This is a genomic window from Rhodospirillales bacterium (genome assembly GCA_028824295.1).
Classification (GTDB): domain Bacteria; phylum Pseudomonadota; class Alphaproteobacteria; order TMED109; family TMED109; genus VXPW01.
In genome coordinates, this window is the sequence record JAPPED010000022.1 from 57,672 (window position 1) to 111,404 (window position 53,733).

The window sequence follows — 53,733 nt, forward strand, 5'->3', positions numbered from 1 at the left end:
TTGGCGCCGGCCGCGGGCCGCCACTTGCGGCTGGTGGGTAACCGCGAACACCTGGTGGCGCCGGGCGAGGCGCGCCAGGCGCGCGCCCACTGCATCCGCCACCGCACCTCCAACGCCCGCATCGATTTCATCGAACACGAGCGTTGCCGGTTCGGTGACCCGTGCCAGGACGATATGGACCGCCAGCAGGAACCTGGACAGTTCGCCGCCCGAAGCGATTCGCTCAAGGGGTCCGATGGCGGCCCCCTTCATGGTCGCGACGCCGAAACGCACGCGCTCTCCGCCGTGCGGCCCCCACTTGTCACGCGGTAATTCTTCGAGCTCCGTCACGAACCGCGCGCGTCCCATGCGGAGCGCCTCGAGTTCGTCACCGATGCGCTCGTCAAGGAACGCTGCCGCTTTCCGGCGACCCGCGCCCAGCACCTCGACCGCGGCCTCATACGCTTGGCGAGCGGCACCGGCCGCTTCCTCGAGTTCCTTCACACGGTGCTCGTCAGCGTCGGTCTTCGCCGCCTGTTCACGCAGTTCCCCGAGCACCGTGCGCAGTTCATCCGGGGGCACGCCGTGGCGACGAGCCGCGGCCCGGAGTGCAAACAGCCGGGTTTCCACCTGTTCCAGTTCGTTCGGGTCCAACTCGAGGTCTGCGCGCACCGCGTCGAGCAGGTTTCGGGCCTCCCCCAGTTCGACCAACGCACGGTGCAGCGTCGACTTTAGCTCTGCGAACGGGCCCGAAACTTCCGGAAGCCCGTCGAGGGCAGCCGCCGCGTCGTGCAGGGACGGCGTCGCAGCAGCCGGGGTCGACCCCTCGCCCATGATGGCGGCCAATTGTTCGATCACCGCCAAGACCCGGCCGCTCTGCATCAGGAACGATCGGCGCTCCGCCAACTGTTCGGCTTCGCCGGGCTCAGGCGCCAAGGCCTCCAGCTCTGTCAGCCGGGCCCGGATTTCCTCCTCGGCGGCACGGGTGCTTGCCAGTCCTTCGGCGGCCTCGCGATGGGCCGCTTCGGCTTCACGCCAAGCCCGATACCGCTTGCCGAGGTTCCGCAACTCTCGGGACAGACTTCCGAACGCGTCCAGGAAGCCCTGATGCCTGGTGGCATCAAGCAACCCCCTCCGGTCGTGCTGGCCATGAATCTGCAGCAAGCGATGACCGAGTTGCTCGAGCAGGCGGACCGTCACCGGCACGTCATTGATGAAGGCCCCGCCCCGGCCGTTCCGCGCCAGCACCCGGCGACACAGCAACGCGCCATCGCTCTGGATCCCGTGCTCGGAGGCAAATGCCACTGCCGGATGGTCGGCACCCACCTTGAACGACGCGGTGACGACTCCGTCGTCCGCTCCGACCCTCACCAGGCTGGCATCGGCCCGTCGACCCGTCGCCAGCGCGAGCGCTTCCATCAGCACCGACTTGCCCGCGCCGGTTTCACCCGACAACACGCAAAAGCCCGGGCCGAACGAAAAATCGAGAGCCTCGATCAGAACAACATTCCGGACCGAGAGGCTGATCAGCACGAGATGCCCCGCCCGATCAGAACAGTCCGAAGAACCAGGAGGACCGCGGAATCTCCGGCCCATCTCCTTCAAGCAAGTCGTAGGCGTACGCGTACCAACGGTTATTCGGATAGTTGTGGCCGAGTACGGCCGCGTGCAGACGTGCTTCGCTCTCGAGGCCGAGGGCCAGGTTCAACTCGACCATCCGGGCGAGAGCCTCGGCGACATGCGTGGTCTCGGGGTACGATCGGACGACCGTCGCGAACCGACGCAGCGCGGCAGGATATTGACGCAGTTGAAGATAGGTCCGGCCCACCTCCATCTCCTTGCCCCCGAGATGGTCGTAGACGAGATCGAGTTTCACCGCGGCGTCGCGCGCGTAGACGCTGCCGGGATAGCGGGCAATCACACCCTCCAACGCCTCTCTGGCAAGCCGGGTTTGCGTCTGGTCACGCCGGACATCCGGAATTTGCTCGTAGTGACACAGGGCGATCAGGTACCGGACATAGGGCACGTCAGAACTGCCCGGGTGCAGATCGATGAAGCGCTCGGCCGCCGCGACCGCCAGAGTGTAGTCGTTCTTCAGGTAGTTGGCGTACGCGACCAGCAGCTGCGCCCGCGTGGCCCATTCCGAATACGGATACTGGGCTTCGACCTGCTCGAATTCCGTGACGGCGAGCACATAGTCGTCGTCAAGCAGCGCGTCGAGAGCGGAGTTGTAGATCTTCTCCATCGGGCGCTCGACGACCGGCTCCGGGTCCTGAAACACGGAGCATCCGACCAGCAGCACCGCCAATGCGAGCGATGCCGCGATTCGCGAGCAGGGCCAGCGGCGGTCGAGGGAGGAGACGGGCATTTGGGGTGTATACCACGCGAAACGGGTCGTGGGGCCCGGCGCTCCCGGCGCCGGCACCACCGGCGCCGGATGCCGGAAGACCGATCAAGAGCCTGAAGAAATTCGCAAGAATGTCACACCTACCCAGATTCGGTTGAGGACGATCGGGGAGCGCCAACGGCACGGCCAGGACGCCTTCCACGCTCACTTCCACCGACATTCGCGTGCCTTGAGACGCGCCGGCACAGCACCCCCCGGCGGGCAACCCGCATCGGCTGTTCGCGTTTCGTACGGCTGCACCCTGACTGCTCAGGGTCGGGTTCGTGCGACTGGCACACCGGCGATCGCGGCAATTCCTCGCGCCATCCGGCGCGGCCCGCGTGGTGGTCATCCGGGCACACGGGGCCGTGTATCGTGGCTCCCCACCGGCGCACGAGTTCCAGTCCGATGGCTTCCTACGACGAATTTCTGACCTTTGCGCACGAACTCGCCGATCTCGCCCGTACGGCGATCCAACCGCTATTTCGGTCCCGCGATGCGATCGAAGTCAAGAGCGGGAAAGGAAGCCGGCTGCAGCTGGTGACCAAGGCCGACCGGGCGGCCGAAGCCAGGATGCGCGACGCCATCGGCCGCCGCTTCCCCCATCACGGTGTCGTGGGCGAGGAATACGGGTCCGAAAATTCGGACGCCGAGCACACGTGGATTCTCGACCCGATCGACGGCACCAAGGCGTTTGTCGCCGGATTGCCGGTCTTCGGCACACTCGTCGGACTGCTGGAGCAAGGGCGCCCGACGATCGGCGTCATCGATCAGGCGATCACGGGAGAACGCATGTGGGGTGCGCCACAGGGAGCCTGGCTAAACGGCGAGCTGGTGACCACCTCCCGCCCGGCGGATCCGGAGCGCATGATCGTCGCGATGACGGAGCCGGGCATGATTCGCTCTGCCGCCGCTCGCGCGGCCTTCCAGCGGCTGGCCGATGAGGCCCTGTTTGTGCGGTACGGCACGGATTGCTGGGGGTATGCGATGCTGGCCGCCGGCTACATCGACGTGGTCGTGGAATCCGATATCAAGCCTTGGGATGTGCTGCCGGGAACGGCGATCATTTCCGCGGCTGGTGGCATCGCCAGCGCGTGGGACGGGTGCCGTCCAGGATCCAACGGAACCGTCCTCGCCGCCGGCGATCCGGACCTGCATACGGCGCTCGTCGATCGCTTTCCAGATACCGACGACTAGCGACCTTCCAACCTTGGTCACGGCGATCCGCCCCGGCCCGACAGCGCGGACGGGCCTAGCCGCCGAACGTGTCCACGTCGTGGTACGTGGCCCGGCAAATCCAGTTCCGGACCGACGAGGGCTTGCACGACGTCCGTCGCTCTTCTACGAAACTGCAGTCAGGGGAACGCTTGCCGGAAACGTCGGGCGCGGGCACCCGGGGCGAAGGGCCGGTGGCAGGCCATGCGCCGCTATCGGGCGGGGGTCGACCCCGTCAAGGAGGCCAAGCTGTCGACTGTAATCGGGGCTAACGGAATACCGCCGGAGAGTTCGAACCTCAGCCCGACCGACCTCGTCGATGATCTGGAGAACTTCGCCGAATTCGGAACACAGACCCAGGTCGAGACGATCGACGGTGTGCGGTATTTCGTTAACGAGTTCTGGACCTCACGGCAACGCCAAGCACATCGCATTCATGAAGTCTCGTACCGCGCCTGCTTCAAACCGCAGCTCCCGGGGTTCTACATCCGGCGCCTGACGGCCAGGAACGACGTTGTCTACGACCCTTTCATGGGCAGGGGTACGACTCCGATCGAGGCGGCACTGGCCGAACGGATTCCCTACGGGAACGACACCAACCCACTGAGCAAGGCCTTTGCCGAGCCCCGTATCAACCCGCCCACCCAATCCGAGGTCCTGACGCGGCTCCGGTCGATTCCGTGGGACAGTTTCACCCGCGTTGACCACGACGATCTGGAGGCCTTCTACCATCCGGAGACCCTCGCCCGGATCGAAGGGCTTCGACGATGGATTTTGGACCGTCAGGACGCCGGTTACCTAGATTTGGTGGACAAGTGGATCCGAATGATTGCGATCAACCGGCTGACCGGGCATTCGTCCGGGTTCTTCTCGGTGTACACCATGCCGCCCAACCAAGCGGTGTCGCTGGAACGGCAGCGGATCATCAACCGGCGTCGCAATCAGGTGCCGCCCCGCCGAGATGTTCCAGCGATCATTGAGCGAAAGTCGCGGTCCCTGCTGTCATCGCGCGTGCTGCCGGCGGCCAGGCGCCACCTGCTGTTGACCGAGCAATCGAACGAAACGTTCCAAATCCCGTCCGGGGCGGTCGCCTTGACCGTGACCTCTCCCCCATTCCTCGACGTGGTCGATTACGTGACCGACAACTGGCTTCGGTGCTGGTTCCTAGGAATCGACCCCCACGAAGTCAGGCTTTCCCAGCTCCGGAACGTCGACGACTGGCAGCAGTTCATTCGCTCCACGCTCGCGGAACTGGCCCGGGTCACGAGGTGGGGGGGGCATATCGCCTTCGAGGTGGGCGAGGTCCGTAACGGATCCGTCCGTCTGGAAACCCATGTCGTGGCCGCCGCCGAGGGATTGCCGCTGGAAGTCATCGGCGTGATGATCAACCAGCAGGAATTCACCAAGACCTCCAACTGTTGGGGTGTTGCGAACAACCGGCGTGGAACAAACAGCAACCGCATTGTCTTGATGCGCAAGGTCTGACGCGGGGCGCGATGTTGACCTGTCGGGGCGATCCATTACGCTCCGCTTGTCCTCCCGCGGGAGAGTTCGGTGCATGTCACCGACGCCGAAGGAGCAACGGGGCCTCGGAACCTCTCAGGCACCAGGGACCGCGGGAATGGAGCACCTCTGGAGAGTGGCGAAGGTGACTTCGCCCACCGAAGGGGTAAGTCCGATATCCATTCCGGGCGTCGGACGAATCTCTCAGGTCCCATGACAGAGGAGGCCTTGCCCGGCATCGGTTGATCCGTGCCGGAGGGAGGCGCTCCTGCCGGGATCCTCGCAAGGTACAGCGCGGCCCACACCGCTCCACGACCTGCACATGGCCCTCGGGGGCAAGCTGGTGCCGTTTGCCGGCTGGGAACTCCCCGTCCAGTACGAGGGCATCCTCGCGGAACATCGCTGGACCCGGGAATCGGCGTCGCTGTTTGACGTATCCCACATGGGCCAGGTCGAGGTCTCCGGCAACGACGCCGCCGGCCAGCTCGAGACCGTCGTTCCGGCCAGCCTCCAGAGCCTGCCCGAGGGCCGCACCCGGTACGCGGTCATCACCAACGACGACGGCGGAATCGTGGACGATCTCCTCGTGACCCGCCGGGCCGACGACATCTTCCTGGTCATCAATGCGGCCAGGATCGACGCTGACCTAACGTGGTTCCGGTCACGCTTGCCCGCGCTCATGTTCAACTACCGCCAAGAGCGGGCGCTGCTCGCCCTCCAGGGGCCGAAGGCGGCCGACGCCTTGTCCGACCTGATTCCGGCCGCACTCGAATTGGCGCCGTTCGCCTACGGGGAGTTTGAGCTCCTCGGCGTGCCCTGCACGTTCAGCCGCAGCGGATACACCGGCGAGGACGGTTTTGAGATCGGCTGCGACGGGCCGGCCGCCGTGTCGGTCGCCGAGGCACTGCTAGCCCGTTCGGAGGTGCGGCCAGCTGGCCTCGGGGCGCGCGACAGTCTTCGACTCGAGGCCGGTCTCTGCCTCTACGGGAGCGACATCGACGCCGACACCAGTCCTGTCGAAGCGGGATTGGCGTGGACATTCGGTGCGCGACGGCAGGGCGCCCTCGCGGTGCCCGGCGGTGCGCGCATCGAACGTGAACTGGCGAACGGTCCCACCCGACGACGCGTGGGACTCCTGCCTGAAGGGCGCGGCGTGGTCCGCGGCGGCGCCGTGGTCCTGGACGCATCCGGACACGAGATCGGCGAGGTCACCAGCGGGACCTTTTCGCCGTCGCTCGGTGTTCCCATCGGGATGGGATACGTCGCCACCGAGCATTCCGAACCCGGCGCCGCGCTCCAGGTCGAACTCCGAGGGCGGAAGGTGCCGGCCAGGGTGACCCCGCTTCCGTTCGTGCCCCCTCGCCGCCACCAGACGCGGCCCACCTGAGGAAAAGCGTATGCCAAACCTTCGCTACACCAAGGACCATGAATGGGTCTCCGTGCACGGCGATCTCGCCACCATCGGCATCACCGAGTACGCGCAGGACCAGCTGGGTGACATCGTGTTTGTCGAGCTGCCCGAGGTCGGCCGGACCGTTGCCGCCGGCGAGGAGGTTGCTGTCGTCGAATCGGTCAAGGCCGCATCCGAAGTTTATGCGCCGGTGGCGGGGCAGGTCGCGGAGACCAACCCGGTCCTGAGCGACGCACCGGAAACCGTCAATGCAGATGCCACCGGCGACGGCTGGTTCCTCCGGATCCGGATGGCTGACCCGGGAGAATTTGACCGGCTTCTGGATGAAGCAGCCTATGCAGCGCTGACCGGCGAGGCCTGATCCCATGCGCTGGCTTCCGAACACCGACGCGGATCGCCGCGCCATGCTGGACCGAATCGGGGTGCCGGCGATCAACAACCTGTTCTCGGACGTGCCGTCCGAAGTGCTCGACCCAGTGCTGGACCTACCTCCGGCGGCCAGCGAGATCGAGATCGGGCGGGTTTTCGAAGAACTGAGCGACCGGAATCGCGCTGCTGGGGACGGGCCGTTCTTCCTCGGCGCCGGCGCGTACCGCCACTACATCCCGGCCAGCGTCGACGCGCTGATCCAGCGCGGGGAATTCCTGACCTCATACACGCCCTACCAGCCGGAGATCAGCCAGGGCACCCTTCAGACCCTGTTCGAGTTCCAGACGCAAGTGGCCTTGCTGACCGGGTGCGAGGTCGCCAATGCCTCGATGTACGACGGCTCGACGGCGTGCGTGGAAGCCACCCTGATGGCCGCTCGCATCACCCGACGCAACCGGATTGCGGTGGTCGACCGCCTACACCCACACTGGCATGAGACCCTGGCGACGTACTTCCACTTCGCAGGCCTGGAGCTGGTCCCGCTGTCGGGCGCCGAGCCAGGGCAATGGCTGCCGGCAAGTCCCGACGCACTTCCCGACGACTGCGCGGCCGTGGTGGTGCAGTACCCGGACGTCTTCGGCGCCGTGGGCGATCTGCGGCCCTGGGCAGAGGCGGCGCATGCCGCCGGTGCCCTGCTGATCGTGGCAGTCCCCGAAACGGTCGCGCTGGGTGCGCTCCGTTCGCCCGGCGAAGACGGAGCGGACATCGTGGTTGCCGAAGGACAGTCGCTAGGCGTGGGCCTGGCGTTCGGCGGACCGTACGTCGGCTTGTTCGCAACCCGGGACAAGTACGTACGGAACATGCCGGGGCGGCTCGCCGGTGAAACGGTGGACACCGAGGGCGAACGCTCATTCGTATTGACTCTCGCCGCGCGCGAGCAGCACATCCGACGCGGCCGTGCTACAAGCAACATCTGTACCAACAGCGGGCTGTGTGCGCTCGCCTTTTCCGTCCATCTCTCGCTCCTCGGCGAAACCGGTCTGGCTCGCCTCGCCCGCCTGAACCACGAGGCTGCCGTCCGGACGGCAGAGCGCATTGACGCGATCGATGGCGTCAGCATTGCCAACCACACGTTCTTCAATGAATTCCTGGCTGCTCTCGATCGTCCTGCCAAGGACGTGGCCACGGCCATGCAGCGGGAGCACGGCGTGCTGGCCGGCGTACCCGTCTCTCGCCTTTACCCGGACCGCGACGACCTCGCGAACCATCTCCTGATTGCAGCCACAGAACTCACGACTGACGACGACATCGAGCGCCTGGGCACCGCCTTCGAGGAGACACTGCGATGAGCGGCACCCAGTCCGGCGCCCCGGACCGCGCCGAACCTCTCCTGTTTGACCTCGGGTCGCCGGGCCGGAGCGGCATCGATCTGCCGGCGCCCGCAGGCGGCGCGACACGGCTCGGCTCCGCCGAACGGACGACAGGAATCGGGCTGCCCGATCTCGACGAAGCGACCGTGGTGCGCCACTACACTCGCCTTAGCCGCCTCAACCACGGAATCGATACCGCCTTCTATCCGCTGGGATCGTGCACGATGAAGCACAATCCCCGGCTCCACGAAAAGCTCGCCCGGCTGCCTGGCTTCGCCGACGTGCACCCGCTGCAGCCGGTCTCCACCGTGCAGGGAGCCCTCACGGTGATCGACGAACTGGCACGCTGGCTGCGGATCCTCACCGGGTTGCCGGCGGTGGCGATGTGGCCTGCTGCCGGGGCCCACGGAGAGCTGTGCGGCCTGATGGCCATCAGGGCAGCGCATGAAGCCAAGGGCGAGGCACGCCACCGCATACTGGTGCCGGATTCCGCCCACGGAACGAACCCGGCGACCGCTGCGTTTTGCGGGTTTGAGGTGGAGAAGGTCCAGGAAGGTCCCGACGGGCGCGTCGATACCGCAAGCCTCGAAGCGGCCCTTGGCCCCGACGTCGCCGCCATCATGCTGACCAATCCGAACACCTGCGGCGTGTTCGAATCCGACATTCAGGCAATGGCGGACGCGACCCATGCCGCGGGGGCCTACTTCTACTGCGATGGCGCCAATTTCAATGCCCTGGTGGGAAAGGTGAAGCCGGGCGATCTGGGCGTGGACGCCATGCACATCAACCTGCACAAGACCTTTTCCACACCGCACGGCGGCGGCGGCCCGGGCGCCGGTCCCACAGTGCTGTCTGCGGCCCTCGCGCCGTTTGCGCCGCTGCCATGGGTCCTGCACGAGGACGGTGGACAGCTTCGCCTGCTGGAGCAGGCGACCGGCCCGGCCGGTGCCAGCTTCGGGCGGCTGCGGGCTTTCCACGGCCAGATGGGGACCTTCGTGCGGGCTCTGGCGTACTGTCTGAGCTACGGCCGGGAGGGGATCCGGCAGGTTGCCGAGGACGCCGTGCTCAATGCCAACTACCTGCGCTCGGCGCTGGCCGACACCCTGTCTCCGGCCTACCCGGGACCGTGCATGCACGAGTGCCTGTTCGACGACTCGTTTCTTGACGGTACCGGCGTAACCACGCTCGACTTTGCCAAGGCCCTGATTGAGCGTGGATTTCATCCTCCGACGGTCTATTTTCCGTTGGTGGTTTCAGGGGCGCTGCTGGTGGAGCCCACTGAAACGGAAAGCCGGACCACGCTGGATTCTTTCATCGAGGCTGCCCGCGACCTGGCGGCCCGTGCCCACGGCTCCGAGGCGGGCAACTTTGCCGATGCGCCCGGGAATGCTCCCCGCCGGCGCGCCGATGAGACGCGAGCCGCACGAAGTCCCGTGCTCAGATGGAAACCTCTGGCGGCGGAACGCGGATGAGTACGCTCACCTGACGCCTTGACATTGGCATGCCCTATGTCTCAAGTGGCCTGCCTCTAGGCGCTGCACTGCCAACCCTGTCGCTACCTTGATCGCCGCCTCCCATTGCACTCGCCGCGTCTGCGGCACGATTTGCCTGGTCCTGGCTTTCGGCCTGCCCGCGCCTGCTGCGGCCGGCGCAACGGCCGATGCTGCCTCCGAATGGAGTGAGGGCGAATCCTGGCGGACACGAATCGTTTCGGCCGTGACGGCGACCGGATCCCGCCCGACGCTCCCGCTCGGCCTGCAGGTGGAGCTTGACGACGGCTGGCATATCTACTGGCGAAGCCCGGGCGAAGCCGGACTGCCACCCACCCTCAGCGTCGGCCCTGATTCGGAGAATGTCGCGTCCGTCGAATTTGTGTGGCCCGCCCCGGAGCAGTCGGTCGAGCAGGGGCAACTGGTCACGCGCACCTACGCGGGAAACGTGCTCATCCCGATCCGCCTCCATGTCGAGGAGCCCGGGCGGCCGACCACGCTCAATGCCGGAATCGACTACCAGGTCTGCGCTCAGATCTGCATCCCCGTTCGGGCTGACGCGTTGCTGCACCTGCCGGCCGGAGCCGATCCCCCCAGTTCCCATGCCCGGACCATCGCCGAGGCGGAAGCGCGCGTCCCGGGCCCACCGCAGGCGGCCGGATTCGAGCGACTGACCGCCACCTTCAACGGGGTCCGCACGGTCCACGTCACGGCGGACAGCATGTTCGAACTGGATACGTCTCCGGAGCAGGTTGTCGCCTTCCTCGAGGGTCCAGAGGGAATCTTTTTCCGCAGTGACCGCGCGACCGTCTCGGCCGATAGGAAGACAGTCACGGTCGATGTCGATGTCCTGCCCCCGTTCGATCCCAAGCGACTCGAAGGATCCGACCTCGGTGTCACCCTGGTCACGGGTACGGCCAATGCACACCGCGAACTCGTCCTCGCCGGGGTGTCGGCCGCGACCGACGGAGACCTGACGCTCGGCGTCGCGTTCCTGCTGGCCCTGCTCGGAGGCCTGATCCTGAACCTGATGCCGTGCGTGCTGCCGGTACTCGGAATCAAGATTGCCCGGTTGATCGATGCGGCTGGGCGAGACCGGGCGGTCGTCTCCGCAAGCTTTCTCGCGACGGCAGCCGGCATCGTGGCGTCGTTCGGCCTGCTTGCCCTTCTGGTCGCCGCAATTCGGGCGGGCGGCCTGACGGCCGGTTGGGGGTTCCAGTTCCAGGTACCCGGGTTCATCGCGTTCCTTGCGGTGATCGTGCTGCTGTTCGCGGCAGTTCTTGCCGGCATCTGCGAGATTCGGCTGCCCGTCCGGGTGAACCGATGGTTCCTAGCTGCCGGCGGCGACGCCAAGGGGCGCGCCGGTGCGTTCGCGGAGGGTGCGTTTGCCACGGTTCTGGCCACGCCGTGCACCGCGCCCGTGGTCGGCACCGCGGTGGGCTTTGCGCTCACGCGCAGCTTCGGCGACATCCTGGTCGTGTTCCTGGGCCTCGGACTGGGCATGGCCGTCCCATGGCTGCTGGTCGCCATCCGGCCAGGTCTCCTTGGCATATTGCCCCGACCCGGCCCTTGGATGGGACGCCTCAAGCTGGTGCTGGCGCTCATGCTCCTCGGCACTGCCGTCTGGCTGCTGTACGTGTTGCACTCGGCGGCCGGAGCCATCCCGACGGTTGTCGCCGCAGGAATGAGCGGGCTCGCAGTGCTCGCCTTTGCGGCCAGAACAGCCGAACGGATCGTCCCGGTCGTACGGGGTGTGGGCCTGGCGGCGCTGGTGTTGGCGGTTCTGTTCCCGGCTCTGGCCGGCTACACGGGGCCTGGCGACCGGATGCCGACCAGCGACCCGCTTTGGCTGCCGCTGAGCCCAGCGGCCGTGTCCGACCTGGCCGCCGACCAAGTCCTCCTGGTGGACGTGACCGCCGATTGGTGCGTGACCTGTGTCGTGAACAAGCGCCTGGTGCTCGACCGACCGCCGGTGCGCGACCTCCTGGAGGTAGGCGACATCGTCGGGCTGCGAGGTGACTGGACCCTGCCAGATCCGGACATCGCCGCCTATCTGGCAAAACACCAGCGGCTTGGAGTCCCGTTCAATGCGGTGTACGGACCGGCCCTTCCGGAGGGCGAGGTCCTACCGGAGCTGTTGACCGCGGACGCTGTCATCGAAGCCGTCCAACGCGCCAAACGGGCAAAGGTCAGGTAACCTGCAGTCCGCTGTTCCGGAGCGGCCGCTTGGTCCCTCTCCGGCTCGTGCCACCAATCAAACCCGGGAGGCTCCGATACCGATCTCGACTGGTGATTCCATCCCCGCTGCCACGCTCCGCCGCCTCAGCGCGGACGGCATGGAAGAAGTGTCCACGACCGCGTTCTTCGGCAACCGCAAGGTGGTCCTGTTCTCGGTACCCGGCGCATTTACGCCCACCTGTTCCGTTCAGCATCTGCCCGGCTTCGTGCAGAACGCCGATGCAATCAAGGCGAAGGGGGTCGACGAGATCGTCTGCATTGCGGTCAACGACGCATTCGTGATGGACGCCTGGGGGAAGAGCCAGAACACCGGCGATTCGGTGACGCTGCTGGCCGACGGGAACGGCGAATTCACGCAAGCGCTCGATCTGGGACTGGACGGAACCGGATTCGGGCTCGGCCAACGCGGCCAGCGATTCGCGATGGTCGTGGAGAACGGTACGGTCGCCCACCTTGCCGTCGAGGAACCGGGCGCGTTCGAAGTGTCAAGCGCCGAACGAATTCTCGCCGTCCTTTGAGGCCCCTCGCCTCCCGATGACCCTCCCGGGGCAAGCCGCCGATGAGTGAGTCTTCCGGCCCGCCTCCCGAGCGGGAAGCCATGGAGTTCGACGTGGTGATCGTGGGCGCCGGGCCGGCCGGCCTCGCAGCCGCGATCCGACTGCGCCAGCTGGCCGACGAGGCAGGTCGGGATATTTCCGTGTGCGTCGTGGAGAAGGCTTCCGAAGTCGGTGCCCACACGCTGTCAGGTGCAATTCTTGACCCGCGCGGCCTCGACGAACTCATGCCTGACTGGCGCTCGCTCGACACACCGGTTCAGACCCAGGTCAGCGAGGAACGGCTCCTGTTCCTGAGCGCCAAGAGCAGCTTCACTTGGCCGCACGCCCTCCTGCCGCCGGCCATGCGGAACGACGGCAACTACATCATCAGTCTCGGCAACCTATGCCGCTGGCTGGCGAGTACGGCCGAGAGCATGGGGGCCGCGGTCTTCCCCGGCTTCGCAGCGACCGAACTGCTCACGGACGGGGACCGGATTTCGGGGGTTGCAACAGGTGACATGGGGCTTGCGGCGGACGGTTCGCGCGGCCCGGCGTGGCAGCCCGGTGTCGAGCTCCGGGGCACCTTTACGCTCCTTGCGGAAGGTTGCCGCGGCAGTCTCGGCAAGCAGGTCATTCGGCGGTTCGGGCTTGATCGGGAATGCGAACACCAGACATACGGCCTCGGACTGAAGGAGCTCTGGCAGGTCGCGCCTGAGCGTCACCAGCCCGGACTCGTCCTCCACAGTGCGGGATGGCCGTTGCCTGGCGACACGTACGGCGGGTCGTTCCTGTATCACCTGGAGGACCGTCAGGTGGCCGTCGGGTTCGTGGTCGGGCTCGATTATTCGAATCCGCACCTCAGCCCATATGGCGAGTTCCAGCGGTTCAAGACACACCCTGCGATCCGGCCGACGTTCGAAGGCGGCCAGCGCATCGCATACGGCGCACGTGCCCTCAACGAGGGCGGGCCACAGAGCCTCCCCCGCCTCGTCTTCCCGGGCGGCGCACTGCTCGGCTGCGACGCGGGCACCCTGAACGTTCCGCGCCTCAAGGGCACGCATACGGCCATCAAGTCCGGCATGTGCGCGGCTGAGGCGGTCGCCCGGGCCTTGGCCGATGGCACTGGGGACTGCGCGGCCTACGACACGGAATTCCGCGCTTCGTGGGCCTATCGTGAGCTCGTTCGGGGCCGGAACGTGCGCCCCGGATTTCGCTACGGTCGGTTCTGGGGGACGGTTCTCGCCGGAATCGACCAGATCCTGCTCCGTGGCCGGGCGCCATGGACGCTCCGCCACGGCAAGCCCGACCACGCCAGCCTGCAAGATGCCGCTTCGGCGCGTCCGATCACCTATCCGAAGCCGGACGGCGAGATCACGTTCGACCGTCTGACCAACGTCGCGTTCTCAGGAACGAACCACGAGGAGGGTCAACCTTGTCACCTGCAACTCGCGGATTCGGATGTTCCCCTGAGCGTGAACCTAGCCCGGTACGACGGGCCCGAGCAGCGGTACTGTCCCGCCGGCGTCTATGAATTCGTGGTCGAACAAGGCGAGCAACAACTGCGGATCAACGCGCCTAACTGCCTGCACTGCAAGGCGTGCGACATCAAGGATCCGACGCAGAACATCACGTGGGTGCCGCCGCAGGGCGGCGAGGGCCCGCGGTATCCCAACATGTGAGCTCAAACATGCGCACCCTTGTCCTCACTCTCCTGCTGGCCGGGCTCGCAATGTTCGGTACCGCCGACTCGGTTGCAGATGAACGTCTTGCCACCATCCGCCTGCCCGACGGATTCGTCATTGAGCCGTTTGCAGAAGTCCCCAATGCGCGGCAGATGGCCTGGGGGGCGCAGGGCACGCTCTTCGTCGGCACCCGCCGGGACGGGCGCGTGTTTGCGGTGACCGATGACGATGGCGACGGCCGGGGGGAACGCGTTCGCGAGATCGCGTCAGGTCTGCAAATGCCGAGCGGCGTTGCGTTCCACGACGGCGCTCTCTACGTGGGTGCCGTGAGCACCATCCTGCGCTTCGATGACATCGAGACCAGGTTGGACGATCCGCCGGACCCCATCGTCGTAACAGATCGGCTCCCGTCGGACCAACACCACGGCTGGAAGGTTCTGGGCTTCGGGCCGGACGGTTATCTCTACGCCCCGGTCGGCGCGCCCTGCAATGTCTGCCGGGTGGACGGCTACTACGGCAGCGTGCTCCGGATGCGCCCCGACGGTTCGGAGATCGAGGTCTATGCGCGGGGCGTGCGCAACTCGGTCGGGCTCGCGTGGCATCCGGTCACCGATGAACTGTGGTTCACCGACAACGGCCGGGACCATCTAGGCGACGATCTTCCGCCATGTGAACTCAATCGGGCTCGGGAACCCGGGCTCCATTACGGGTTCCCCTTCTGCCACGCCGGCACGCTCAGGGACCCGAACCTGGGAGGCGACGGGGAATGCGCCGATGCAGAACCCCCCGCGCAGGCCTTGGGTCCGCACGTGGCGCCGCTCGGACTCGCCATCCACTCCGGAACCAATGTGCCGGACAGCTATCGTGGCGCGGTATTCATCGCGGAACACGGATCCTGGAACCGGACCCGGAAGATCGGCTACCGGATTACCGTCGTGCGGCTCGCTGATGATCACCGAACCGCGCTGGGCTACGAGACATTTGCCGATGGGTGGCTCAAGAACGAGCGGGCGTGGGGCAGGCCGGCCGATGTCCTCGAAGCGCCTGACGGTTCCCTCATGGTGTCAGACGACCGGGCGGGGAAGGTCTACCGAATCCGCTACGTGGGCGACATGACGACGGCGGCCGACCGAAGCTGACCGCCCCTACTCGCTTTCGACCCGCGTCCCGTCAGGATAGGTGGTGACGGTCCGACCCGTCGCCGCGCCGCTTTCAAAGGTCGCCTCGAGTTTCACCCCGTTGGCGTACGTCAGGATCCCGGGGCCGTGGAAGTTGCCGTTCTGGAAGCCACCCTCGTACTTGGTCCCGTCGGCGTAGACGAGCACGCCCTCTCCTGTTTGCTGACCGCCTGAGATCGCGCCTTCGTACCGCGTCCCGTCCGAATAGACGAGCGTGGCCTGCCCTTCCAGCTGCTTTCCGTTCTCGTACGTCCCTGCGAACGTATTTCCGTCCGGATGCGCATATCTGCCCTCGCCGTGAAACTGGTTGTTCAGGAAGGAACCGTCGTAGGTCGCTCCGCTGGCGAACCGGAATGTGCCTTGGCCTTCGCGCTGGCCGTCGACGAACCCGCCTTCGTAGGTCGATCCGTCGGCAAACTGAAACACGCCGTGCCCTTCGCGCTGGCCGTCAACGAACTCGCCCTCGTACGTGGCGCCGTCGGCGAGTGTCAGTTTGCCGCTACCGGACATGGTTCCAGCAGCAAAGCTCCCCACGTAGGTGCCGCCATTGGCGAACGTCAGCGTGCCGGTGCCAGCCATGACGTCGCCCGCAAATGTCCCGACGTAGACGTTACCGTTGGCAAAGGTCAACGTGCCGGTGCCGTGCCGGCGGCCGTTCTCGTACGTCCCAGAGTACGTCGCCTCTCCGGGGTGCGTGTACGTGCCCTCACCGTGAAACTGGTTGTCGCGGAACGAGCCTTCATAGCTCCTGCCGTCGGCGAACCGGTACTCGCCTTCGCCGGTACGGCGTCCGGCCACGAAGTCGCCTTCGTACACGTCGCCACCCTGAAGCGTGAGCTTGCCGAATCCGTCCGGCTGGCCTTCCGTGAACCCCCCCTCATACCTGCTCCCGTCCGCGTACACCCGTATCCCGCTCCGGCGTTCGCCGCGCTCGTAGGTGCCTGCGAACGTGCTGCCGTCCGGATGCCGATACGTGCCTTCGCCGTGAAACTGGTCGTTCTCGAATGCGCCCTCGTACTGGGCTCCGTCCGCGAACTCCTGCAGGCCCTGACCCGACCGGACGCCATCCCGGAAGTCCCCCTCGTACCGGGAACCGTCCGCGTACCGGAAGATCCCTCGCCCGTCTTGCCTGCCCTCTACGAAATCGCCCTCGTAGGTGTCCCCGTTCGCGTACGTGAGCGTTCCGGGACCGTGCATGACGCCACCGCGTATCTGGCCAACGTAGTGGCTCCCGTCAGCAAAGCGGATTTCCCCCTGGCGCTCGGCCGTGGCGGGGACCGGAGGGGGGGGCGGAGGGGCCGGCGCCTCGACTCCTTCGGTTGCCTCCTGAGCTTGCGCAGGCGGTGCGCTCCAAGCACCAAGGACAACGCATAGCGCGCCAAGGATCTGTGCAGCTAGCAGGGGCATGCGGCGGAGTGTAACCGATGCGAAGCCTTGGCGAGAACTTGATTCAGGCCACGGCAACGCGGGCAGCAGTTCCGGCCCACGTCCCCGACGCGGGCGGGCAAGTACTCCGCTCCCAGTTCGCCGGCTCGGAAAAGATCGCCGACAGCAGGCGGCGGTTCAACTCGTGACCACCTCGCACGAACGTCACCCGACCGAGCAGCGGCGCGCCCGCGAGGTAGAGGTCACCAACGCAATCCAACACCTTGTGGCGAATGAACTCGTCGGGAAAGCGAAGCCCGCCCTTGGCCTGGACGCGCATGCCATCCACCTGGATGACGTTTCCCGGATTGCCGCCCAGGCCCAGCCCCTGGCTGCGCAGCTTCTCTGCATCGGCGGGAGTACAGAAGGTGCGGGCCGATGCAATCTCATCCCTGAACCGGGAACCCTCGAGCGCAAATTCGTAGCTCTGCCGGCCAATCGCGGTATCGGGGTAGTCGATGGTGCCGTGGACCACGAACCCCTCAGCCGGCTCCATCACCACCGTACCGATGCCGTTTTCGACACGCACAGGGCGGCGAACCCGAATCCAGGACCTGAGACGATCCTGCGCGACCACCCCGGCTTCCTCGAGGGGAGCCACGAGGCTGGCGGCCGAGCCGTCCAGGATCGGAACTTCGCGGCCGTTCAGTTCCACCCGGGCATTGTCGATGCCCAAACCGGCAAACGTGGCAAGCAGATGCTCCACCGTCCAGATCGTCGCACCATTGCCGGCACCGAGCATCATGGTCCGGCGCTCGGCATCGGCGACGCGACCCCATTGCGCGGGGACTTCCGGCGACCCGGGTAAGTCCGTGCGCACCAGAACGATGCCGGATCCGGCAGCCGCAGGATGGACCGTCATCGCGACCGGTTCGCCCGTAAACAGCCCTAGGTCACGGTATGCAACCGGTCGGGCAACGGTGTGCTCTACTGCGCGCATTGGCGATCCCGGCACGTCCACAATACGGGCGCCACCCCGAGGGCAGCGGAGCCGTGCCGACCAGGGAGCGCCGCGTCCCGCTGGCAAAGCGGTTCCACGGACCCTAGACGCGACGCGGCCGGAGCCAATGTATCGCCGGGACGCCAGGACGGCCAATCAACAATCATTTCAATTGTTGCAGCGGTGTGAAGCCTCCGGTCGGATCGGACTGGCCAGCAAGTTCTCTCCAGCCCCCACCGATTAAACGCCCGGACATGGATGACGGGCTGCCCGGGTTCGGCCGTGACCAGGTGTGAGCTGAACCATCGGCCCAATTGCCGAGGCGGCGCCGCGCCGTCCCGGACGCAATCACGCCTACATGGGGTGCCATCGCGCCGGGGAATCGCTAGAACACGTGTCTGCTGTGCCAGCAGCGGACCGCCGCCGGCAGCTGCGACGCGCGCCGGCGAATCTCGGAACCTGTAGACCAGGAACTGCGCCACGGATTGGCGCCAGGGGATCTCATGAGCGACATCGACACCATTGATCCTGCTCTCGTCGCCGCCAGCCGCCGCGCTGCGGAAGACGAGCCACCCGTCGATTTCCGGGAGCTCGTCGATGCGCCTGTTACCGAGATTCGGGCGGCCTACGAAGCCACGTCCGCATATTGGAATGCAAGACCACCGGCACTTGCATCGGTCACCGACACCACGCTGGACGGCCCGCACGGTGGGCTGCGGGCGCGCGTCTATCGGCCGTCCGACGCCGTCCTTCCCGGGCTGCTCTATTTTCACGGCGGCGGCTTCATGCTCGGGAGCATCGACACGCACGACACCATGTGTCGCCTCTTGGCCCGCGAGGCCGGCGCTGCGGTGATCTCCGTGGACTACCGTCTGGCTCCGGAGTACCGATTTCCGGTGGCGATCGAAGAATGCCTGTTTGCATGCGACTGGCTGATCGAACAGGCGGCAAAAGTCGATGTCGACGCCACCCGGTTGGCGGTTGGCGGTGACAGCGCCGGGGCCAACCTTGCCCTCTCCGTTCTTAACGAGAAACGGGAGCCCCTCCGCGCAGGTGTCCTGTTCTATGGCTGCTACGGCCATCTGCCGGAGTTCGGCTACCCGCTTGGCGCGGCGGCCAAGGCGTACGGGGATGGCCGTTATGGGCTCGGACTCGACATGATGCGGCGGTTCTACGTCGACTACCTGAGTGATGACGCCGACGGGCTCGATCCGCGATTCTGTTCGCTCCGCGGCGACTATCACGGCCTGCCTCCGGTCCTGCTGACGGCAGCAGCGCTGGATCCGCTGCGCGACGACGCCGAGGCGTTCCGGTCGCACCTGGAGGCGGCCAAGGTGCCGCACCGCTACGTCCTGTATCCCGGCATGCCGCACGGCTTCCTCAAGTTCGCGCCCGAAGTTGACGCCGCCCTGCAGGGACTACGCGATGCAGCAAACTTCCTTCATGGGCACTGGCGGCACTGAAGCGACGCCCTGGGAGTGACATCCTGGCTCCCTCCAAGGCGCTCCGTGGTGGTAATGTGAGGCCTCCGCGCCCAATCAGGCAGGTCCCGCCGTGGGAAGATGCCCGCCAGTGCTGCTGCCGACCCGACCAAGGAGAAATCGTTGAGCGATCTGCTACGCGAAATCGACGAGGATATTCGCATCGAACGGTGGCGCCGACTGGGGCGGCGCTACGGCCCGGCTGCGGCAGGCGTCGCGGTGCTGCTCGCCCTCGCGATCGGCGGCTGGTACCTGTGGCAGAGCCATCTCGAGGAACGGCGGGCAGAAGACGCGGATCGCTACGCCGCGGCGATGGCTGCCCTTGAGAGCGGCAACACCGGTCTGGGCATTTCCGACCTCGCCGACCTGACGCGTGAGGCCGAACCGGGGTACGCTCTCCTCGCCAGGCTCTCGGAAGCCGCAGCCCTGACCGCCTCGGGCGACCCCGCGGCAGCCATCACCCTCTACGACGCGATCGCCAGCGATGACGCCGTGCCGCCGCACTTCCGGGCAGTGGCCGATCTCCACGCCTCGTACCTCCTGCTTGATCAGGGCGCGGCCGCCGTCATCCGCGACCGTACAGCCTGGCTACTCGAGGATCCCGGCGGCCCATGGTATGCGCTCGCTCGCGAACTCAACGCGCACCTGGCGTACCGGGAGGCGGAAACGGAGACGGCGAGATCCGAATTTCAGGCTCTTGCCGACGATGCCAGCGTCCCGCGGGGAGTACGAACACGCGCCCACCGCATGCTGCTGCTGTGGCCAAACCCGGAGGACTAGATGAACATCGTCGCCCTCCCAGTCGTCGCATTCCTCCTCGCGGGGTGTACATCCTGGTTCGGTGTCGACGACGAGGTGCCGCTGCCTGGCGAACGGGTGTCGATCCTTACCCTCGAAGAGCGTCTCGCGCCGACTGACGACACGAGCGACCCCGTCGTTCTGTCGGAACCGGTAGCGGCCACCTGGTCTCAACAAGACGCGAACGCCGACAACCGACCGCCCCATGCAGTCTATTCCGGCGGGCTCATCGTCGACTGGAGCCTGGACGTCGGGAGCGCCGAGACCCGAACCTCACGCATCCTGGGCCAGCCGGTGGTCGGAAACGGACATCTCTATTTCCTGGATGCCGACGGCCGCGTGATCGCGTTGTCGCTGCAAGACCGGCGATCAGCCTGGACCCGATCCGTCCGCCCTGACGGAGAGGATGGGGGCCGTGGTGTCGGAGGCGGCGTCGCTCTGGATGGCGATACCCTGTTCGTGAGCACTGGGTACGGCGAAGTACTGGCGCTCGGTGCCCTGAACGGGGACGTGCAGTGGCGTCGTTGGTACGGGATTCCGTTCCGTGCGGCGCCAACCGTGCATGGAGCCCGCGTGTACGCCGGACTGATCACCGACCAGACCGTCGCGCTTCAGCGCAGCGACGGCAGCGAGATCTGGTTGCATGAGGGCGCACTCAAACACGGTCCATCGCTGCTGAACGCCCTGCCTGCCGCTGCCAACGACGACGTCGTGATCGCACCCTATTCCACGGGTGAGATCGTCGCCGTGCGGGCTGATAACGGACGAGAGGCCTGGCGGATTCCGCTGGCGGAGGTCCTTCAGGGTGCGATCCAGATCGAAATCGAGGATATCGCCGGCGGCCCTGTCATCGACGCCGACTCTGTCATCGCCGGCGGCGCCACCGGGCAGCTCGGAAGCTTCGACCTCCAGACCGGGGCACTGCAGTGGCGGGTGCCGCTGACCATCGCGCACACGCCGCGCGTGACCGGGGAGTGGATGTACGCCTTGACCGCCGAGGGGGAAATTGTGTGCCTCCGGCAGAGCACGGGCAACGTGCGCTGGCGTACCAATCTGGCGGACGCCCTTGCCATCGACGACGAGGAGGACCTGGCCTGGGCCGGGCTGATCATCGCCGGCGGGCAGGTACTGGTGGCCGGATCCCGGCGAATGGTCGCCCTCGACCCCTCCGATGGCTCGGTGCTGAACACAGCCACCATTCAGGGGGACCCGGCAAGCGCACCGATCGTGGCCGACGGCACGCTGTACGTGCTGACCCGCGAGGGCGCGGTCGTCGCGCTGAACTGAGGGCAGAGTTCATGCAGTTGCGGGTGGCAATCGTCGGCCGCCCCAACGTCGGCAAGTCCACGCTGTTCAACCGATTGGCGGGCCGGCGGGCGGCGCTCGTCGACCCCAATCCCGGCATGACGCGGGACCTGAACGTCTCGTCCGGGCAAATCGGGGCTGAGGATTTCGAGATCGTCGACACGCCCGGTCTCGAAGAGGCCGACACCGGCACGCTGGCTGCCCGAATGAGCGAAGCGAGTGAACGGGCTCTCGCCGAAGCGGATCTGGTCCTGTTCGTGATCGATGGCCGGCAGGGCGTGACCCCAGTCGATCGGGAGTACGCACGTCTAGCGCGAACGCACGCCCGCGAAGTCACCCTGCTGGTCAACAAGTGCGACAGCCCCGCCTTGGCGGCGCAGGCGGTCGAAGGGTTCGAACTCGGGCTCGGTGAGCCGATCCCGATCTCCGCCGAGCATGGCCTCGGAATCGGCGATGTCGAAGCGGTAATCGCTGCGCGGAACGCCTCCGCAACGCCGGCGGATGCGGACGCCCCGGACCAGGCACGGCCCATCCCCATCGCCATCGTCGGCCGTCCCAACAGCGGCAAGTCCACTCTTACCAATCGCCTGCTGGGCGAAGACCGGATGCTGACCGGGCCGGAACCAGGGATTACACGCGATTCGGTCGGCCACGCCTGGACCTGGCGGGGTCGCCGGATCGAACTCGTCGACACCGCCGGACTGAGACGGACCAGCCGCGTTGATTCCCGGCCGGAAGCGGTTTCCGCCGAGTCCACGAGACGGGCGCTTCGCTTCGCGGAAGCGGCAGTACTCATGCTCGACTGCAGCGAAGCCCTGGTGGACCAGGACCTCGCCATCGCGGCGGAAGTGATACAGGAAGGTCGCGCGCTGGTGGTTGCCGCCAACAAATGGGATCTGGTCCGACAACCCGCCGCCATGCGGCGGGCCCTGGTCGAGCGGCTCGACGATACGTTGCCGCAGGCGCGCGGCGTCCCCTGTGTTGCGCTCTCCGCCTTGACCGGCCACGGGACCAGCCGCCTCATGCAAGCAGTCTTCACCGTCCATCAGCGATGGAACCGGCGCGTGCCGACACCTGCACTGAACCGCTGGCTACGCGCTCAGACCGACGCACATCAACCACCCCGGGCCGGCGGGCGGGCCCAGCGCCTGCGTTTCATGACACAGGTCAACGTCCGCCCGCCCACATTCGCCCTGTTCGCCAATCACCCGGGGGGGCTTCCGCGGAGCTATGTCCGCTACCTGGCCAACGGCCTCCGCGAGACCTTCGACCTTGACGGCGTGCCCCTCCGGATCATGGTCCGCAAAGGCGACAACCCCTACGCGAACAAGGCCGACAACTGATCCGGGCGAAGTTGCTTCCGCCGTCAGCGCTCTGGCGACTCAGCCTGCGGTCCCCGCCTTGCGTCGGCTGTGCTGGCGACCCATTGCGGCGACCTCACGGGTGGTGGCACCAATTTTCACTCCTGCATCGATGAGCGCGGCCACGTTGTCGCGCTGCATGATGTCGAGGAAAGCGATTCCCGACCGGTCGCAGGCAGTCTTGACCCGTTCCCTTGCCGCCAGCATGTCAGGCGGATAGGGTGGATCGTGCGCCTCCCGATACCCGTAGGACATGCCCATGTCACCGGGTCCCCATTCAGCGAAGGCGATTCCTGGTACGGCGATGCTGGCCTCCGCCTGGACCAGTGCCCGCCGGTTTTCGATCTTCAGGCCCAACATCAGCTCACCGCTTGGGTTGAGCGGCCAAACGTCGGCGCACTCCAGATAGTCCGCCACCGACAGACCCCAGATTTCGGCAGCGGTGTGCTGGCCACCTGATCCACGGCGGCCCGCTTCCAAAAGACTGCCGACACCAAGATCCTGAAAGGAATACCTTGCCCCCTCGACAAACGCCTTCACGGCCGCAGGGGCTTCCGCGTGACACAGGATCAGACCATGCACCCCCGCGGCCAGGGCTTGCTGGATCATCCAGCGATTGGTGCGCACGGTTCGGGCGTCACTGCCGTCGGTCGGCAGCGTGACGATCACGGCCGGAGTACGGTGACCGGTGTCGGCGGGACCGCCGGCCACCAACCCGCGCATGAAGTCGCCCAATCGAGTCGTGTCGAAGGGTTGGTGCTCCAGATCCACAATCAGGCAGTCGGCCCAGGTACCGGCCTGCCGGACGCCGCTCCCGTGGGTCAGCTCGACGACCGTATCGCTGTACACCGGCTGACCCGCCGCCAGCAGTTCAATCGCGCGGTTGATCCTGGGCACTGATGTATCCTACTGAACGGATGGGCAGTTCAAGGGTATCCGGACCGGCAGGAACGAGCCCTGGGCACAACGCTGATGTCAGGCTGCCGGTCTCTGCAGCGGCCCCCGCGGCCATTCGCACCTCCCGCGGACAGGCACGGCCAAAGGGGCTGGGCGCTCGTTCTGTCCGTGTCTCTAAGAATTCCAGGTGCCAGCCTTGACCAGTTCGTCGGCGACACGGTTCAGTGCACGCTCGAATAGCTCGAGCGCCTCGTCCACCTCGGACCTGCTGATGACCAGCGGCGGCGAAAACGACACCGCATCGCAAAGCGGCAGCGAGCGGGTGATGAGTCCCTCTTCCATCGAGTACTTGCTGAGCATGGGCCCAACGAGCAGGTCGGGGTCGAACGCCTCCTTGGTCTCCCTGTCCTTGACCAATTCGACGGCCGCCAGCAGGGCATCGCCACGCACCTCGCCGACCAGCGGATGGTCGGCGGCGACCTCGCGCAGCCGTCGCTGGAAATAGGCGCCGACCTCGGCGCATTTCTGCGGCAGGTCCAGCCGCTCCATGATGTCAAGGTTGGCCATGGCCGCTGCGGCCGCGACGGGATGCGCGCTGTAGGTGTAGCCATGAGCGAACGCGGCGACGCCAGGGGGGCCTTCCTTGATGACTTCCCAGATCTCCTCGGAGATGATGCTGCCCGACATCGGCACGTAACCGCTCGTCAGCCCCTTGGCGATGGTCATCATGTCGGGTTCGATGGCGTAGGTCTCGGACCCGAACCAGTTGCCGGTCCTGCCGAAACCGGTGATCACTTCATCGGCGATCATCAACACGTCGTACTTGCGCAATACGCGCTGAATTTCCGGAAAGTAGCCCTCCGGCGGGATGATCACGCCGCCGGCGCCCATCACGGGTTCCGCAATGAATGCCGCCACCGTCTCGGGGCCCTCCGCGAGAATCATTTCCTCAAGCTTCTGCGCGCACGCACGTGAGAAGTCGCGCTCGCTCATGCCCGGCTCGGCGTGCCGCCAGTAGTGCGGAGTCTCGGTATGAAGGACCATCGGCAACGGCAGGTTGAACGCCGTATGCACGTTCGACAGCCCGGTGAGGCTCGCCGTCGCTACGGTAACGCCGTGATAGGCGCGCTTGCGGGAGATGATCTTCCGCTTTTCGGGCTTGCCGCGCAGATTGTTGTAGTACCAGACTAGCTTGACGTTGGTGTCGTTGGCGTCCGAGCCCGAGTTGCCGAAACTTACCTTGCTCATGTTGTCGGGCACGAGACGCAGGAGCCGGTCCGCGAGCCGAATGGGCGCCTCCGTCCCCATCGAGAAGAAGCTGTGGTAGTAGGCCAGTTCATCCGCCTGCGCCGCGATCGCGTCGACCACCTCCTTGTGTCCCCACCCGATGTTGACGCACCAAAGGCCGGCTACGGCATCGATGTATTGCTTGCCCGCCGAATTGGTAAGCCGCACGCCGCTTCCCGACACAATGATCTCGGGACCGGTCTCAAGATGTGATTTGAGCGCCGTGTAGCCGTGCAGAAAGCTCTGCTTGTCCATTTCCTCGAGAGAGAGATTGTGGTCCTGTCTGATTTCCATCTCCGGTCCCCCGCCGCCGTCGCCGGTCGATTGGCCGCCGCCTGACCCCTGTTTCCGCCTGCCTTGACCGGCAGTGGCCCGGCGCGAAGCCCGATCATAGACACCGGACCCGCGTTGCAGGCCAGCGGCCGCAGGACGATCCTCGCGCTGCCGCTTGCGTCAAGCGACCAAATTCGCGAGAACCAACCGTTTGGCAGGAACGCACGGACCGCAGGGACACATGAAAAGCCGCCTCTTCGCCCCCATCACGCTCCGCGAACTGGAGCTTGCGAACCGGATCGTGGTCTCGCCCATGTGCCAATACCAGGCCGTGAACGGAGCAGCCCAAGACTGGCACCTGATGAATCTGGGCCAGTACGCCATGGGGGCCGCTGGACTGGTGTTCGCCGAGGCCACCCACGTTGCGCCGGAGGCGCGGATTACCCATCGCTGCCTCGGTCTCTGGTCGGACGAAACGGAAGCGGCGCTCGCCCGGGTCGTGAACTTCTGCCGCGAGCACGGGGTCACCGCGCTCGCCGTCCAGCTGGCCCATGCCGGACGCAAGGCGTCCTGTGATCCACCCTTGTCCGGCGGGAAGCCATTGGGGCAAGAACGGGGAGCTTGGACCACGTTGGCGCCCTCACCGATTCCCTACGACGAGGGTTGGCACGTGCCGACGGCCCTGGACCGCTCCGGGATGGCTCGGGTCAAGCAGCAGTTCGTCCAGGCGGCGAAACGGGCGGCCCGTCTGGGCTTTGATGTCGCCGAGGTGCACGCCGCCCATGGGTACCTGCTATCGGAATTCCTTTCGCCGCTGTCCAATCAGCGCGAGGACGCCTACGGCGGCAGCCGGGAGAACCGGATGCGCCTGCTGCTGGAGATCTTCGAAGCCGTCCGCGCTGTCTGGCCCAAGGCCCGCCCCCTCGGGGTCAGGATCTCGGCCAGCGAATGGGTGGAAGCCGGTTGGGATATCGCGGACAGCGTCGCGCTCGCACACGAACTGAAGGCAGCGGGCTGCGACTTCCTGGATGTTTCCTCGGGCGGGAACCATCCGAAGCAGGCAATATCGCTGGGCCCCGGTTATCAGGTTCCGTTCGCGGAACGCATCAAGACGGAAACCGGTATCACCACCATGGCCGTCGGCATGATCACCGAGCCACGGCAGGCCGAGGACATCATCGCCTCGGGCAAGGCGGACATGGTGGCATTGGCCCGGGGGATGATGTTCGACCCCCGCTGGGCCTGGCACGCCGCGGAGGAACTCGGCGCCGACACGGCGTACGCCCGGCAGTACGCGCGCTGCCATCCCTCCGGCCGCCCCCAGGTGTTCCCGGTCCGGCAGGTCGCCAGCTAGCAGTCTGGCATCACGGGACCCGCGTGCATCCGGCGCCTGAGGGGCCGTCGGCAATAGTCAGTTTTTGCCTGTCGCCGCCTCGCTCAAGGACCGCAACCGCGATTCGGAAGACGCGTCCCTGCGGTCGTACTCAAGCCCGACCCGCGTTGGTGAGCCGAACGAGCATGACCTGTGGACGACCCCCGCGGTCGGGGTAAGTGACGGAGTCGCCCCGCTCATCGAACTTTGTGGGAGTACCAGCGGACCCGTCGCATCGCCGCGATCCCCGATCCTGCGCCGGCGACCGGGTACTGCCCGCTGTAGCTGCCGGACCGCCCGAAAAGGTATTTTCGAGAGGTCGACCATGGGCCTAGCTGATATGATTCAGCTGGGTAACGGAAAGGCCACCGCCGAAAAGAGGAAGTGATGCCTGAGACACCTCTGCTGGACACCGTCGGGGATCCGAGCGAACTCAGAGCCCTGCGGCCGGACCAGCTGCGACAGGTCGCCGACGAACTGCGAGCAGAGACGATCGATACGGTTTCCGTGACGGGCGGCCACCTCGGCGCCGGCCTGGGCGTGGTCGAACTCACCGTTGCGCTCCACTACCTGTTTGACACGCCTTCCGATCGCATCATCTGGGATGTCGGACATCAGGTTTACCCTCACAAGATCCTGACCGGTCGACGCGACCGTATCCGTACCCTTCGCCAGGGCGGTGGATTGTCAGGCTTCACCAAGCGATCCGAAAGCGAGTACGACCCGTTCGGCGCAGCACACGCGTCGACCTCCATCTCGTCCGCCCTCGGGTTTTCTGTCGCCCGCGATCTCCAGGGAAGAGACAACAAGGTCGTCGCCGTCATCGGCGACGGCGCGATGACCGGCGGCATGGCCTTCGAGGGACTCAACAACGCCGGTGCAATGGCCAACAAGCTGATCCTAGTCCTCAATGACAATGAGATGTCGATCGCACCCCCGGTGGGGGCACTGTCGGCGTACTTGTCGCGTCTGATTTCGTCCAAGTCGTATCGGTCTCTGCGTGATATCGGATTGCAGATGTCAAGGCGGTTTCCAGACTCGTTGCAACGGTCGGCGCGTCGAGCCGAGAGCTATGCACGGAGCTTGCTGACCGGCGGTACGCTGTTCGAACAGTTGGGCATGTTCTACGTGGGTCCGATCGACGGCCATAACATCGACCATCTGGTTCCGGTGCTGCGCAACGTACGCGATGACCAGGCCGAAGGACCCATTCTGGTTCACGTGGTGACGGAGAAGGGAAAGGGATATGCCCCGGCGGAAGGTTCAGAGGACAAGGGGCACGGCGTCGGCAAGTTCGACGTGGCCAGTGGCGCACCGAAGGGCGGCGGCGGCGCCAACACTCCCCCGAGCTACACGCGCGTCTTCGCGGACGCCCTGATCGAGGAAGCACGCCGCGACGAGAAGATCGTGGCCATCACGGCTGCGATGCCCTCGGGGACCGGCGTCGACCGCTTCGGAAAGATCTTCCCGGACCGAACCTTCGATGTCGGGCTGGCCGAGCAGCACGCAGTGACGTTCGCGGCCGGTCTGGCTGCCGAAGGGATGCGACCCTTTGCGGCCATCTATTCGACCTTCCTGCAGCGGGCATTCGACCAGATTGTCCACGACGTCGCCATCCAAAGCCTGCCCGTTCGATTCGCCATCGATCGGGCCGGCTTCGTCGGGGCAGACGGGCAAACGCACTGTGGCGCGTTCGATATCACCTACCTTGGCTGCCTTCCCGGCACAGTGCTCATGGCGGCCGCAGACGAAGCTGAATTGGTCCATATGGTGACCACTGCAGTTAGCATCGATGATCGCCCGTGCGCGTTCCGCTATCCCCGTGGAAGCGGCGTTGGGGTCACTCTTCCGGACGTTCCGGAAGTGCTGCCGATCGGTCGAGGTCGCATCATCCAGGAGGGTACGGCGGTCGCCCTGCTCTCGTACGGCTCACGGCTGCAGGACTGCCTCAAGGCTGCTGAAGAACTCGGTGCCAACGGCCTCTCGACGACCGTGGCAGATGCCCGCTTCGCGAAGCCGCTCGACGAGGACCTGGTCAAGCGCCTCGCGGCCAACCACCAGGTGTTGGTCACGGTCGAAGAGGGTTCGATCGGTGGATTTGCCTCCCAAGTGATGCACCTGCTTGCACGGGAGGGTGTGTTCGACTCCGGGCTGGCGTACCGCCCGATGGTCATGCCTGACATGTTCCTTGACCACGATACGCCTGCCGCGCAAGTTGAACGCGCCGGATTGGACGGCGCCCGCATCGTTACAACCGTGCACAGGGCGCTTGGAAAAACGGCATAGCCAGGCCGCGTGGCGGCCACGGTTTCCTCGACCCCGCCCCCGACCGCCTTGCCGCACGCTTGGGCGGACAACCGTGCGCGGCGCGGGGCATCGGACATGACCAGCATCGAGCAACGCTGGTATTCGGGCCCACCGCCGTCCCGCAGCGGGTTGAGGCGCTACGCTTCCGAACGCGGTTGAACGGTAGCCGGTGAGAGCCGCCCAGAACGGTTACCGGAACGGTCACACCGACGACTGACGCCCCCCTTGGCGCGATCTCCTCCGGCATCATGGCGAACAGCCCTGCATTCTCCGAGCCGATCGCAGTTGCGCACGTCCCCATTCTCGGGTTGAACTCCCGTTCGAATCTGCGCGTTTTTTGACACCATCGAGGAGACAACCCCTCGCCTATGGTTTGGTGGCCGGCCTGTACGGGGCGCACACGAGCCGTGTCGTCGCCGCGATGCTGGTCAGCACGGCCTGCCGGCCCTTGCCCAACGTCGTGCGGCTAACAGTGAACGTCTTCATACCCAGGTGAGCCGAAATACGAAATACGACAACTTCCAACGTGAGCAGCAATGTGCGAATAAGTTGCATTCGCATATGTTCTCTGGTAAGGTGTCCCGCGTTGCGACCGAGAAGTCGGCAGCGATGGAGGGATGCACACCGCCAGCTGCCTCGGTAACAGCAGTGCGGCCAGGGAGCCTGTCCGTCCGTCCGCCAATCCCGCGGCCGGCACCTCCTCACGAACAGGCTCCCTGGCGCCAATCTTAGGGGGTCACGGCGTCGAAACAGCTGGCATCCAGCAACCCGTTCAGGGATACCCTTTCGCACAACCGGCACTGCGCGGCACGACTGGACCCCTGCCGGTGTGAAACGCATCTGCGTCGCCACCTTCGTCCAGGTCTGGCCGCACCCATGCCAGCGGCAACGTGAAGGCCGCGAAGGTCCCGCCCCACTGCTCTAGGCTAATCGCTCACGAGATCGGCTAAGCCGATCGGAGTGACGACGCCGCGCCCACTGCGCCACCGAGCGGCACCAGTAATCCTTGGGAATTAACCGCTCGCTTCTGAAATGAGCCCTTCGGTGACCGGGGCGCCCGGCTCTGCCGGAAACCCGTACAGCCGAGCCGCGTTTTCCCACAGGACCTTGCGCTGGATCCGGGGCTCCACCCCCGCCATCTCGCGGGCGATGAATTCCTGGCTGTCCGGCCACACGCCGTCCGGATGCGGGAAGTCCGAGCCCCACATCACGTTGTCTTCACCGAGTACGTCGATCAGACGAATGCCGATGGGATCGCTCTGGTAGGTGGCGTAGCACTGGCGGCGCCAGTACTCGGACGGCTTCATCTTGAGCTCAAGGTCCCGGAACTGATCCTCCCACTCAAGATCCATATGCTCGAGCACGTACGGAATCCATCCGATCCCAGCTTCACCGATAACGAGCCTCACTCTCGGATACCGCTCGAGCACGCCGCCGTAGATCGCCTCCATCAACTTGTCGGCCATCTTGAGCTGGAAGCCGGTGATGAACGTGGCGAAGGCTGCCCGCCACTCGAGCCGAGTAAGGCCTTCCGGCTCCGGTTGCCTGCCGCCAATGGTGTGGATGTGAACGGGCAGCCCGCTGGCGTCCACCGCCTCCCAAAGCGGGTTCCAGTGGTGGTGATAAAGCGGCTTCATGTCGAGGGTATTGGCGATCTCGAGACCGCGAACGATGCCCCGCTTCGTAACCCGCTCGATCTCAACGACGGCAGCCCCAACATCGTGATTCGGAACGCAGGCAATGCCGGCAAAACGGTCGCGGTTGGAAGCGCAGAAATCGGCGAGCCACGAGTTGTAGATGCGCATCACCTCGGCGGCGGCTTCTGGATCGTTCAACCGGTTCGCTGCCCCTAGGATTCCGTAGAGGACCTCGCCACGCACGCCGTCGAGTTCCTGGTCCCGGACCCGCAATTCCGGATCCGTGAGACGGCGGACTCCCCGCTGCCCGTCTTCGTAAAGCCCTTGGGCAGCCATTCGGTCCGACCGGTGAATCTCGCCGGGCACGTATTCCCTCCCTGCCGACCCCATGCCGTTCACCAGCCCGAAATAGGCGCCACCCTTGGACACCCAGACGCCGCGCCCGCGCTCGTCCCGGTCCACGTAGGGCATGCGGTCCCTGAGGCGCTCCGGCGCCATTGCCGTGAAGAGGTCGGGCGGCAGCCAGATGAGATCGATATGGCAGTCGGCCGAGACTACCTTCCCTCGAAGATCCATTTGGTTCCTATTTCCTTGTCCCGTGTTGGGCCGTCAATTTCACTCACCGGTTGTCGGGAACCAGCCGTAGCTGATCGGTTTCAATGGTTTGGTCGGTTCCAGCGTAGCGTATTCGACGAACAGTCACCGCTCCCTTTGCAGGCTCTGCAAGGACTTCTGGTCAACTCCGCCGCAACCAACATTTCATCGGCCTGTCGCGACACCGTCGGCCTGCAGGGGCAAGGAGGGAATGACAGTTAGTTCAGCGAGTTAGCTTCGGGTGGTGCGTCGGTACGTGTAGATGCCCGCGAGCACGATGAGGCCTGCTCCAGCCAACGTGTTGATACCCGGTACCGTGTCGAAAAGGAGAATCCCGTAGCTGACCGCAAACAGGAGTTGGATGTACGTCAAGGGGCCCAGTTTGCTCGCCTGGACCCGGGCAAAGGCGAAGCCCGCCAGATACTGGCCAAGTGCACCGAAACCACCGATCACTGCCAGCATGCCCCAGCCCGCGGCATCCGGCATCTGCCAATCGAACGGTACGGTTGCGCTGGTTGCCACGACCCCCGCCAGCGAGGAATAGAGAAGGCCGGTTTCCGGCGGGTCGACCACGGACACGAACCGGCTGGACAGCATGTAGAACGCGAAGAGAAACGCGCCCGTGATGCCGGCCGCCACACCCGTCAGCGTACCGGGCGGCAGCGCGTCCGGATTCCCCGTCATCGCGGCGATCAGCGCAAACGGCTGCACCACGATCAAGACACCGACAAAGCCAATCAGAGCGGCGCACCATTCCTGCCAGCCGACGCGTTCGCCCAGCGTCACCCCGGACAGCACCGACATGATGAGCGGGGCGGTAAAGATGATCGCCGTCGCCTCGGCGATGGGCAGCCGCGCAAGCGCGTGGAAGTAGAAGAACGTCATGCCGAAGAGGAACACGGACCGGACGATCTGTGCGCGTGGGCGATGACTCCGGTGGAAGCGTGGTCCTCGTCCGAGCACCCTGAGTACGGCCATCACCGCGACGATGAGAATGAAGTGGAAGGTGTATCGGGCCCACACCACCTGCAGCACGGGAAACGTCTGCGACAACCACTTCCCGTACGCCTCCATCGTCGAGAACGACAGGAGCATGCAGAAGAAGAAGAAAACTCCGACCTGCTGCGCGCTTGCCGTCTTATCCGTCGCCATCAACAAGAGCCCCAGGTGTCGTGCCGGTTGCAGGCGCCGCCTGCTTTCGTGCACGCACCGTTCCCCTCAGCCAGGCCGTACGTCGATGTGGCCGAGCAGAGCGGGACTTCTTTCGAAACTTCTGCACTGCGCCTGCTCCCCACCCTGTCCTGCGCCGGCACGGTCGGCTTCCTGCCTGTTCGCATGGGCTCGCGCACCCGGCCGTCGCGACCCGACCGCGGCGCCAAGAGGCGGCGCCCAATCGCTTCAGCGAGAAGGATCGATGGCAGACGCGCGGCGGCAGTGGTTCACGACGACCGCGCTCCGTTCAGACCGGGTCCCCCCGATAGAGCGCCGCGATTGCAGTACTGTCGGCGCCGGCGTGTCCGCGCTGGACCATCAGCCGATGCAATTCGGCTGCTGTCACGGCCATGGGCATCGAGGATGCGGTAGCGCGCGCAAGATCGGACACGGTGTCGAGGTCCTTGAGCATCGTTCTAATGTGCGATTCCACCGTCATGTCGCCGGCCACCATCTTCGGTAAGAACTGTTGCAGCAGCAGGGAGTCCGCGCGGCCTCCGGCGAGAGCTTCGGGGAGCCGGTCCGCGTCGATCCCTGCGCGTGCAGCGAGAGCTGCCGCTTCAGCGAGAACGGCGAACCCGCAACCGACAATCGTCTGGTTGATCAGCTTCGTGGTCTGGCCCGCGCCGATCGGCCCCATCAGCGTGAAGCGGCGCGCCAGCACAGCGACGACCTCGCGGGCACGCTCGAAATCCGCTTCGTTGCCCCCGGCCATGACGGTCAGATTCCCGGTTTCGGCGCCGATCACCCCACCCGAAACGGGCGCGTCCATCCAGCGCATCCCCGTTTCCCGCTGCAGGCGCGCCGCCATGTCCCGGCAGGCGCCCGGGCGGATCGAGGACATGTCGACCAGCAACTTTCCGTCCGCGCCGCCGGCGGCAATACCCTCTTCGCCGAACACGACGGCCTCCACCGCTTCGGTATCGGAGAGGCAAGTGAACACCAGATCGGAAGCGCGAGCTACGTCGGCCGCCGTCTGCCGTCGCTCCGCACCGAGTTCGACGAACCGGTCGAGTTTGGCGGGGGTGCGTCCCCAGACCGCCACCCCGTAGTCCGCCTCGAGCAGCCGTACGGTCATCGGCGCTCCCATGAGGCCGAGGCCGATGTATCCGAGGCTCGGTTTGTGCTGACCCATGGCATTCCCTCCTGGCTTCGTCTGTCCGAGCCGGGTTGTCGACGGCGCTTCGCTTCAGCCGCTCCCGCGCAGCTCCCGAGGAGCATAGAGACCGGCTGCAAGGAATCTGCGCAGCTGTCCCCGGCTCTCCGAGAACGCTGCCACCAAGGCCACGGCTCGCGCGGAGCGACAGGCGCTATACACTCCGCGCCGGTTAGTCCGGCTGGCCCCTTTTCCACCGCATATGGAGAGCTCGTGCACAGCACCCTCGAAGGCGTTCGCGTCCTGGACTTCACGCAGGTCCTGGCCGGCCCGTACTGCACGCAACAGCTGGCGCTGCTTGGCGCCGACGTCATCAAGGTGGAGAACCGTGTGGTCGGCGACCAGGCGCGCCAGACACTCCCTGCGACCGATCCGGACCTGGAGGATCTGGGTGCTTCGCCGTTGTTCCTGGCCGTGAACACGGGGAAGCGTTCGCTAACCCTCGACTTGAAGCACGAGCGTGCGGGGGAAGTCGTTCGCCGTCTGGCTGCCAGCTCGGACGTGCTCGTCGAAAACTTCAAGGCCGGCACCATGGACCGCTTGGGCTTTGGCTATGGCGCCATGAGCGCGATAAACCCGCGGCTGATCTACTGCGCGATTTCCGGCTACGGTCAAACCGGTCCACGCGCGTCCGCTGCCGCGTACGATGCCGCGATCCAGGCGGCGTCCGGAATGATGTCCGTGACCGGCACGCCGGAGACGGGACCGGTCAAGACGGGTCATTGGACGATCGACATGACGACTGCGACGCAGGCCTGTTTCGCGATTTCCGCCTCGCTGTTTTGTCGAGAACGGACGGGTCACGGCGACTTTCTCGACCTCTCCATGCTGGACACTGCAGCCGGCGTCATGGCGCCAAATCTCACGATGTATTCGGTGAACGGAACCGTCCCGAACCTGTCAGGCAACCGGTCGCAGACCGGCAACCCGGTCGCAGACGTGTACCCGGCCAGCGACGGACTCGTCATGATCGCCGCGGCCACCCAGAACCAGTTTCTGTCACTGGCGTCGCTGCTCGGCCGCGAGGAACTGACGACCGACCCTCGCTTCGTGACGCTGTCAGACCGAATCGCGAATGCTGACGAACTCCGGGTCATTCTGAGCGATGCGTTCTCCCGAGAAAGCGCCGCAATCTGGGAAGACCGTCTGGCGGAAGCCGGCATTCCGGCCGCACGCGTGTCGACGATCCCGCAGGTTTGGCAAGAGAATCCCCAACTGACCCATCGGGGCGTCTTCCAGACCGTTCCACGCCAAGACGGCGCCGGGGAAGGTCACTGGCCATACGTTGACCTGGCCTTTCACAGCATGCGGAAAGTCGGGCGGACACCTCATCCGGCCCCTCTGCTAGGCGAACACACCGAAGAGATTCTCGGCGAAGCCGGGTTCTCGCCGACCGAAATTGGCGAGTTTCAATCACAGAACGTCGTGTAACCCACCCGAACCGCCCACCGTGGAGAACGTGTCAGGTGGAACGTTCGCTCCAGCCACACATCCTGGGTGCCGTCCGCATCCGCCCTGATCGCGTGCCGCCGACCTGCAGTTCGGGCAGCACGTTCACCCTGGCCCAGTGACATTTGGGAATGCGCCCCATCCGCTCTAGACTGGGTGCCGCCACTGGGCATGGGAGAATTTGATGCGTTCAACGATGCTGATTGCCGTCGCGGCGTTGCTGATCACGGCCGCCAACGCGCGCGGCGTGGATCCTGCCGGGTCCGAGCTCTGGGAAGACCTCAGCGGCGCCTACCTCGGCGAGGACGCCAACGTGACGTTCAACGATTCCATTCGCCTCATGATGGCCGACCGGGTCGAGAGTGCGCATGAAGTGCCGATCATGGTCAAGGTACCGCACGATTTGCGTGACATGCAGGAACTCGTGCTGCTGGTGGATCGCAACCCCATTCAGCAGGTTGCGCGGATCACGCCGCACCGTCGAATCGAGTCCGTCGGGATGAACATCCGGTTGGAAGAATCGACGCCCGTCCGAGCCGCCATCCTGGACCCATCGGGAATCTGGCACGTCGCCACCAAATCGGTGCTGGTCATGAGCGCGGGCGGATGCTCTTCTCCGCCACCGGACGGCGCGGTGGTCGCGGCAGTCGGTGACGTCAATATCAAGCAGTTCGAACGGCACGGTGGAGCCAGCAGGCTCAAGGTTCGGATCCATCACCCGATGGACACCGGCTTCGTCGTTCTGGAGGATGGCGATGTCGTCCCGCCCTACTACGTCGAGAAGGTCCGAATTGAGGATGAGCGGGGCATGATCGCGGACATGCTGACCTGGGCGGCAATGTCGCGGGACCCTGTCATAACCATTGATCTTCCGACCGAGGGTCAGTCCGTGCGGGTCTCGGGCAGTGACTCTGAAGGCTTGTCGTTTGAAGGACTCGAGAACGCCCCTCTCATGTAGTCGTCGTGCAGCCGGGCTCGCCCGGGCTGCCGCCTGCCTGATCCTTTTCACCACGGCCGCGTGGGACGCCGTCGGCGCGTCCTACGGCCTGCGGCCGCAACCGGTCGCGCCGGGCGTCTACGTGTTCCCCGGGTCGCAGGACGCCCTTACGCCCGACAATGGCGCCAACATTGCGAACACCGGTTTCATCGTGGGATCGCGAGAGGTCCTGGCGATTGAAGCTGGCCCCACCCGCCGATATGGCAGGGAGATGTTGGCCGCCATCCGGTCTGTCACGGACCTGCCGATCCGCTACGCGGTGATTACCCACCGGCATCCCGATCACTCCTTCGGCCTCGGCGCATTCCGCGAGGCCGGCATCGACGTCCTTATGCATCCCGCTGAAGCCGAAGGCCTCGCCAACGAGGGACCGGCGCTTCTGGAACTCATGACCGCACTTGTGGGCGATGCCTGGACCCAGGGAACCACCATCGAGGCGCCGTCGGAAATGCTGACGGAGGATCGCCATGTGGACCTGGGTGACCGGCCGGTGGATATCCTTGTGCTGGAGGGTGGGCACAGTTCGGGTGACCTCGTTGTCCACGACCGGATATCCGGGGTTGCGTTCTTCGGCGATCTGCTGTTCGTCGGGAGGGCCGCCACCGTGCCGCACGCCGACATTGGCGCTTGGCTCATGCACCTTGACCGGCTTGAATCGCTGCCCTGGACGAAAGGTGTGCCGGGGCACGGCCCCATCCTTGAGGACCCGGCCGGATTCGCTGACACGCGCGACTGGATCCGCTTTCTGCGCAGCCGGATCCTCGAGGCCGTACTGACTGGCGAGAGTCCGGCTGAAGTCCTTGATCCTGGTGTCCCGGAACCGTTCGCCGGAATGGTGGAAGCCGGGCCGACGTTCGGGCGGGCTGTGCTTCAGCTGTACAGGCGGTACGAGGCCATGGACCCGGCAGAACTCGACGCCCTGGCCCAATAGCGATCCCGGCCGGTCCGAACCGGCGCCCCGCATGCGCCGCGGTCGGGCTGGCCTGCCCTCGACTGGGGACTGACCTCCACAGCAAGATACCCTGGACTTCAGGACCAGATTTCGCGATGCGCTTTCGATGGCAGCGGACATTGGCGTCCGCATGCAGGGACGCCGCGGCGAACCTCACCACTCACCGATACCGCGGGCATTGCCGTACGGGTCCTCGTGTTACCGACTTGGATGCAACTGCCAACGTGCCCCTGCGGACTTTCCGTGGTGCCGGAAGGTTCTGGCTACCGGCGCATCTGCTCGGCCGGCGCGGCGTCCCTGGGGCGCGTTGGGATGTTCTCACTCTCGGTGATCCAGCGCCTGGGAAATTTGGGCCGCCGGAGCACATCGATCGACATTCGGCCTGACATTCTGGGACGGCGCCTGACCGTGCGCTTCGCGGTCTCGATCTGATTGGCCAAGTCGGGGGCTGCCGGTCGGATCAGCGTGGCCAGCGTCCAGACCGCTCCGATGCCCATGAGTACTGCAGGGTCGCTTGCGCAACGGAATACGAGTCTCCGCGCGCCGCCATTCCTAGAGCCGGTCCTTGTCGCCCTGCGGCCTCGGTCAGGTAGACCCGAATGCTTGGAGATGTCTGAGTGAGTAAGCATGTTCGGGTTCCTGTTTCTATCGCCGAACTAGGGACAGAAAGGGGGCTTGGCAAACCACGAGGGCGAACCTCGGCCATGGACTGAGAATGCGAAGAACTTAGAAGGCTGCTGCAAGCTGCACGCGAATTCTGACCGGACGATGCCCGGAAATGCGTACGCTAGTCGGATCGAGAGAATCGACCTGTCCCCGAGGTCGGAAGCAGCCAGCCAGGTGGTTCCTCTGCAAATGGAAACCTCGTGAATCCCTGAGATCACGAGACGACGAGAAGAAGCTGACGAAATCGCCGAAACTAGAGGCATTCGGTGTGGGACCGGCCGAGCACCTCGATTTGGCAACACCGACCTTCGCCCCGGACGAACGCGAGCCACAGCAATCGGGATGATGCCTCGTTGCGTCTGCGGTAACGTCGCTTGGCTTGACGCCGAGCCCCCGTCAACACACGCAGACGGGAGCCCAGAGTGGGGCAAACCGCAAAAACTTATGTGGTATCGAACACGACCTGCACAGGAACACAGATGGCTGTGAGTGCAACCAATGTTTGAGAATATTCTCAAACATTGGTTGCACTCACAATGGCCTTGGTGGAGCCGAGGGGATTCGAACCCCTGACCTTCGCATTGCGAACGCGACGCTCTCCCAACTGAGCTACGGCCCCTCCGACGGCACTGTCTGGCACGTGACCGGAAAGGTGTCAAATGCCGGCTTGCCGCCGCCCTGCATCCTTCCCGGGCCCGAAGATGTAAATCACGTATGAAAGCGTTTCTACGTGGTATATCCACGACCTTGGGCTGCACCGATTTCGCGTGGCCCGCAATCGCTGCCCTGGCCATGCTTCGGAGTCCTGGATGTCGGACGTGAACAAGATCGTGCTCGCCTACTCGGGCGGCCTCGACACCTCGGTGATCCTGCGCTGGCTGCAGCAGACCTACCAGTGCGAGGTGGTCGCCTTCTCAGCCGACCTCGGCTACGAGAGCGTGGAGCGGGCCCGCGCCAAGGCTGAGCAGATGGGAGTTCGCGACATCCGCATCGAGGACCTCCGGGAAACCTTCGTCCGCGACTACGTCTTCCCAATGTTCCGAGCCAATGCGCTCTACGAGGGCACCTACCTTCTCGGAACGTCGATCGCTCGCCCGCTGATCGCACGCAGGCAGGTCGAGATCGCCGCCGAAACCGGCGCAGATGCGGTGGCGCATGGCGCGACAGGAAAGGGTAACGACCAGGTCCGCTTTGAATTGAGCTATTACGCGCTCAACCCCGACATACAGGTGATCGCCCCCTGGCGCTCCTGGGAACTGCAGTCCCGGACCGACCTGCTCACCTATGCCGAAGCGCACCAAATCCCGATCGAGAACGTGAGCGCGGGCGAACCGCCTTATTCAACCGATTCCAACCTTCTCCACACCTCCTACGAAGGAAAGGCGCTGGAGGATCCCTGGCGCGAACCCGACGAGGCAATGTTCCAGCGAACGGCTGCGCCGGAAGCCGGACCTGACACGCCTCAGTACGTGGAAATCGATTTCGTGGAGGGAGATCCCGTCGCGATCGACGGGACACGCCTGTCCCCTGCCCGACTGCTTGAACGGCTCAACGAACTCGGGGGTGCCCACGGGATCGGCCGGCTCGACCTCGTGGAGAATCGTTTTGTCGGCATGAAGTCCCGGGGCGTCTACGAAACGCCCGGCGGCACCTTGCTCCAGACCGCTCACCGGGCCGTCGAATCACTCACGCTGGACGGGCCCGCCATGCGTACGCGCGACGAAATCATGCCGCGCTACGCTTCGCTTGTGTACAACGGTTTCTGGTTCGCGCCCGAGCGCGAGATGCTCCAGGCCCTGATCGACGAATCGCAACGCAACGTTACCGGGACGACCCGCCTCAAGCTCTACCGGGGATCTGCACGGGTCGTCGGACGTCGTTCGCCGAGAAGCCTCTACAGCGAGAGCATTGCCACCTTCGAGGCGGATTCGGTGTACGATCAGAAAGATGCCGAAGGCTTCATCCGCCTCAATGCGCTCCGCCTGCGGCAGCGCCGTCGGGTGGAGGGCGACCGCTAACCCATCGTGAGTTCGACGAGCAGGCTCCGAACGAACCAAACCGCCAGGATGAGAACGACCGGCGAGATATCGATGGTGCCGGTGTCCGGCAGAATTCGGCGAATGGGGCGCAGCATCGGTTCGGTAAGCCGGCCGAGTGCCTGGTGCACGCCGAAGACGAACCGGTTCCGGAAGTTGATCACGTCAAACGCGATCAGCCAGCTCAACACCGCCTGAATCACCACGATCCAGATGACCAGATTCAGAATCTTGTCGATCAGCAAGATAAGGCTGTTCATGAGAGCCCGTGCGCAACCCTTGGTACATTCGGGCCGTCAGTATATCGGCGGGACTCGGGTCGAGGACCCGAGCATGACTCACCGGTGCTGACTCGGCGATGACGCGCGAATTCGCGGAGACCCTTCACGCGGGGTATGCGCAGATATTTGCGGTTTCACGCGTGCTGGCCGATGAACAGAGCGCCTTCCAACGTATTCAACTGTTTGAGAACCCGGCATTCGGCCGGGTACTCGCGCTCGACGGAATCGTCCAGATCACCGAGCGCGACGAGCACACGTACTCAGAGATGATGGTGCATCCGCCCGTATACGAACATGGCGGAGTCGAGCGCGTGATGATCGCCGGCGGTGGCGACGGCGCAGTCGCAGAAGAGGTGCTCAAACACCCGTCGGTCCGAACCGTGGATCTGGTGGACATTGACCGGCGGGTGGTTGAACTCGCCCGCGAATTCCTGGGTGCCGTGCACGGAAAGGCGTTCGAGGATTCTCGCCTCCGGGTGCACTTCGACGACGCCGGCCATTTCCTGGAGCGGCACCAGGGTACCTACGACCTGATCATTGCCGACCGCCCCGATCCGGTGGGAGCAGCGGAAAGCCTGTTTGCAGAATCGTTCTATCAGCGCGTGGCGGTGGCGCTCCGGGGCGCCGGCATCGCCGTCTTTCAGAGCGGCGTCCCGTTCTTTCAGGAAGACGAGCTCCGAGACGTCTGCCGCAAGATGCGTTCCGTTTGGGGCGAGGTGTCCACGTATCTCGCCGTTACCCCGACGTATACCGGCGGCCTGATGGCCATCACCCGGGGCTCCCCGAGACCGGTCACCCAACCCATTCTCGATGCCGCGCTCGAGCGAGCTCGACGGGATCTTCTCGAGACCCAAACCTATACGCCCGACGTGCACCGAGCCGCGTACGCGCTCCCCGCCTGGATCCGCGCGATCACTGACGCCCCCTAGCCCGCGTGCCGCCCCGGGCCGATGAACAGGCTGTGCGGAGCCGGACACCCATTGAACCGCGATGCGTAGACAGTGGTGTAGGCGCCCGCGCACCGGATCCTTATCCGATCTCCGGCCGCGAGCCCGAGCGGCAACTGATAGTCGGCGGCTTCGTAGAGGATGTCGGCGCTGTCGCAGGTCGGCCCGGCAATAACAACCGGTCCGCACGGTTCGTCCGGGCCGCAGGCTTCGATGGGGTATCTGATCGCATCGCCCTCGGTCTCCGCCAGCCCACCGAAGCGCCCGATGTCGAGAAAGACCCAGCGGTGCCTGTCAGCAGGCGACTTCCGGGTCACGAGAACGACTTCGGACTCGATGACGCCAGCGGCCGCAACCAGATAACGCCCGGGCTCAATGGCAAGGGCAGGCACGGCGTCTCCGAAGTGCCGGGCCAACGCGTTCCGGATTGTCCCGGCGCACGCTTCCAGACTCGGGATTCCGTCGTGGTACTGAACCGGCAGGCCACCACCGAAGTTCAGCGATTCGACGGGTAGGCCGGCAGCGGCCATTCCCTCCGCCGTCCGTGCAGCGACTGCAGCGGCTCGGTTCCAACTCTCGAGATCCGTCTGCTGAGAGCCAACATGAAAAGAGAGTCCGGTCGGTCGAAGACCCAGCGCGACCGCTCGACGCATTAGGTCGACGGCGCTCTCTGAAGAGCATCCGAACTTTCGGTCCAGCGGCCATGCGGCCCCCGAGTTGTCCACCGCCAGCCTGACCACGAGGGAAGATCCCGGCGCGTGCTTCGCGATCTTCTGCAGTTCCGGCAGCGAATCGCATGCAAAGCTGCGGATGCCATGACGCCATGACCAGGCAATGTCTGCGGCCTTCTTGACCGTATTGCCGTAGGCCAGTCGCTCCGGCAGCACGCCGAGACGCAGACACAGTCGAATTTCCGACCGGCTCGTGACGTCGAAGGAAGCGCCCAGCGACCGAAGGCAACTGACAATTTCCGGTGCCGGATTGGCCTTTACCGAGTAGTGAACGCGCACTCCGGGGAACCTGTTCGTAACGCGGCGGTACGCAGCCGCCACTTCGCCCAGGTCAATGACGAGGCAAGGGGTCCGACGGCGGCGGGCATCAAGGAACCGCTCCGCTGCCGCGCTCACGCCGATTTGCCGGCGGCCGGGTAGGTTCCGCGGCGGAGCACCTGAACCTGCTTGCTGGTCGGACGAAAATGTCGCTCCAGCTCGTGCAACGCAGCGCTCGCGTTAGTGCCTCCGCAAAGAAACGCGTCGAACGCCACGTATCCGCGTTCCGGCCAAGTGTGAACGCTCATATGCGATTCAGCCAACACGGCAACACCCGACACACCCTGCTCATCGCCGAAAGGATGAAGGTAAAGGTGGAGGATCGTGGCGCCAGCCGCGTGAGCGGCCTTTCGCATCGCGGTACCGATCGCCTCGACGTCGTCCAGCGCCGAAGCACCCCAAAAGTCGGCAATCAGGTGGAGCCCCGCGTACGTGGCGCCGGCCTCGGTAACGAACTTGTCTGCCCCAACCGTGCGGTCGGCCATGGCAACAGGAGTACCGCAACCGGTCGGACTGCGAAGCATTGCTGGTTTCTCGCGCTGGGGCCGGAAGGCCGGGCCAGGCCCCCAACCGTCAAGGCACGTCGGCAGTGATTGCGGAACCTAGACGTTCGCAGTAGTGCGACGCAACTCCGGGAATGGCTGGGCCACTGCATTGGCAACCGGCCTGCCCTTCCGTCTGAACCAGCGGGCTGCCGGCACGACGGCCTCGTGTATCAGCGCGCTGGATGCCAGCGCTCCTCCTGGTCAGGAAGCGCCCCTGCCATCGTCAGAAGTTGACGTGCGTCGACGCGCGTCCGCCCAGGCTTGAAGGTCCTCTCGTAGGTAGCGAATCCGCCCGCCGAAGCGGTGAAACGCCGGGCCTTCGCCCGACGCCCGATATCGGTCCAGCGTTCGCACAGACAACCCGAGCCAATCTGCCGCCTGGCGCGGCGTGAGGTACCTGGGCATATCGTTCATCGTACTCTCCTCCTACCGACTGCACGCCATCGAACTCCCGTGTCACGTCCCTGGTCACCTGCGTTCATGGCGACCCCGCATTTCTCCGGCCAGAAAGCCCTCGCCTATCCCGACTCGCCCCGACCCGAATGTCGAATTGCGCACACCGACGTGAGACACCGAACAAAACGGCCCCACAACGTTTTCATCTAACGCCATGGACGCGCTATGTGAAATTCATTTTTACAATAGTTTTATGAGCTTATTGCATGTATCTGTAGGATGTGTGGCGTCCATTGGCGTTGTTGGTCGTCTTATTACCGCCTTTGACAAAAGACCGGACCGGGAATTTGCGAGCGCCGGGCAGCCGAGCCAGTGCAATCGATTGCCGCGCACGAACAGCCGGTGCCGGTGGCATCGCCGGGAACGGTGCGAATGGGCCCCGCGCAACCCGACCGGCAACATCGGTCCCGCCCGGGACACCGCATCGACGGACCCGTTCTCAGGACGGCCGTGGTTTCCCGCGATTGACCGTTGCAACGCAGGAAAGGTTCCGATCCGCAGGGAGGCAACCTGCCCGAACGCTTCACGCCTCCATGCCGGCTCTCGTGACCAGCGGCTCGTTCGTTATCCTCCCGGTGTTGGCACGTGGAGCGGTCAAGATGTAAGGCCATTCTGACAAGGCCTTGACGGGAATCGTCGCGCCGACGGAGTTCGTCCTTGGTTCAGGTCTTGGAGGTGGTCGGTTGCGAGCGGTGTATCCGTCCTGGCGACCCCGGCATGTGACCTCGGCCTCTCGCGCAGCCACGACCATTGGAATGCCGGCGACGGCGGCCATCCCGCAACCGCCGGCGACACCAAGAACGGAGAGCAGAATGTCGATATCGAACCAGACGACCGGGAGTGGCGCCCCTCTGATCGCCATGACGGTTGCCTTCGTCGTGTGCGTCACCGCACTCGGAACAGTCTCACGCGCCGAAGCGGCGGAATACACCATGGTAGTTCCGCACCTGCTCCCTGAGGATCTCACCAACAACGAAGTTCAGCCGGCGCTCATGCACTTCGCGTCGCAGGTGGAAGCGCGTACCGACGGCGACATTGACGTCCAGATCTTCGGAGCCGGCCAATTGGGGTCGGAAGTCGAGAACGGAAAGGAAGCACAGATCGGGAAGACCGTTCAGTCGGCCGTCATGTCATCCGGGGCCATGTCCTCGTTCTTCAAGGACTATCAAATCATCACGACCCCGTTCCTGTTCCCGAACTACCACGTGGCAAGGGCCTACTTCGATGGAGCGTGGCACGCGAATTTCATGCGCGGTGCCATCGAGTCCTCCGGACTTCGCTACCTAGGCACATTCGATGACGGTGGCGGCTTCGTAGCCTTCACCAACAACAAGCGCCTCATCCGTACGGTGGACGACATCCAGGGGCTGCGCATCCGGGTCGAGGAAAACCCCGCCCACGTCGCCACCATGAAGGCACTCGGCGCGTCGGCCACCCCGCTGCCATGGGGCGAAGTCATCACCGCGCTCAGCACCGGCCTTGCAGACGGCCAGTTCAACGCCCCGGGGGCCAGCCTTGCATTCAAGCTATGGGAAGTGAACGACTACACCACCTGGAGCGGCCACGTCTACAACTCCATTTCCTGGATGGTGAGCGAACGGTGGTACCAGTCGCTGCCCGGGGACTACCAGCGCATCGTCGTGCAGTCGGCACGGGAAGCAATCCAGATGGCCCACGGCTTCGCGACCCTTGCCGCTGTGCGGGGGTGGGTTGCCTCGTGCGATGAGTTCGTGGAATGCCACATCCTGACGGCCGACGAGAAGAAAAGGATGGCGGCGATCGCCCGGCCCGCGTGGCGGCAGTGGATCACGGAGGACTTTGGCGTCGATGCGGGGCTGGTCGACGCGCTGTGGGTTGAAGTGGACCGGATCGAACAGGCCCTCGCCGCCAGCGACATGGAGCACTACGGGAACTAGGCCACCGGCAAGACGGTCGCCCGGTCCGGCGCTGCGGTCGCCGTCGCTCTCCCCCCCGGCCAGCGACCGAAACCGGTTTCCCATGCAACGCCTTCGTAGCTTCAGCGACCAGCTCAACGTCGTGGTCATCTACGTCTGCGTCGCGTTCGTCGGCGTGATGCTTGCGATCTCGTTTGCGGGTTCGTTCTACATGGTGATCACCGGAGACTCGCTGAGTTGGACCTACTCGCTTGCCCGCCTCTTCGTGCCATGGATCGGGCTCCTTAGCTCCACCGTTGCGCTCCGCTACGGAGAGCACGTCGCCATGACGCTGGTATCGAGGAATCTTCCTCGACCGTGGGCACGGACGATGCAATGGCTGGTGCTCGCGTCGCTCGCGTTGCTGGGATTGCTGCTGATCGAGACCGGTTGGGACTTCTTCCTGAATTCCACCCAGTACTACATGGTCTCCGACCAGTTTCAGGTGCACCACCGCTGGGTAGCGGCGGCCGTCCCGATCACGGGGGTGATCATCCTTGTGCACCTGGTGCACGGGCACGTCCTCCTCCGACCATCGCCGGACAGCCCCGACGGGGAACACGACGCGTGACCGCCGCCGCGGTTTTCCTGTTCCTTCTCGTGGTGGGAGCACCGGTCGCGCTCGTGATGGCGTTCTCGGGCCTCGCGGGAGCGATCTCCCTTGGCGGTCTCGACCTGCGCGGCATGCTTGCCGACCGCATGTTCTCCGGCGTCTCGGGTTTCGTTCTCATTGCGGTCCCGTACTTCATCTTCACCGCGGAGCTGATGAATCAGGCGGGTCTGACCCAGAAGCTCGTGACGTTCAACAACGCCCTGCTCGGACGAGTCCGCGGCGCGCTCAGCCACGTGAACATCACCACCAGCGTGTTCTTTGCCGGACTCACGGGCGCGGCCATTACCGATGCCGTGGCAATCGGGCGGCTGATGATCCCGGCCATGAAGAAGGAAGGCTACGACGCCGCCTATGCGGCCGCGGTGACGGCGTGTTCGTCAATCATCGGTCCCATCATCCCGCCGAGCGTCGTCATGGTCGTCTACGCGTCCATCCTGCGGGACGTTTCCGTACTTGACCTGTTCGCCGGCGGGCTGGTTCCAGGGCTGCTCATGGCCGGGATGCTGCTCGTGACAAGCAGCATTCTCGCCTACCTCGGAAACCACCCAAAGCACCCGGGTGCGCCACTTCGCATCGCGATCGTTGCCTTCTTCGCATCAGTACCTGCCCTGTTGGTGCCGCTCATCATCCTCGGCGGCATTCTCGGAGGACTCACCACCATCACGGAAGCCTCCGCCTTCGCCGCGGTCTATGCGCTTCTGATCGGCCTCTTCGGATACCGGACGCTCAATCTGGCGAAAATCCGCGCTGCCCTGCTCATCACGGTGCGATTCAGCGGGGTCGTGTTCTTCCTGCTGGCGACTTCGACCGTGCTCGGGTGGTTCATTACGCGTTCGGGCGTGGCCCGTGAGGCGGCAGGGTTCATCGCGAGCATCAGTACCGAGCCGACCGTCCAGATCCTCCTAGTGGATCTGTTCCTGATCGCCGTCGGCACCGTGCTGGACGTACTACCGGCACTCATTGTCGTCGCCCCGGTCCTGGTGCCCGCAATGCTCAGCCTGGGTTTCGATCCCCTTCACTTCGCAATCGTCATGATCGTGACCCTGAACGTCGCCAACATCACGCCGCCCGTCGGGATGACCCTGATGACGGCGTCGCAACTGGCCGGGGTGACCTACGAGCGCGCGATCCGGGCCTCCATACCGTTCTATGCCAGCCACGTCGCGGTCATCGTAATCGTCTCGCTCTGGCCCAGCCTAGTGCTCTGGCTGCCCAACCTGATTCGCGGCTAGGCCGGGCTGCTCCAAACGCGGCCTGCACTAGCTCGTCGGCGCAGCGGTACCGGTCAGCAACGCAAACAGTGCTTCGCAATTAACTCTGGATCGCGTCCACTTGCAAAAGAAACCTTATACCGGACCCGTGGATTTACTTATACACAATTACTGGTGAAGCTATATCAAGGATAACAGCGAGGGTAGTTATTGCCAGTGTTCAATTGAAGACATATCAAGGCATGCAGTATTTGCATGCAACAAGGAATCTTGACTGTAAATCTGGCCGACATCGCACTACCTTGAACACATGAGAAAGTCGTCTGCTTGTATTCTTCGACCTACTGTCAAAGAGAAATCAGTTCGATCCTTCGTAGCGGATCAAGAACAGTCCTTTCGTCCACTGGCAATGTCCAACCTGCACCACCTGTTCCCAACGGGCATACCCGCATGGAGACGGCCTGGAGCTGTGCTCCTGACCCACATGCGCCCGATACCGGCTGCCCGGAGAAACCAGGTTGATGCCGGCGAGAAGCATCTATTGGCAAAGCAGCAAGAAAGGAGAACAACGCATGCCCGGTAATCACGCGACGAGCAATACCGGCGGGCCATCGTCCCGACCCGGTTTCATGGCCAACATGACTCTGGAGCGATTCGCGGCCCTCATGAACACGGTCTGGACGATCCGAATAGTCCTGTCATGCGCCCTGCTGGCGGTGGTGGTGATCCCCCATCTGGCGAGCTCTCCTGCAGCCAACGTTCCGAACCCAACGAGCTTGACATCGCTTGAGGCGGCGGCAGTGGACGTCGCCAGGATGGCTGCCGAAACGGAGACGGAACTCGACCGTTTCCTGCGCGAGCCCCGCCGGGTCCTCGCCCATCCCGGGATCCATCGTCAGCTGCTGGCCGACATCAAGGCGTACAGCAGCCAGATCAAGCGGCCGGAAATGACGGCCTTTGAAGCGCAGGAACCATCTCCCTGTATCGCTGAGGTTGAGCAGGACGAGATCGACATCAAGACTGCAGCCGCAATGGTGCCGGACGGGCCCACGGCCAAGTCGCCCCGGACAACAGGCTTATCGTGCAGCAGCCATGTTGCCGGGCAGCTCAAGATCGATGCGAGTTCTTCCGTGGAACCGATCGCCGACTGGGGCACATCGGACTCCCCTCAGTGTGGCGAGGGTCGCGAACTTCCTACGATTTTCGCCAGCTGGGAAACATCGACAGCGGCACCAGCCCCAGCCCGTGCGCAGGAGCCCGAGCACGGGAGGCTCGAGGACTCAACGCTGAACCGGGGGGCTGGTCGAGGCTGGATCCGGCTGTCGCACGCCGCGCCCTCCAGCGGGGTTCATCGCGACCTTCGATCAGACCATGGCATTTGTTTCGTGCGTTGACGGGCCAGCGAACTCACCCTGCAGGGCCTTGGGCATCGGTCCATGCAGGGATCCGTTCCTCGCGAACTGCCTTGTCCCGTGTCAGCCGCCCGCGATCTTCGGCATCAGATACACCTCGCTGTCCGGGCCGACTGGCGAAAAGAGCGCATCCTGGTGGATCTCGCCGTCGATGGCGACCGCAATTCCTTCATCAAGGTGTGGGGCGAGCGCGGGGTAGCGCTCGCCCAACCGGTTGAGCAGGTCACGCACGTTCGAAGCGGGAATGTCCGCCTCGGTGTCGTCACCAACGAGGTGGCGAAAGTTGCCGGTGAAGACCACGCGCGCCATGGGATCGGTCAGGCCGCCTCGGCGATGCGGGCATCCTCCAGCGCTTTGAGGACCCTGGGCGGGGACATCGGCAAGTCCATGAACCGCATTCCCAGCGCGCCTTCCACGGCGTTGGCGATGGCGGCCATGGGCGGCACGATCGGCGTCTCCCCGACGCCGCGGACCCCGTACGGATGTGTCGGGTTCGGAACCTCCACGATGACCGTGTCGATCATCGGAACGTCCGAGCAGACGGGAATCCGGTAGTCGAGGAAACCGGGGTTCTGCAGCCGCCCCTTGTCGTCGTAGATGTACTCCTCGTTCAGGGCCCACCCTATTCCCTGGACGGCTCCACCCTGCAGCTGCCCTTCGACATAGCTCGGGTGCACCGCCGTTCCGGCGTCCTGGATGACCGTGTAGCGCTCGATCGTCACTCTGCCGGTCTCGCGGTCGACGTCCACGTCGACGATATGCGTTCCGAAGCTCGGCCCGGCGCCTTGCGCGTTGATCTGTGCCCGACCAACGAACGGTCCACCGGTCTTGCCGGCGAGCCTCGCAAGGTCGGCCAGGGATAGCGGGTCGAACTCACCGGCGTTGGACCCGGCGGGGCGCGCCTCGCCATCGGCCCATTCCACCGCGTCGACCGGAATGTCCCAGACCTTCGCAGCGCGCTCGCACAGCTGCCGGATCATGTCCTTTCCTGCCTCGACGACGGCCATCCCGCTGGCGAACGCAGTCCGGCTGCCGCCGGTCAGGAAGGTGTAGCCGAGTGTGCTCGTATCGCCGATCAGGGGACGGATTCGTTCGACGTCCACGCCCAGTGTTTCGGCTGCCTGCAGGCACAGCGACGCGCGCGAGCCCCCGATATCGGGTGTCCCTGCGACGAGGGCGATGGTGCCGTCCTCTCCCAGATTGAGCGTCGCACAGGTTTCGCCGCCGATGTTGAACCAGAAGCCGGAAGCAACCCCTCGGCCCTGACCCGGCTTGAGCGGGGCGCGGTAGTGGTCGTGCGCCTTTGCCTGCTCGAGCGTCTCGACCAGCCCAACCGGCCCGAACGTCGGACCATACGCGGCCTTGGTGCCTTGCTTCGCCGCGTTCTTCAGCCGGAGCTCGACGGGATCCATCCCGATCCGCTTGGCGAGCTCATCGACGACGGACTCGACCGCGAATTCAGACTGCGGAGCACCCGGCGCACGGTACGCGGCCACCTTGGGCCGATTGACCAACACGTCGTAGCCGACGACCTTCACGTGGTCCAGGTCGTACGGGGCGAACGCGCACATACAGCCCGGCTGGACCGGCGATCCCTGGAAGGCCCCGGCCTGATATTTCAACACGGCCTCCCCTGCCGTAATCCGACCCTCGTTGGTCATCCCGATCTTGACCCACACGCGGGTACCTGCGGCAGGACCGGAAGCCCGGAACACCTCCTCGCGAGACATGGTCATCTTCACGGGCTGCCCGGACTTGCGCGACAGCATCAGTGCCACCGGCTCCAGGTATACGACGGTCTTGCCGCCGAACCCTCCGCCGATTTCGGAGGCGGTGACCCGAAGCTTCGATACATCCATGCCGAGGAGCTTCGCGCAGTGCCCCCGGACCACGAAGTGGCCCTGGGTGGTGCACCAGAGCTCGGCCTGCCCGTCCTCGGAATAGTTTGCGATGCAGGAGTGAGGTTCGATATAGCCCTGATGCACGGGCTGCGTGCTGAACTCGCGCTCGATGACGATGTCGGCTTCCGCAAACCCCGCGGCGACGTCGCCGAGCTTGAATTCCACGACCTTGGCGATGTTGGAGGGTTTCGTGGGGGCCGGTTCGACACCAGCGGTGATCATGTCCTCGTGCAGCAGCGGTGCGTCCGGCGCCATCGCATCGACGACATCAAGGACGTGCGGGAGGACTTCGTAGTCGACGTCGATCAGAGCCAGCGCCTCTCTCGCCACCTTCTCGCTGACAGCCGCCACCGCGGCGACCGGATGTCCCTCGAACAGCGCCTTCTCGCGCGCCATGACGTTCCGGACCACGTCACGGTAGTTGACCAGCATCTCGCCGGCCGGCACGAATTCGGAAGAGAGGTCGTTGAAATCGTCGCGGGTGACCACGGTCTTCACGCCGGGCAGCGCCAGGGCCGCAGACGCATCGATCGACCGGATTCGCGCATGCGCGTGCGGGCTTCGGAGCACCTTGCCCACCAGCATGTTCGGGAGATGGACATCGGCCCCGAACCGTGCGCGGCCGGTCACCTTGTCGACACCGTCGGGCCGCACCGGCCGGGTTCCGATCCACCGGGTAGCCCCGTTTGCCTTGCCGTTTGAAGTAGCCGCCATCGGTCAGCCTCCTCGCATCTCTTGCGCCGTGTCTAACACGGCACGCACGATCTTGTCATAACCGGTGCAGCGGCAGAGATTGCCTGCCAGCCAGTACCGGACCTCGATCTCGGTCGGATCGGGGTTGCGCTCGAGCAGTGACTTCGCGGCCACCAGGATGCCGGGCGTGCAGACCCCGCACTGAAGCGCCGCGTGCTCGAGGAATTTTGTCTGCAGCGGGTGAAGCTGGTCGCCGTTGGCCATTCCCTCGATCGTTTCGATGGAATGCCCCTCAGCCTCCACGCCGAGCATCAGGCAGGCGCACACAAGGCGGTCATCGACGATGACGCTGCACGCGCCACAGTCGCCCGAACCGCAACCTTCCTTGCTGCCAGTGAGGTAGAGTTCATCTCTCAGTACATCGAGCAGGGTCTGCTCGGCGTCACACAGGAATTCGACCGGATCCCCGTTTACGGTCGTCGTGACGTGTGCCTTGGCCATTATCGCGCCCCCTTAGCCCGCTGGGCGGCAATCTTTGCCGCTCGTGTCGCGAGTACTCCCGCGACCTTGGTTCGGTACTCGACCGTGCCCCGCTTGTCGTCAATCGGACGACAGGCCGCACTTGCCGCGGCAGCCATGTTCTGCAGGGCTGCGTCGTCGCATTCGGTGCCGACAAGGGCCCGACCCGCCTCTTCAACGAGGATTACAGTAGGTGCGACGGCACCGAGGGAAACCCGGGCAGTGGCGCAGCGTCCATTGTCGTCAAACGAGAGGTTGACCCCGGCGCCAACGACCGCGATGTCCATCTCGGTGCGGGGAATGAAACGCAGGTATGCGTCGGCCGAACGCGGTGGCCGTTTCGGAAATTCGAATGCGACGACGAATTCGCCGTCGTCAAGAGAGAGCTCGCCAGGTCCCGTGCAAACCTCTTCGACCGGCACGCGGCGCTCGCCGCCCGGACCCGCGATCCTGCACGTGGCAGCGGCGGCCACCAGGGCAGGCACGGTATCTGCCGCCGGCGATGCGTTGCAGAGATTGCCGGCCAAGCTGGCCCGGCCCTGGATCTGGGTCGAGCCAATGAGCTCGGTCGCTTCGACCACGCCCGGCCACATTGCCTTGGCAGCCGCGTGCTCTCCCAGCTCAGCGCCTGTGACCGCAGCTCCGATGACGAGCCTGCCGCCTTCTTCGCGAATCTCCCGGGTTTCGTCGATTCGCTTGATGTCGACGACGAGTTCCGGCGCGATCATGCCGGCACGGAGCTGGACAAGCAGGTCCGTGCCTCCCGCCAGCACGCGACCCCGCGGGCCACCGCCCGCGAGGAGCTTCACCGCCCCTTCGATGGTTTCGGGTGCCTCATACCGCACTCACAACCTCCCCACTGACTTCTGCTGGTGCAAGGCGCGGTCCCGCCCGCTGCCTCCGATGTTCCGGAAGTCCAATGAAGCATCCGTCTTCGGCGCTGTGCCCGGAGATGGCCGCAGGTGTACGGGAAAGCGTTCCAGCGGCGGCACCATACCATGCCGGACGACCAGCCGTTGCGCTCAGAGGCCGCACGCCGGCTATCCGTCTCCACGCACAAGCAGGGAACACCGAGCGCCTGCGGTTCCGGTCCGAAGATCGTGTCAAGACGATGCGGACTTCCGATGCGGTTGAGCGCCGCGACCACCTGTCTCATGGTGGTCGAAGAAGGAAACCAAGCTGGACGCATGAACTGCCGCAACGGCAGAGGCCGGGCTGCTCCTCCCTGATCGGAAGCCGGGGCGGCTGCCACCCGACGGAAGTCACGGTGCTGCGCAGTGACGCGCCGGGTGACGCCGGTGACGGTTGCCGTGGTTCGTCTGCCGAGCGCGATAGCTGCCGCGCCACGTGCCTGCGCGAGAAACCCTTCGGTCAGGCCTGCGAATGCGCCACCTGCTCGCGCGGGTCGACGGGACTGAAGCGGCGCCGGCCGACGTTGTCCATGTTGACGCCTTCCACCCGCAGCAGCTGGGTCGCGCCCTCGCGCCGAGGCGAATGGATGTCCCCCTCGTGGTAGACCACGGCCTGGCCCGGACGCAAACGATACTGTCGCACCTTCTCGACATGTCCGGGCGACACTTCCTGCCATTCGATCATCTCGGTCTCGCCGGCAACCTGTCCATACACGGCCCAACTCGGACCGTGGTCGTGGGGTTGGCTGTTCGCGACGCCCAGGTGCACATGCGCCAGGATGCAGAAGCCGAGCTCCGGATCTTCGTAGAGAATCTTGCGCACATCCTCCATGCCTGGTCCGAGGTGGGTGTGCACAAACTCCGGATCGGCACAGGCCCTCTCAATGAACTTGCGGACCTCCTCTCGCCCGGTTTTGCCCGGGTCCCGCCGAAGTGACTCCCGGCAATCTACCGCGAGTTGCTCAAGCTCGTATGTCATGGCCGTCTCCCCGCGAACGCTTCGCCGGCATCGAGGCGAGATCGCAGTATGTGTGGCAGGTGAAAACGGCGTCAATGCGTCCCACACAACCGCGTGGGTTGACCATGTCGGGAGACCCCACGGTAAGGGCAGCCACGTGGCGGTTCGTCCGCATGCGTCCGGGATGATTCCGCTCCGCCATGACGGGTTGCCCCAGCCTTCGGAATTGAACCCAGCTTGCGGTCGATGCCCTCGCGTCGGTCGTGACCTTGAAGCCGCGCAAGTCCGGTATCCGTGCGTGGGCAACGGCTCACCCGTTGGTCCGGGACCACGGCGGAAGGCATCGGAGGGCTGGCGGTTGTCGCCTGATCAAGGTGGAGCCGGGGGTTCCTGCGCGCATTCGAGTACGGGATGATGCACGGGGCGACGCGTCTTGCCTTGACCTGCTCTCCTGCCTGCGTGCTCGCGCCCGCTGGATTTCCTTGGACCCGCCATTCGAGAGGTCACCGGATGCTGATGCACACACGGGGTCGACGGATCATCCCGACCTGGACCGGAATCACGTCGTGACGCGGCAACTGTCGCAAGCAGGCATGCGGGAGTTGCTCTCGGGACCGGGCGAATTCGCGTTTCTTGACGTGCGCGAGCAAGGGGTGCATGCGCGCGGGCACCCGTTCCACGCGTGTTCGGCGCCGCTTTCGCATCTGGAAGCGATGGTGGCCGATCTCGTACCCCGCCGTACGGTTCCGGTCGTCCTGTTCGACAGTGGCGACGAAGGCCTTGCCGATCGGGCGGCGGGCA

General features: G+C 65.1%; 46 protein-coding genes, 1 tRNA gene and 1 riboswitch (1 of these 48 cut by a window edge). Of the genes, 27 read left to right on the forward strand and 20 right to left on the reverse strand.

Going from position 1 to position 53,733, the window contains the following annotated elements:
* Together recN and OXH60_09730 are read right to left on the reverse strand one after the other, a co-directional pair.
* Nucleotides 1-1,512, reverse strand: the 5' portion of a protein-coding gene (gene recN / locus OXH60_09725) for a DNA repair protein RecN (protein ID MDE0712396.1). Its footprint begins 153 nt before the window's first position; the window shows 1,512 of its 1,665 coding nt (coding positions 1-1,512); it begins with the start codon at nt 1,510-1,512; the stop codon falls past the left edge of the window.
* Between the two features lie 16 nt (nt 1,513-1,528).
* Nucleotides 1,529-2,347: an outer membrane protein assembly factor BamD gene (locus tag OXH60_09730; GenBank protein ID MDE0712397.1), complete on the reverse strand. Its 819-nt coding sequence runs from the start codon at nt 2,345-2,347 to the stop codon at nt 1,529-1,531.
* A 426-nt stretch (nt 2,348-2,773) separates the two neighbouring features.
* On the opposite strand from OXH60_09730, the gene OXH60_09735 reads away from it, so the two are divergent.
* The 10 genes from OXH60_09735 to OXH60_09780 all read left to right on the forward strand — a co-directional run bounded on the left by OXH60_09735 (nt 2,774) and on the right by OXH60_09780 (nt 15,318).
* Nucleotides 2,774-3,562, forward strand: coding sequence for a histidinol phosphate phosphatase (locus OXH60_09735; protein MDE0712398.1), 789 nt, complete (start codon nt 2,774-2,776; stop codon nt 3,560-3,562).
* A 222-nt stretch (nt 3,563-3,784) separates the two neighbouring features.
* Nucleotides 3,785-5,065, forward strand: coding sequence for a DNA methyltransferase (locus OXH60_09740; protein ID MDE0712399.1), 1,281 nt, complete (start codon nt 3,785-3,787; stop codon nt 5,063-5,065).
* 47 nt (nt 5,066-5,112) lie between these two features.
* Nucleotides 5,113-5,206: riboswitch (glycine riboswitch) on the forward strand.
* Nucleotides 5,207-5,351: 145 nt separating this feature from the next.
* Nucleotides 5,352-6,470, forward strand: a complete 1,119-nt coding sequence (gene gcvT, locus OXH60_09745) for a glycine cleavage system aminomethyltransferase GcvT (GenBank protein ID MDE0712400.1) — start codon at nt 5,352-5,354, stop codon at nt 6,468-6,470.
* Between the two features lie 10 nt (nt 6,471-6,480).
* Nucleotides 6,481-6,855 carry a glycine cleavage system protein GcvH gene (gene gcvH / locus OXH60_09750; GenBank protein MDE0712401.1) on the forward strand — a complete coding sequence of 125 codons (375 nt, stop codon included), beginning with the start codon at nt 6,481-6,483 and terminating at the stop codon, nt 6,853-6,855.
* Between the two features lie 4 nt (nt 6,856-6,859).
* On the forward strand, nt 6,860-8,212 hold the full coding sequence (gene gcvPA / locus OXH60_09755) for an aminomethyl-transferring glycine dehydrogenase subunit GcvPA (GenBank protein ID MDE0712402.1): 1,353 nt from the start codon (nt 6,860-6,862) through the stop codon (nt 8,210-8,212).
* Nucleotides 8,209-9,705, forward strand: coding sequence for an aminomethyl-transferring glycine dehydrogenase subunit GcvPB (gene gcvPB, locus OXH60_09760; protein MDE0712403.1), 1,497 nt, complete (start codon nt 8,209-8,211; stop codon nt 9,703-9,705). Before gcvPA ends, gcvPB begins: the two co-directional genes overlap by 4 nt.
* Before the next feature lie 244 nt (nt 9,706-9,949).
* Nucleotides 9,950-11,920: a protein-disulfide reductase DsbD family protein gene (locus tag OXH60_09765; GenBank protein MDE0712404.1), complete on the forward strand. Its 1,971-nt coding sequence runs from the start codon at nt 9,950-9,952 to the stop codon at nt 11,918-11,920.
* A gap of 76 nt (nt 11,921-11,996) precedes the next feature.
* Nucleotides 11,997-12,479, forward strand: a complete 483-nt coding sequence (locus OXH60_09770; protein ID MDE0712405.1) for a peroxiredoxin — start codon at nt 11,997-11,999, stop codon at nt 12,477-12,479.
* Nucleotides 12,480-12,520: 41 nt separating this feature from the next.
* Nucleotides 12,521-14,176, forward strand: coding sequence for an electron transfer flavoprotein-ubiquinone oxidoreductase (locus OXH60_09775; GenBank protein MDE0712406.1), 1,656 nt, complete (start codon nt 12,521-12,523; stop codon nt 14,174-14,176).
* A gap of 8 nt (nt 14,177-14,184) precedes the next feature.
* Complete coding sequence (locus OXH60_09780) at nt 14,185-15,318, forward strand: PQQ-dependent sugar dehydrogenase (GenBank protein ID MDE0712407.1); 1,134 nt, start codon at nt 14,185-14,187, stop codon at nt 15,316-15,318.
* Nucleotides 15,319-15,324: 6 nt separating this feature from the next.
* Here the strand turns inward: OXH60_09780 and OXH60_09785 are convergent, their stop codons facing one another.
* Both OXH60_09785 and lpxC read right to left on the reverse strand, forming a co-directional pair.
* Nucleotides 15,325-16,554 carry a hypothetical protein gene (locus OXH60_09785; GenBank protein ID MDE0712408.1) on the reverse strand — a complete coding sequence of 410 codons (1,230 nt, stop codon included), beginning with the start codon at nt 16,552-16,554 and terminating at the stop codon, nt 15,325-15,327.
* Between the two features lie 253 nt (nt 16,555-16,807).
* Nucleotides 16,808-17,722, reverse strand: coding sequence for a UDP-3-O-acyl-N-acetylglucosamine deacetylase (gene lpxC / locus OXH60_09790; protein MDE0712409.1), 915 nt, complete (start codon nt 17,720-17,722; stop codon nt 16,808-16,810).
* Nucleotides 17,723-18,225: 503 nt separating this feature from the next.
* Here lpxC and OXH60_09795 point away from each other — a divergent pair.
* The 4 genes from OXH60_09795 (at nt 18,226) to der (ending at nt 22,649) form a co-directional block, all read left to right on the forward strand.
* Entirely contained in the window at nt 18,226-19,185 is a 960-nt protein-coding gene (locus OXH60_09795) for an alpha/beta hydrolase fold domain-containing protein (GenBank protein ID MDE0712410.1), read from the forward strand.
* Nucleotides 19,186-19,326: 141 nt separating this feature from the next.
* Nucleotides 19,327-19,983: a tetratricopeptide repeat protein gene (locus OXH60_09800; protein MDE0712411.1), complete on the forward strand. Its 657-nt coding sequence runs from the start codon at nt 19,327-19,329 to the stop codon at nt 19,981-19,983.
* The gene (locus OXH60_09805) at nt 19,984-21,288 is read left to right on the forward strand and encodes a PQQ-binding-like beta-propeller repeat protein (protein ID MDE0712412.1); all 1,305 of its coding nucleotides are present in this window, start codon (nt 19,984-19,986) and stop codon (nt 21,286-21,288) included.
* A gap of 11 nt (nt 21,289-21,299) precedes the next feature.
* Entirely contained in the window at nt 21,300-22,649 is a 1,350-nt protein-coding gene (der, locus tag OXH60_09810) for a ribosome biogenesis GTPase Der (protein ID MDE0712413.1), read from the forward strand.
* Nucleotides 22,650-22,688: 39 nt separating this feature from the next.
* On the opposite strand, the gene OXH60_09815 is transcribed toward der, so the two are convergent.
* The gene (locus OXH60_09815) at nt 22,689-23,564 is read right to left on the reverse strand and encodes an aldolase/citrate lyase family protein (GenBank protein ID MDE0712414.1); all 876 of its coding nucleotides are present in this window, start codon (nt 23,562-23,564) and stop codon (nt 22,689-22,691) included.
* Between the two features lie 174 nt (nt 23,565-23,738).
* Nucleotides 23,739-25,145, reverse strand: a complete 1,407-nt coding sequence (locus tag OXH60_09820; GenBank protein ID MDE0712415.1) for an aminotransferase — start codon at nt 25,143-25,145, stop codon at nt 23,739-23,741.
* A gap of 220 nt (nt 25,146-25,365) precedes the next feature.
* On the opposite strand from OXH60_09820, the gene OXH60_09825 reads away from it, so the two are divergent.
* On the forward strand, nt 25,366-26,478 hold the full coding sequence (locus OXH60_09825; GenBank protein ID MDE0712416.1) for an NADH:flavin oxidoreductase/NADH oxidase: 1,113 nt from the start codon (nt 25,366-25,368) through the stop codon (nt 26,476-26,478).
* 405 nt (nt 26,479-26,883) lie between these two features.
* A complete protein-coding gene (gene dxs, locus OXH60_09830; GenBank protein MDE0712417.1) occupies nt 26,884-28,782 on the forward strand; it encodes a 1-deoxy-D-xylulose-5-phosphate synthase in 1,899 nt (632 codons plus the stop codon).
* A 387-nt stretch (nt 28,783-29,169) separates the two neighbouring features.
* On the opposite strand, the gene OXH60_09835 is transcribed toward dxs, so the two are convergent.
* The 4 genes from OXH60_09835 to OXH60_09850 form a co-directional block, all read right to left on the reverse strand.
* The gene (locus OXH60_09835; protein ID MDE0712418.1) at nt 29,170-29,358 is read right to left on the reverse strand and encodes a hypothetical protein; all 189 of its coding nucleotides are present in this window, start codon (nt 29,356-29,358) and stop codon (nt 29,170-29,172) included.
* 458 nt (nt 29,359-29,816) lie between these two features.
* A complete protein-coding gene (locus OXH60_09840) occupies nt 29,817-31,016 on the reverse strand; it encodes an amidohydrolase family protein (GenBank protein MDE0712419.1) in 1,200 nt (399 codons plus the stop codon).
* A 249-nt stretch (nt 31,017-31,265) separates the two neighbouring features.
* Entirely contained in the window at nt 31,266-32,186 is a 921-nt protein-coding gene (locus OXH60_09845) for a DMT family transporter (GenBank protein ID MDE0712420.1), read from the reverse strand.
* Between the two features lie 307 nt (nt 32,187-32,493).
* On the reverse strand, nt 32,494-33,381 hold the full coding sequence (locus OXH60_09850) for an NAD(P)-dependent oxidoreductase (GenBank protein MDE0712421.1): 888 nt from the start codon (nt 33,379-33,381) through the stop codon (nt 32,494-32,496).
* 234 nt (nt 33,382-33,615) lie between these two features.
* On the opposite strand from OXH60_09850, the gene OXH60_09855 reads away from it, so the two are divergent.
* The 4 genes from OXH60_09855 (at nt 33,616) to OXH60_09870 (ending at nt 37,232) form a co-directional block, all read left to right on the forward strand.
* A complete protein-coding gene (locus OXH60_09855; GenBank protein MDE0712422.1) occupies nt 33,616-34,833 on the forward strand; it encodes a CoA transferase in 1,218 nt (405 codons plus the stop codon).
* 202 nt (nt 34,834-35,035) lie between these two features.
* Nucleotides 35,036-35,809, forward strand: a complete 774-nt coding sequence (locus tag OXH60_09860; protein ID MDE0712423.1) for a quinoprotein dehydrogenase-associated SoxYZ-like carrier — start codon at nt 35,036-35,038, stop codon at nt 35,807-35,809.
* Nucleotides 35,778-36,779, forward strand: coding sequence for an MBL fold metallo-hydrolase (locus tag OXH60_09865; protein MDE0712424.1), 1,002 nt, complete (start codon nt 35,778-35,780; stop codon nt 36,777-36,779). Before OXH60_09860 ends, OXH60_09865 begins: the two co-directional genes overlap by 32 nt.
* Nucleotides 36,780-37,046: 267 nt before the next feature.
* Entirely contained in the window at nt 37,047-37,232 is a 186-nt protein-coding gene (locus OXH60_09870) for a hypothetical protein (GenBank protein ID MDE0712425.1), read from the forward strand.
* 777 nt (nt 37,233-38,009) lie between these two features.
* On the opposite strand, the gene OXH60_09875 is transcribed toward OXH60_09870, so the two are convergent.
* Nucleotides 38,010-38,085, reverse strand: a tRNA-Ala gene (locus OXH60_09875).
* A gap of 190 nt (nt 38,086-38,275) precedes the next feature.
* On the opposite strand from OXH60_09875, the gene OXH60_09880 reads away from it, so the two are divergent.
* A complete protein-coding gene (locus OXH60_09880) occupies nt 38,276-39,484 on the forward strand; it encodes an argininosuccinate synthase (protein MDE0712426.1) in 1,209 nt (402 codons plus the stop codon).
* Here the strand turns inward: OXH60_09880 and OXH60_09885 are convergent.
* Nucleotides 39,481-39,762: a YggT family protein gene (locus OXH60_09885; GenBank protein ID MDE0712427.1), complete on the reverse strand. Its 282-nt coding sequence runs from the start codon at nt 39,760-39,762 to the stop codon at nt 39,481-39,483. The two genes, OXH60_09880 and OXH60_09885, sit on opposite strands and share 4 nt — an antisense overlap.
* A gap of 98 nt (nt 39,763-39,860) precedes the next feature.
* Between OXH60_09885 and speE the strand changes: the two genes are divergently transcribed.
* Nucleotides 39,861-40,712: a polyamine aminopropyltransferase gene (speE, locus tag OXH60_09890; protein ID MDE0712428.1), complete on the forward strand. Its 852-nt coding sequence runs from the start codon at nt 39,861-39,863 to the stop codon at nt 40,710-40,712.
* On the opposite strand, the gene OXH60_09895 is transcribed toward speE, so the two are convergent.
* The 3 genes from OXH60_09895 to OXH60_09905 all read right to left on the reverse strand — a co-directional run bounded on the left by OXH60_09895 (nt 40,709) and on the right by OXH60_09905 (nt 42,729).
* Entirely contained in the window at nt 40,709-41,857 is a 1,149-nt protein-coding gene (locus OXH60_09895; GenBank protein ID MDE0712429.1) for a type III PLP-dependent enzyme, read from the reverse strand. The genes speE and OXH60_09895 overlap by 4 nt on opposite strands.
* A complete protein-coding gene (gene speD / locus OXH60_09900) occupies nt 41,854-42,303 on the reverse strand; it encodes an adenosylmethionine decarboxylase (GenBank protein ID MDE0712430.1) in 450 nt (149 codons plus the stop codon). The genes OXH60_09895 and speD overlap by 4 nt, the downstream gene beginning before the upstream one ends.
* A 222-nt stretch (nt 42,304-42,525) precedes the next feature.
* Nucleotides 42,526-42,729: a helix-turn-helix domain-containing protein gene (locus OXH60_09905; GenBank protein ID MDE0712431.1), complete on the reverse strand. Its 204-nt coding sequence runs from the start codon at nt 42,727-42,729 to the stop codon at nt 42,526-42,528.
* A gap of 863 nt (nt 42,730-43,592) precedes the next feature.
* Between OXH60_09905 and dctP the strand changes: the two genes are divergently transcribed.
* The 4 genes from dctP to OXH60_09925 all read left to right on the forward strand — a co-directional run bounded on the left by dctP (nt 43,593) and on the right by OXH60_09925 (nt 47,932).
* Nucleotides 43,593-44,696, forward strand: a complete 1,104-nt coding sequence (dctP, locus tag OXH60_09910) for a TRAP transporter substrate-binding protein DctP (GenBank protein MDE0712432.1) — start codon at nt 43,593-43,595, stop codon at nt 44,694-44,696.
* Nucleotides 44,697-44,778: 82 nt separating this feature from the next.
* Nucleotides 44,779-45,285, forward strand: a complete 507-nt coding sequence (locus OXH60_09915; GenBank protein ID MDE0712433.1) for a TRAP transporter small permease subunit — start codon at nt 44,779-44,781, stop codon at nt 45,283-45,285.
* Nucleotides 45,282-46,559, forward strand: coding sequence for a TRAP transporter large permease (locus tag OXH60_09920; GenBank protein ID MDE0712434.1), 1,278 nt, complete (start codon nt 45,282-45,284; stop codon nt 46,557-46,559). Before OXH60_09915 ends, OXH60_09920 begins: the two co-directional genes overlap by 4 nt.
* A gap of 551 nt (nt 46,560-47,110) precedes the next feature.
* Nucleotides 47,111-47,932 (forward strand): hypothetical protein, encoded by an 822-nt coding sequence (locus tag OXH60_09925; protein MDE0712435.1) that lies wholly within the window; start codon nt 47,111-47,113, stop codon nt 47,930-47,932.
* 81 nt (nt 47,933-48,013) lie between these two features.
* Here OXH60_09925 and OXH60_09930 read toward each other — a convergent pair whose 3' ends face one another.
* The 5 genes from OXH60_09930 to OXH60_09950 form a co-directional block, all read right to left on the reverse strand.
* Entirely contained in the window at nt 48,014-48,259 is a 246-nt protein-coding gene (locus OXH60_09930) for a MoaD/ThiS family protein (protein ID MDE0712436.1), read from the reverse strand.
* A gap of 8 nt (nt 48,260-48,267) precedes the next feature.
* Entirely contained in the window at nt 48,268-50,565 is a 2,298-nt protein-coding gene (locus tag OXH60_09935; GenBank protein ID MDE0712437.1) for a xanthine dehydrogenase family protein molybdopterin-binding subunit, read from the reverse strand.
* Nucleotides 50,566-50,568: 3 nt separating this feature from the next.
* A complete protein-coding gene (locus OXH60_09940) occupies nt 50,569-51,045 on the reverse strand; it encodes a (2Fe-2S)-binding protein (GenBank protein ID MDE0712438.1) in 477 nt (158 codons plus the stop codon).
* Complete coding sequence (locus tag OXH60_09945) at nt 51,045-51,908, reverse strand: xanthine dehydrogenase family protein subunit M (protein ID MDE0712439.1); 864 nt, start codon at nt 51,906-51,908, stop codon at nt 51,045-51,047. Before OXH60_09945 ends, OXH60_09940 begins: the two co-directional genes overlap by 1 nt.
* A 526-nt stretch (nt 51,909-52,434) precedes the next feature.
* Complete coding sequence (locus OXH60_09950) at nt 52,435-52,953, reverse strand: hypothetical protein (GenBank protein MDE0712440.1); 519 nt, start codon at nt 52,951-52,953, stop codon at nt 52,435-52,437.
* A 545-nt stretch (nt 52,954-53,498) separates the two neighbouring features.
* Here OXH60_09950 and OXH60_09955 point away from each other — a divergent pair.
* Nucleotides 53,499-53,733: thiosulfate sulfurtransferase (locus OXH60_09955; protein ID MDE0712441.1), on the forward strand; the 235-nt coding region annotated here is incomplete at its 3' end.

Coding starts and splice junctions, on each gene's coding strand:
- OXH60_09730 (MDE0712397.1), bottom strand. CDS start 2,347: ATGCCCGTCTCCTCCCTCGACCGCCGCTGGCCCTGCTCGCGAATCGCG.
- OXH60_09735 (MDE0712398.1), top strand. CDS start 2,774: ATGGCTTCCTACGACGAATTTCTGACCTTTGCGCACGAACTCGCCGAT.
- OXH60_09740 (MDE0712399.1), top strand. CDS start 3,785: ATGCGCCGCTATCGGGCGGGGGTCGACCCCGTCAAGGAGGCCAAGCTG.
- gcvH (MDE0712401.1), top strand. CDS start 6,481: ATGCCAAACCTTCGCTACACCAAGGACCATGAATGGGTCTCCGTGCAC.
- gcvPA (MDE0712402.1), top strand. CDS start 6,860: ATGCGCTGGCTTCCGAACACCGACGCGGATCGCCGCGCCATGCTGGAC.
- gcvPB (MDE0712403.1), top strand. CDS start 8,209: ATGAGCGGCACCCAGTCCGGCGCCCCGGACCGCGCCGAACCTCTCCTG.
- OXH60_09775 (MDE0712406.1), top strand. CDS start 12,521: ATGAGTGAGTCTTCCGGCCCGCCTCCCGAGCGGGAAGCCATGGAGTTC.
- OXH60_09780 (MDE0712407.1), top strand. CDS start 14,185: ATGCGCACCCTTGTCCTCACTCTCCTGCTGGCCGGGCTCGCAATGTTC.
- OXH60_09785 (MDE0712408.1), bottom strand. CDS start 16,554: ATGCACGGTCCCGGAACGCTCACGTACGCGAACGGGGACACCTACGAG.
- lpxC (MDE0712409.1), bottom strand. CDS start 17,722: ATGCGCGCAGTAGAGCACACCGTTGCCCGACCGGTTGCATACCGTGAC.
- OXH60_09795 (MDE0712410.1), top strand. CDS start 18,226: ATGAGCGACATCGACACCATTGATCCTGCTCTCGTCGCCGCCAGCCGC.
- OXH60_09805 (MDE0712412.1), top strand. CDS start 19,984: ATGAACATCGTCGCCCTCCCAGTCGTCGCATTCCTCCTCGCGGGGTGT.
- der (MDE0712413.1), top strand. CDS start 21,300: ATGCAGTTGCGGGTGGCAATCGTCGGCCGCCCCAACGTCGGCAAGTCC.
- OXH60_09820 (MDE0712415.1), bottom strand. CDS start 25,145: ATGGAAATCAGACAGGACCACAATCTCTCTCTCGAGGAAATGGACAAG.
- OXH60_09825 (MDE0712416.1), top strand. CDS start 25,366: ATGAAAAGCCGCCTCTTCGCCCCCATCACGCTCCGCGAACTGGAGCTT.
- dxs (MDE0712417.1), top strand. CDS start 26,884: ATGCCTGAGACACCTCTGCTGGACACCGTCGGGGATCCGAGCGAACTC.
- OXH60_09835 (MDE0712418.1), bottom strand. CDS start 29,358: ATGCAACTTATTCGCACATTGCTGCTCACGTTGGAAGTTGTCGTATTT.
- OXH60_09840 (MDE0712419.1), bottom strand. CDS start 31,016: ATGGATCTTCGAGGGAAGGTAGTCTCGGCCGACTGCCATATCGATCTC.
- OXH60_09845 (MDE0712420.1), bottom strand. CDS start 32,186: ATGGCGACGGATAAGACGGCAAGCGCGCAGCAGGTCGGAGTTTTCTTC.
- OXH60_09850 (MDE0712421.1), bottom strand. CDS start 33,381: ATGGGTCAGCACAAACCGAGCCTCGGATACATCGGCCTCGGCCTCATG.
- OXH60_09860 (MDE0712423.1), top strand. CDS start 35,036: ATGCGTTCAACGATGCTGATTGCCGTCGCGGCGTTGCTGATCACGGCC.
- OXH60_09880 (MDE0712426.1), top strand. CDS start 38,276: ATGTCGGACGTGAACAAGATCGTGCTCGCCTACTCGGGCGGCCTCGAC.
- OXH60_09885 (MDE0712427.1), bottom strand. CDS start 39,762: ATGAACAGCCTTATCTTGCTGATCGACAAGATTCTGAATCTGGTCATC.
- speE (MDE0712428.1), top strand. CDS start 39,861: ATGACGCGCGAATTCGCGGAGACCCTTCACGCGGGGTATGCGCAGATA.
- speD (MDE0712430.1), bottom strand. CDS start 42,303: ATGCTTCGCAGTCCGACCGGTTGCGGTACTCCTGTTGCCATGGCCGAC.
- OXH60_09905 (MDE0712431.1), bottom strand. CDS start 42,729: ATGCCCAGGTACCTCACGCCGCGCCAGGCGGCAGATTGGCTCGGGTTG.
- dctP (MDE0712432.1), top strand. CDS start 43,593: ATGTCGATATCGAACCAGACGACCGGGAGTGGCGCCCCTCTGATCGCC.
- OXH60_09915 (MDE0712433.1), top strand. CDS start 44,779: ATGCAACGCCTTCGTAGCTTCAGCGACCAGCTCAACGTCGTGGTCATC.
- OXH60_09925 (MDE0712435.1), top strand. CDS start 47,111: ATGCCCGGTAATCACGCGACGAGCAATACCGGCGGGCCATCGTCCCGA.
- OXH60_09930 (MDE0712436.1), bottom strand. CDS start 48,259: ATGGCGCGCGTGGTCTTCACCGGCAACTTTCGCCACCTCGTTGGTGAC.
- OXH60_09935 (MDE0712437.1), bottom strand. CDS start 50,565: ATGGCGGCTACTTCAAACGGCAAGGCAAACGGGGCTACCCGGTGGATC.
- OXH60_09940 (MDE0712438.1), bottom strand. CDS start 51,045: ATGGCCAAGGCACACGTCACGACGACCGTAAACGGGGATCCGGTCGAA.
- OXH60_09950 (MDE0712440.1), bottom strand. CDS start 52,953: ATGACATACGAGCTTGAGCAACTCGCGGTAGATTGCCGGGAGTCACTT.